This is a genomic window from Salmonella sp. 2018103 (assembly GCF_026247685.1).
GTDB classification, from domain to species: domain Bacteria; phylum Pseudomonadota; class Gammaproteobacteria; order Enterobacterales; family Enterobacteriaceae; genus Salmonella; species Salmonella enterica.
In genome coordinates, this window is sequence record NZ_CP111029.1 from 1,202,941 (window position 1) to 1,260,611 (window position 57,671).

At 53.1% G+C, this 57,671-nt stretch carries 53 protein-coding genes (2 of these 53 only partly in view); 33 read left to right on the forward strand and 20 right to left on the reverse strand.

The genetic code is table 11. The features are described 5' to 3' along the window. Positions 1 to 180, forward strand: partial view of a DUF4385 domain-containing protein gene (locus tag OLG56_RS05810; RefSeq protein WP_000985653.1) — the final stretch only. The gene continues 276 nt to the left of window position 1, outside the view; only the last 180 of its 456 coding nucleotides appear in the window; its start codon lies off the left edge, out of view; it ends in the stop codon at positions 178 to 180. Positions 181 to 283: 103 nt separating this feature from the next. Beyond that, on the forward strand, positions 284 to 1,585 hold the full coding sequence (locus OLG56_RS05815) for an MFS transporter (protein WP_023231175.1): 1,302 nt from the start codon (positions 284 to 286) through the stop codon (positions 1,583 to 1,585). On the opposite strand, the gene OLG56_RS05820 is transcribed toward OLG56_RS05815, so the two are convergent. From OLG56_RS05820 to trxC, 5 genes are all read right to left on the reverse strand, one after another. Further along, the gene (locus OLG56_RS05820) at positions 1,582 to 1,905 is read right to left on the reverse strand and encodes a YfiM family lipoprotein (protein WP_023214315.1); all 324 of its coding nucleotides are present in this window, start codon (positions 1,903 to 1,905) and stop codon (positions 1,582 to 1,584) included. The two genes, OLG56_RS05815 and OLG56_RS05820, sit on opposite strands and share 4 nt — an antisense overlap. A gap of 43 nt (positions 1,906 to 1,948) precedes the next feature. Then, positions 1,949 to 3,304, reverse strand: a complete 1,356-nt coding sequence (pssA, locus tag OLG56_RS05825; protein WP_023137437.1) for a CDP-diacylglycerol--serine O-phosphatidyltransferase — start codon at positions 3,302 to 3,304, stop codon at positions 1,949 to 1,951. A gap of 114 nt (positions 3,305 to 3,418) precedes the next feature. After that, positions 3,419 to 6,079, reverse strand: a complete 2,661-nt coding sequence (gene pat / locus OLG56_RS05835) for a protein lysine acetyltransferase (RefSeq protein WP_000082643.1) — start codon at positions 6,077 to 6,079, stop codon at positions 3,419 to 3,421. A gap of 53 nt (positions 6,080 to 6,132) precedes the next feature. Next, a complete protein-coding gene (gene tapT, locus OLG56_RS05840; RefSeq protein ID WP_000183638.1) occupies positions 6,133 to 6,813 on the reverse strand; it encodes a tRNA-uridine aminocarboxypropyltransferase in 681 nt (226 codons plus the stop codon). Between the two features lie 72 nt (positions 6,814 to 6,885). Further along, positions 6,886 to 7,305, reverse strand: coding sequence for a thioredoxin TrxC (gene trxC, locus OLG56_RS05845; protein ID WP_001098732.1), 420 nt, complete (start codon positions 7,303 to 7,305; stop codon positions 6,886 to 6,888). 203 nt (positions 7,306 to 7,508) lie between these two features. Here trxC and OLG56_RS05850 point away from each other — a divergent pair, with 203 nt between their 5' ends. Further along, on the forward strand, positions 7,509 to 8,546 hold the full coding sequence (locus OLG56_RS05850; RefSeq protein WP_000997366.1) for a tRNA/rRNA methyltransferase: 1,038 nt from the start codon (positions 7,509 to 7,511) through the stop codon (positions 8,544 to 8,546). A 115-nt stretch (positions 8,547 to 8,661) separates the two neighbouring features. On the opposite strand, the gene ung is transcribed toward OLG56_RS05850, so the two are convergent. After that, complete coding sequence (gene ung / locus OLG56_RS05855; RefSeq protein WP_000179978.1) at positions 8,662 to 9,351, reverse strand: uracil-DNA glycosylase; 690 nt, start codon at positions 9,349 to 9,351, stop codon at positions 8,662 to 8,664. 318 nt (positions 9,352 to 9,669) lie between these two features. Between ung and grcA the strand changes: the two genes are divergently transcribed. Next, complete coding sequence (gene grcA, locus OLG56_RS05860) at positions 9,670 to 10,053, forward strand: autonomous glycyl radical cofactor GrcA (RefSeq protein ID WP_000627811.1); 384 nt, start codon at positions 9,670 to 9,672, stop codon at positions 10,051 to 10,053. A gap of 61 nt (positions 10,054 to 10,114) precedes the next feature. On the opposite strand, the gene eamB is transcribed toward grcA, so the two are convergent. Further along, the gene (eamB, locus tag OLG56_RS05865; protein WP_061377266.1) at positions 10,115 to 10,702 is read right to left on the reverse strand and encodes a cysteine/O-acetylserine transporter; all 588 of its coding nucleotides are present in this window, start codon (positions 10,700 to 10,702) and stop codon (positions 10,115 to 10,117) included. Between the two features lie 102 nt (positions 10,703 to 10,804). Between eamB and OLG56_RS05870 the strand changes: the two genes are divergently transcribed. After that, positions 10,805 to 11,704 (forward strand): LysR family transcriptional regulator, encoded by a 900-nt coding sequence (locus OLG56_RS05870; protein ID WP_000365861.1) that lies wholly within the window; start codon positions 10,805 to 10,807, stop codon positions 11,702 to 11,704. 17 nt (positions 11,705 to 11,721) lie between these two features. On the opposite strand, the gene srmB is transcribed toward OLG56_RS05870, so the two are convergent. Further along, positions 11,722 to 13,056, reverse strand: coding sequence for an ATP-dependent RNA helicase SrmB (gene srmB / locus OLG56_RS05875; protein ID WP_000219174.1), 1,335 nt, complete (start codon positions 13,054 to 13,056; stop codon positions 11,722 to 11,724). Between the two features lie 129 nt (positions 13,057 to 13,185). Here srmB and trmN point away from each other — a divergent pair, with 129 nt between their 5' ends. Further along, complete coding sequence (gene trmN, locus OLG56_RS05880) at positions 13,186 to 13,923, forward strand: tRNA(1)(Val) (adenine(37)-N(6))-methyltransferase TrmN (protein WP_000083343.1); 738 nt, start codon at positions 13,186 to 13,188, stop codon at positions 13,921 to 13,923. Here the strand turns inward: trmN and nadB are convergent. Then, positions 13,908 to 15,530, reverse strand: coding sequence for an L-aspartate oxidase (gene nadB / locus OLG56_RS05885; protein WP_000989187.1), 1,623 nt, complete (start codon positions 15,528 to 15,530; stop codon positions 13,908 to 13,910). The genes trmN and nadB overlap by 16 nt on opposite strands. 263 nt (positions 15,531 to 15,793) lie before the next feature. Here nadB and rseD point away from each other — a divergent pair, with 263 nt between their 5' ends. The 12 genes from rseD (at position 15,794) to acpS (ending at position 25,405) form a co-directional block, all read left to right on the forward strand. Then, positions 15,794 to 15,958: a rpoE leader peptide RseD gene (rseD, locus tag OLG56_RS05890; protein ID WP_014344135.1), complete on the forward strand. Its 165-nt coding sequence runs from the start codon at positions 15,794 to 15,796 to the stop codon at positions 15,956 to 15,958. After that, positions 15,955 to 16,530, forward strand: coding sequence for an RNA polymerase sigma factor RpoE (rpoE, locus tag OLG56_RS05895; protein WP_000003307.1), 576 nt, complete (start codon positions 15,955 to 15,957; stop codon positions 16,528 to 16,530). The genes rseD and rpoE overlap by 4 nt, the downstream gene beginning before the upstream one ends. A 31-nt stretch (positions 16,531 to 16,561) precedes the next feature. Then, the gene (gene rseA, locus OLG56_RS05900) at positions 16,562 to 17,212 is read left to right on the forward strand and encodes an anti-sigma-E factor RseA (RefSeq protein WP_001168374.1); all 651 of its coding nucleotides are present in this window, start codon (positions 16,562 to 16,564) and stop codon (positions 17,210 to 17,212) included. Beyond that, positions 17,212 to 18,168 carry a sigma-E factor regulatory protein RseB gene (rseB, locus tag OLG56_RS05905; RefSeq protein ID WP_000812021.1) on the forward strand — a complete coding sequence of 319 codons (957 nt, stop codon included), beginning with the start codon at positions 17,212 to 17,214 and terminating at the stop codon, positions 18,166 to 18,168. The genes rseA and rseB overlap by 1 nt, the downstream gene beginning before the upstream one ends. Continuing rightward, the gene (gene rseC / locus OLG56_RS05910; RefSeq protein ID WP_061377267.1) at positions 18,165 to 18,644 is read left to right on the forward strand and encodes a SoxR-reducing system protein RseC; all 480 of its coding nucleotides are present in this window, start codon (positions 18,165 to 18,167) and stop codon (positions 18,642 to 18,644) included. Before rseB ends, rseC begins: the two co-directional genes overlap by 4 nt. A 251-nt stretch (positions 18,645 to 18,895) precedes the next feature. Then, on the forward strand, positions 18,896 to 20,695 hold the full coding sequence (lepA, locus tag OLG56_RS05915) for a translation elongation factor 4 (RefSeq protein WP_000790154.1): 1,800 nt from the start codon (positions 18,896 to 18,898) through the stop codon (positions 20,693 to 20,695). 16 nt (positions 20,696 to 20,711) lie between these two features. Next, a complete protein-coding gene (lepB, locus tag OLG56_RS05920) occupies positions 20,712 to 21,686 on the forward strand; it encodes a signal peptidase I (protein WP_000002559.1) in 975 nt (324 codons plus the stop codon). Between the two features lie 273 nt (positions 21,687 to 21,959). After that, complete coding sequence (gene rnc, locus OLG56_RS05925; protein ID WP_001068341.1) at positions 21,960 to 22,640, forward strand: ribonuclease III; 681 nt, start codon at positions 21,960 to 21,962, stop codon at positions 22,638 to 22,640. Then, the gene (gene era, locus OLG56_RS05930) at positions 22,637 to 23,542 is read left to right on the forward strand and encodes a GTPase Era (protein ID WP_000102230.1); all 906 of its coding nucleotides are present in this window, start codon (positions 22,637 to 22,639) and stop codon (positions 23,540 to 23,542) included. The genes rnc and era overlap by 4 nt, the downstream gene beginning before the upstream one ends. Before the next feature lie 11 nt (positions 23,543 to 23,553). Next, on the forward strand, positions 23,554 to 24,282 hold the full coding sequence (recO, locus tag OLG56_RS05935) for a DNA repair protein RecO (RefSeq protein WP_000399377.1): 729 nt from the start codon (positions 23,554 to 23,556) through the stop codon (positions 24,280 to 24,282). Between the two features lie 11 nt (positions 24,283 to 24,293). Further along, positions 24,294 to 25,025 (forward strand): pyridoxine 5'-phosphate synthase, encoded by a 732-nt coding sequence (pdxJ, locus tag OLG56_RS05940; RefSeq protein WP_000818972.1) that lies wholly within the window; start codon positions 24,294 to 24,296, stop codon positions 25,023 to 25,025. After that, positions 25,025 to 25,405: a holo-ACP synthase gene (acpS, locus tag OLG56_RS05945; RefSeq protein WP_000986043.1), complete on the forward strand. Its 381-nt coding sequence runs from the start codon at positions 25,025 to 25,027 to the stop codon at positions 25,403 to 25,405. Before pdxJ ends, acpS begins: the two co-directional genes overlap by 1 nt. 111 nt (positions 25,406 to 25,516) lie before the next feature. On the opposite strand, the gene OLG56_RS05950 is transcribed toward acpS, so the two are convergent. Together OLG56_RS05950 and OLG56_RS05955 are read right to left on the reverse strand one after the other, a co-directional pair. Further along, positions 25,517 to 25,777, reverse strand: a complete 261-nt coding sequence (locus OLG56_RS05950) for a YfhL family 4Fe-4S dicluster ferredoxin (protein WP_001196290.1) — start codon at positions 25,775 to 25,777, stop codon at positions 25,517 to 25,519. Positions 25,778 to 25,814: 37 nt separating this feature from the next. Further along, positions 25,815 to 26,741: a LysR family transcriptional regulator gene (locus tag OLG56_RS05955; RefSeq protein ID WP_001022463.1), complete on the reverse strand. Its 927-nt coding sequence runs from the start codon at positions 26,739 to 26,741 to the stop codon at positions 25,815 to 25,817. Between the two features lie 115 nt (positions 26,742 to 26,856). Here OLG56_RS05955 and OLG56_RS05960 point away from each other — a divergent pair, with 115 nt between their 5' ends. Both OLG56_RS05960 and OLG56_RS05965 read left to right on the forward strand, forming a co-directional pair. Further along, on the forward strand, positions 26,857 to 28,053 hold the full coding sequence (locus OLG56_RS05960) for an L-lactate MFS transporter (protein WP_001276368.1): 1,197 nt from the start codon (positions 26,857 to 26,859) through the stop codon (positions 28,051 to 28,053). A gap of 21 nt (positions 28,054 to 28,074) precedes the next feature. Further along, positions 28,075 to 28,992 carry an oxidoreductase gene (locus tag OLG56_RS05965; RefSeq protein ID WP_079980928.1) on the forward strand — a complete coding sequence of 306 codons (918 nt, stop codon included), beginning with the start codon at positions 28,075 to 28,077 and terminating at the stop codon, positions 28,990 to 28,992. Between the two features lie 38 nt (positions 28,993 to 29,030). Here the strand turns inward: OLG56_RS05965 and OLG56_RS05970 are convergent, their stop codons facing one another. Continuing rightward, on the reverse strand, positions 29,031 to 29,879 hold the full coding sequence (locus OLG56_RS05970; protein WP_000995694.1) for a MurR/RpiR family transcriptional regulator: 849 nt from the start codon (positions 29,877 to 29,879) through the stop codon (positions 29,031 to 29,033). A gap of 115 nt (positions 29,880 to 29,994) precedes the next feature. Here OLG56_RS05970 and murQ point away from each other — a divergent pair, with 115 nt between their 5' ends. Genes murQ through tadA form a run of 4 tightly spaced genes read left to right on the forward strand, consistent with a single transcriptional unit; the run spans position 29,995 to position 33,475 of the window. Beyond that, complete coding sequence (murQ, locus tag OLG56_RS05975) at positions 29,995 to 30,888, forward strand: N-acetylmuramic acid 6-phosphate etherase (RefSeq protein WP_001048531.1); 894 nt, start codon at positions 29,995 to 29,997, stop codon at positions 30,886 to 30,888. A 10-nt stretch (positions 30,889 to 30,898) separates the two neighbouring features. Next, the gene (locus tag OLG56_RS05980) at positions 30,899 to 32,260 is read left to right on the forward strand and encodes a PTS transporter subunit EIIC (protein WP_000361667.1); all 1,362 of its coding nucleotides are present in this window, start codon (positions 30,899 to 30,901) and stop codon (positions 32,258 to 32,260) included. A gap of 3 nt (positions 32,261 to 32,263) precedes the next feature. After that, the gene (yfhb, locus tag OLG56_RS05985) at positions 32,264 to 32,899 is read left to right on the forward strand and encodes a phosphatidylglycerophosphatase C (RefSeq protein WP_000253558.1); all 636 of its coding nucleotides are present in this window, start codon (positions 32,264 to 32,266) and stop codon (positions 32,897 to 32,899) included. A gap of 24 nt (positions 32,900 to 32,923) precedes the next feature. Continuing rightward, the gene (tadA, locus tag OLG56_RS05990) at positions 32,924 to 33,475 is read left to right on the forward strand and encodes a tRNA adenosine(34) deaminase TadA (RefSeq protein WP_061377269.1); all 552 of its coding nucleotides are present in this window, start codon (positions 32,924 to 32,926) and stop codon (positions 33,473 to 33,475) included. A 50-nt stretch (positions 33,476 to 33,525) separates the two neighbouring features. Here the strand turns inward: tadA and mltF are convergent, their stop codons facing one another. Together mltF and OLG56_RS06000 are read right to left on the reverse strand one after the other, a co-directional pair. Continuing rightward, positions 33,526 to 35,070, reverse strand: coding sequence for a membrane-bound lytic murein transglycosylase MltF (gene mltF, locus OLG56_RS05995; RefSeq protein ID WP_023251490.1), 1,545 nt, complete (start codon positions 35,068 to 35,070; stop codon positions 33,526 to 33,528). Continuing rightward, positions 35,071 to 35,304 (reverse strand): hypothetical protein, encoded by a 234-nt coding sequence (locus tag OLG56_RS06000; RefSeq protein WP_001543559.1) that lies wholly within the window; start codon positions 35,302 to 35,304, stop codon positions 35,071 to 35,073. It lies immediately after the preceding gene. A gap of 21 nt (positions 35,305 to 35,325) precedes the next feature. On the opposite strand from OLG56_RS06000, the gene purL reads away from it, so the two are divergent. The 5 genes from purL (at position 35,326) to glnB (ending at position 43,809) form a co-directional block, all read left to right on the forward strand. Next, on the forward strand, positions 35,326 to 39,213 hold the full coding sequence (gene purL, locus OLG56_RS06005) for a phosphoribosylformylglycinamidine synthase (RefSeq protein WP_000970055.1): 3,888 nt from the start codon (positions 35,326 to 35,328) through the stop codon (positions 39,211 to 39,213). Positions 39,214 to 39,863: 650 nt separating this feature from the next. Beyond that, a complete protein-coding gene (qseE, locus tag OLG56_RS06010) occupies positions 39,864 to 41,294 on the forward strand; it encodes a two component system sensor histidine kinase QseE/GlrK (protein ID WP_023212131.1) in 1,431 nt (476 codons plus the stop codon). 1 nt (position 41,295) lies between these two features. Beyond that, positions 41,296 to 42,060 carry a two-component system QseEF-associated lipoprotein QseG gene (qseG, locus tag OLG56_RS06015; RefSeq protein ID WP_076735153.1) on the forward strand — a complete coding sequence of 255 codons (765 nt, stop codon included), beginning with the start codon at positions 41,296 to 41,298 and terminating at the stop codon, positions 42,058 to 42,060. Further along, positions 42,060 to 43,394 (forward strand): two-component system response regulator GlrR, encoded by a 1,335-nt coding sequence (gene glrR / locus OLG56_RS06020; protein WP_024146984.1) that lies wholly within the window; start codon positions 42,060 to 42,062, stop codon positions 43,392 to 43,394. The genes qseG and glrR overlap by 1 nt, the downstream gene beginning before the upstream one ends. 76 nt (positions 43,395 to 43,470) lie before the next feature. Next, on the forward strand, positions 43,471 to 43,809 hold the full coding sequence (gene glnB, locus OLG56_RS06025; protein WP_000717694.1) for a nitrogen regulatory protein P-II: 339 nt from the start codon (positions 43,471 to 43,473) through the stop codon (positions 43,807 to 43,809). A 48-nt stretch (positions 43,810 to 43,857) separates the two neighbouring features. Here the strand turns inward: glnB and dtpD are convergent, their stop codons facing one another. The 5 genes from dtpD to hmpA all read right to left on the reverse strand — a co-directional run bounded on the left by dtpD (position 43,858) and on the right by hmpA (position 52,207). Continuing rightward, positions 43,858 to 45,318, reverse strand: a complete 1,461-nt coding sequence (gene dtpD, locus OLG56_RS06030) for a dipeptide permease DtpD (RefSeq protein WP_000856793.1) — start codon at positions 45,316 to 45,318, stop codon at positions 43,858 to 43,860. 55 nt (positions 45,319 to 45,373) lie between these two features. Next, complete coding sequence (gene cadA, locus OLG56_RS06035) at positions 45,374 to 47,518, reverse strand: lysine decarboxylase CadA (RefSeq protein WP_001100652.1); 2,145 nt, start codon at positions 47,516 to 47,518, stop codon at positions 45,374 to 45,376. An 82-nt stretch (positions 47,519 to 47,600) separates the two neighbouring features. Beyond that, entirely contained in the window at positions 47,601 to 48,932 is a 1,332-nt protein-coding gene (cadB, locus tag OLG56_RS06040; RefSeq protein ID WP_000100008.1) for a cadaverine/lysine antiporter, read from the reverse strand. A gap of 361 nt (positions 48,933 to 49,293) precedes the next feature. Beyond that, positions 49,294 to 50,835, reverse strand: coding sequence for a lysine decarboxylation/transport transcriptional activator CadC (cadC, locus tag OLG56_RS06045; RefSeq protein ID WP_061377270.1), 1,542 nt, complete (start codon positions 50,833 to 50,835; stop codon positions 49,294 to 49,296). A gap of 181 nt (positions 50,836 to 51,016) precedes the next feature. Next, entirely contained in the window at positions 51,017 to 52,207 is a 1,191-nt protein-coding gene (gene hmpA / locus OLG56_RS06050) for an NO-inducible flavohemoprotein (RefSeq protein ID WP_061377271.1), read from the reverse strand. Positions 52,208 to 52,531: 324 nt separating this feature from the next. On the opposite strand from hmpA, the gene glyA reads away from it, so the two are divergent. Together glyA and OLG56_RS06060 are read left to right on the forward strand one after the other, a co-directional pair. Beyond that, the gene (glyA, locus tag OLG56_RS06055; protein ID WP_000919178.1) at positions 52,532 to 53,785 is read left to right on the forward strand and encodes a serine hydroxymethyltransferase; all 1,254 of its coding nucleotides are present in this window, start codon (positions 52,532 to 52,534) and stop codon (positions 53,783 to 53,785) included. Between the two features lie 195 nt (positions 53,786 to 53,980). Further along, entirely contained in the window at positions 53,981 to 55,120 is a 1,140-nt protein-coding gene (locus OLG56_RS06060; protein WP_061377272.1) for a 3-phenylpropionate MFS transporter, read from the forward strand. Here OLG56_RS06060 and csiE read toward each other — a convergent pair. Continuing rightward, entirely contained in the window at positions 55,115 to 56,392 is a 1,278-nt protein-coding gene (csiE, locus tag OLG56_RS06065; protein ID WP_000982966.1) for a stationary phase inducible protein CsiE, read from the reverse strand. The two genes, OLG56_RS06060 and csiE, sit on opposite strands and share 6 nt — an antisense overlap. 125 nt (positions 56,393 to 56,517) lie before the next feature. On the opposite strand from csiE, the gene OLG56_RS06070 reads away from it, so the two are divergent. Together OLG56_RS06070 and OLG56_RS06075 are read left to right on the forward strand one after the other, a co-directional pair. Beyond that, positions 56,518 to 57,156, forward strand: a complete 639-nt coding sequence (locus OLG56_RS06070) for a DUF1007 family protein (RefSeq protein ID WP_000843763.1) — start codon at positions 56,518 to 56,520, stop codon at positions 57,154 to 57,156. After that, positions 57,147 to 57,671: the 5' portion of a nickel/cobalt transporter gene (locus tag OLG56_RS06075; RefSeq protein ID WP_000111031.1), read on the forward strand. It continues 462 nt past the right edge of the window; only the first 525 of its 987 coding nucleotides appear in the window; it begins with the start codon at positions 57,147 to 57,149; its stop codon lies off the right edge, out of view. Before OLG56_RS06070 ends, OLG56_RS06075 begins: the two co-directional genes overlap by 10 nt.

Consider the following 57,671-nt stretch of genomic DNA (forward strand, 5'->3'; position numbering starts at 1 on the left):
AGGCGATACGCTAACTATAAAGGCGGTAAAAAGTATGCAGAAGACGGCAGCCTGAATACACGGGGTAATGATCCTATTAAGGCCGCGGCGGCAACGGTTTTCAAAGGTTGGTGGGATAAAATTCGTCAGGACGAAGACTATCTGAAACGGAAACGCCAGCATCAGGCACGGTGGGGATAAAAATTAGCAAACAAATAATTAACACTTTATTTACTTTTTGGTCTCGCGTAATCTGAATCTCCAAAATAAAAGGCCGATTAAGCCTGGCAACAAGGAGAACAGTATGGCAGAAATTATTCAGCGTATAGATAAAAACAACGCTGAGGCTCCGGAGATGCGGCGACGCATATGGGCTATCGTGGGGGCATCTTCCGGAAACTTAGTGGAATGGTTTGATTTCTACGTCTACTCTTTCTGCTCGCTCTATTTTGCACATATCTTCTTTCCTTCTGGTAATACCACCACTCAGCTTTTGCAAACGGCAGGCGTCTTTGCCGCCGGTTTTTTAATGCGACCTATCGGTGGTTGGCTGTTTGGACGCATTGCCGATCGACGCGGGCGCAAAGCCTCAATGTTGGCTTCGGTGTGCATGATGTGCATAGGGTCGCTGGTGATTGCCTGTTTACCCGGTTACGATACCATCGGCACCTGGGCGCCGGCGCTGCTACTGATTGCAAGGTTATTTCAGGGGCTCTCGGTAGGGGGAGAGTATGGGACCAGCGCGACATATATGAGTGAAGTTGCGCTTGAAGGTCGTAAGGGATTTTTCGCGTCGTTTCAGTACGTTACGCTTATCGGTGGCCAACTACTGGCCTTGCTGGTCGTTGTGATTTTGCAGCAGGTTCTGGAAGATGCTGAACTTCGTGCCTGGGGATGGCGTATTCCCTTTGCGCTGGGCGCCGTGCTGGCGGTTGTGGCGTTATGGCTACGTCGCCAACTGGATGAAACCTCGAAGCATGAGACTCGCGCATTAAAAGAAGCCGGTTCGTTGAAAGGTTTGTGGCGTAATCGCAAAGCCTTTTTGATGGTGCTTGGTTTCACCGCGGCAGGCTCGCTGTGCTTTTATACTTTCACCACCTATATGCAGAAATATCTGGTAAATACAGCAGGTATGCATGCCAATGTCGCCAGCGGCATTATGACGGTCGCGCTGTGTGTTTTCATGTTGGTACAGCCGTTATTCGGCGCGTTATCCGATAAGATTGGCAGGCGCACTTCTATGCTATGTTTTGGCGCGCTCGCGACGCTTTTCACCGTTCCAATTCTCTCCGCGTTGCAGAATGTGACGTCGCCTTATGCCGCATTTGCTTTAGTGATGTGCGCGCTATTGATTGTGAGTTTCTATACCTCGATTAGCGGGATCCTGAAAGCGGAGATGTTTCCGGCGCAGGTTCGCGCCCTGGGCGTCGGTTTATCTTACGCGGTAGCAAATGCGTTATTTGGCGGCTCTGCGGAATATGTCGCGCTGTCGCTAAAATCTGTCGGTATGGAGAGTTCATTCTTCTGGTATGTTACCGCGATGGCCGTTCTGGCTTTCCTGGTTTCGCTGATGTTGCACCGTAAAGGAAAGGGCTTGCGCCTTTAGTATCGCGCCATTTGCCAGATAGCGTAACCGGTTGTCGCGCCAGCGACATCCCAGACAAAATCTTTCCAGCTCCAGCCGCTGCCTTCCGGGCGGCTGTCCCAGAGTTCTTTTGAGGCTCCGAGACTCAAAGAAAACATCAGCCCTATCGCTGCGCTGCGGTCAGGGCTTACTCCCTGGTGACGCGCATACTCATTACCGGCTGCCGATAGCATCGCTGATGCTATAAAATGCTGGGCTTTATCCTGACCGCTCCAGTGGTCGTTAGCCAGATGGCTGCACCCGGAGAGAAACAACACCGTAAAAGGAATCAACACGCGCACCAGTCACTCCTAAGAGAAAACCCCGTACAGGACGGGGCTTCGATTACAGGATACGGCTAATTAATCTGTCGATGCGGATCCGGCGCAGACGGCGAATCAATTTACGCACTTTTATCGGATAGTCGGCAATGCTCTGCAGGTCACGATAATGTTTTACGATGGTTGTGTGCGTTCGGATAAGCTCCAGCTCTTTTTCCCGCTGAGGGGCAAGCTCCTGCTTAGGATCGTGGATCAGAATGGCGTTTTCCAGATCCAGACGCCAGGCGCGGGGATTCAGGTTGTTGCCGGTGAGTAGCATCCATTTATCATCTACCCACATCCCTTTCAGATGATAGGTATTGTCGTCATCTTTCCACAGACGCACCACAAGCTGATCGGTATTGACGTAATACTGTAAACGGCTCAGGAAGCGGCGCAGGTTAATCTCATAGAGATAGGGCAGCGCGCCAATGATCTTGAACGGTTCATCTTCCGGAATGTAAAAATCATTCGCGGTTTTATCGCCAACAATGATTTCGACTTTCTTTCCGTCGCGCAGTAGCTGAATAATATTCCGCACCAGCACCGCTGGTAGATTGAAATAAGGGGTACAAATGGTGAGCTTATGCTCCGCACAGGGCATGAGATGGAAAATGGTTTTGTTCAGCAGACTGGATTTTCCAAGCCCGACCAGCGGCGTAACGGAGAGTTGCTCGTCATTAGCGTCACCCTGAAAATGATATGACGCATCCCGCAGCTCCTGACGGTATAAGCGGATATCGTTTTTAATCTCCGGGCTTTTCGGACGCTGCGTATTATCCAGACGATTCACACCACGGCCATTCATCAGATTTTGCGTCACCCAGTCAAACATGATGTCTGCCATTTGCCGATTGCGAATCAGCTGGTAGCGATCGTAGCGATATTTGTCATGCTGATGGAGATAGACATCGTTCAGGCTGGCGCCGCTGTACAGGACGCTATCATCAATGATAAAGCCTTTAAAATGCAGTACGCCAAGCGCTTCTCGCGTATTAATCGGTACGCCGTAAACCGGGACATCAATGCCGGCGTTTTCCTGCGCCAGTCGGCAATACCAGTCTGCATTGGTATTCGAGGCTGCTGCGCCAATGCGCCCGCGTTGCGCGCGATGCCAGTCGACCAGCACCCTCACGTCCAGTTCAGGACGCTGCCGTTTAGCCGCATAGAGCGCGTCGAGTATACCTTTACCCCCATCGTCCTGTTCCAGATACAGGGCAACGATACAAATACGCTGCGTCGCGCTGGCGATTTTCTCCAGCAGTGTCTCCCGAAAAGTAGCAGGAGTATAAAAGAAATCTACATCATCAACTGACTGAGAAATCTTAGGGAGTTGGGCAAGGTGTTGTTGATGTTTATTACGCTTAAATTTTGACAACATCACAGTGCATTTCTTCTCTGTTCATTGAAGGGTCCTCTGTGCTATGCAGACGACATAAGCGAGCAATAATAACATCAGTACCCGTTAAAGTGGTCAACATTTCCAGTACATTACTCACGATTCATCACATTTGGCCAGATTCAGCGTCAATCCCACGATGCCCTCTTCGAGCTGGATATCGACCTGAAATCCCAGTTTTCTGGCCAACGCGACCATGCCGCGATTGTTCGGCATCGTAATACCGTTCAGCCGCTTCAATCCGTGATCGCGAGTATAGGCAATCAATTTCTCCATTAAACGGCGTCCTAAACCCAACCCTTTGAGATCTGAACGCACCAATACGGCAAATTCGGCATCTACGTTGTCAGGATCGGAGATCGCGCGCGTTACGCCGAGGATCTCTTCAGCGTTGTCCATCCGCCTCACGGCCACAAAGGCCATTTCTCGATCGTAGTCGATCTGCGTCATGTTGGCTAAATCTTCATGGGTGAATTCGTTGATCTCGCTGAAATAACGGTAGTAAAGATCCTCTTTGGTGACCTGGGCGATGAATTGTCGCAGTTGGGGCTCATCTTCCGGCAGGATCGGACGGAACAGGCAGCGATCGCCGTTTTTCATCTCCACCCACTCTTCGAGCTGGTGGGGATAGGGGCGTACCGCAAGTCGACTTTCGTTATCGCCATCAAACGGGGCAATATCCAGCGTCACATCCAGCGCGGTAAACTCACTGGCGGAAGCCAGCAGCGGATGGATATCCAGACGCTGAATTTCCGGGCAGTCGACAATCAGGTTTGAAACCTGGACCAGCAGCTGGCTTAAACCGACAATATCCAGCGGACGCAGCGCGCTACGGGCGCGAATTTTCCGCTGTTTAATGCCCTGAATCACCAGATAGCGCGCCAGATTCATGTTGAGCGGCGGCAGCGCGACGACCGCCTGCTCTTCCGGACGCCACTCTACACCGCCTTCACCCAACATAATCAAAGGACCAAACACCGGATCGTGCTCGACCACCACACGCAGCTCCTGCGCGCCGGCGCGGTTAGCCATACTTTGTACCAGCAAACCGTGAATCCGCGCCTGCGGCCAGGCCATCTTTACACGATCGAAAATGGCGTTTGCGGCCTGTTGTACCTCGCTTGCGGTCCGCAGGTAAAGCATGACCCCCTGAACTTCAGATTTATGCGGAATGTCAGGCGAGCGCAGCTTGAGAGCTACCGGATAGCCTATCTGTTCGGCGATATGCACCGCTTCAGCGCTGTCGCTGGCAATCCAGGTTGGGAGCGTATGCAGCCCATAGGCGTGTAAAATCGGCTGTACTTCATGGGTGTCCAGTGAGGTGGCGCCTTCCGCAATCGCCCGCTGTAACAGATTATGCGCCTCAGCGGTATTGGACGTCAGGTTACTCGGCAACGCTGGTGTTTCCCGCAGTTGCTTCTGGTTACGCCGGTATTCCACCATATGCATAAACGCGGTAATCGTGCCTTCCGGCGTGCGGTAGGTTGGTAATCCGGCTTCGCTGAATAGCCGTCTTGCCTCCTGAGACGAGAACTCGCCGCACCAGTTTGTCAGCAGCGTAACAAACTTGCCTCTGGGGTGGCGCTTAATCGTCTCGATCAGGGCATGGGCGCTTTCCGTACCCGGCGCGGCAGCGCTGGGAGAGTGGATAACCATAAGCGCGTCAAAATCCTGACTGGCGAGCAGGATATCCAGCGTTTTGACGTAATGTTCGCTGCTGGCGTCATCACACAGATCCAGCGGATTGGCAATATCAATGTGCGCGGGAAGCGCCTGCCGTAGTTGCAGGCAGGTCTCTTCGCTCAACGTCGCCAGCTTGCCGTTACGCGACCACAACTCATCTAACGCCAGCGCGGCAGGCGCGGCGCCATTGCTGATGATCATCAGTCTGTCGCCGCGTAGCGGACGCATATGGCTCAGTGTTTCGACGGCGGAAAAAAGCTCGTGCGTATCCTGGACTCGCAGCAGGCCTGCGCGCTGGATGGCCGCATCCCACGCAGGGTCCATTCCCGCGCTGGTATTAAGTAAACGCTGGGCTGCCGGGCTTCGGCCGCTTTTAATCACCAGAATCGGTTTGTTACGTGAAGCGCTACGGGCGGCGGAAACAAAACGGCGGGCGTCGCTTAACTGTTCCAGGTAGAGCAAAATCGCGCTGGTCTTGCTGTCGCGCGCCAGATAGTCCAGTAGTTCATCGACATCAATATCCAGGCTATCGCCCAGCGCGATAAAGTAGGAAAAGCCCATTTCACGCTGTTGCGCCCAGTCAAGAATAGTATTAGAAACGGCGGCAGACTGGGAAATAAAAGCGAGCTTGCCCTGTTTAATCGGGACGGGAGAAAAGCTGGCATTCAGCCCTTGCCACGGCGCGAGGAGCCCAAGACTGTTTGGACCCAGCAGACGCATTTTATAATGCCGGGCACAGGCAAGAAGTTCTTCATGTTGCGACGTGGGAGCAGAAAGGATAATGCACGTTTTACAACCTTTCGCGCCAAGCGCGTCCAGTAACGCCAGGTTACGGCTGGCGTTAGTGCATAAAATAGCCAGATCGGGGGTGAAAGGAAGACTGGCGATATCCGGCCAGGCCATGACGCCTAAAACGGCTTTCCAGGCGGGCGTCACGGGAAGGACGGGGCCATTGAATCCGCCCGCCAACAAGTTACGCATCATCAGGTAACCCGCGCGGTGGGGCTTCATTGATGCGCCAATCACCGCGATCGATTTTGGTCGCAGTAGCGCTTCCAGTCCTTGCTGGCTCATACCGGTTTCCCTTACACAGAAGTGACCGGATAATTTTAAACGCTTTCGCTATTTTATGCTGTGACGTTTCCCGGATGTTGCGTTTTTCCTGCCAGATAGCGCGTTTTGAAACGGGTGAAATGTTCACCTAAACTGGTTGCCGCCTCGGTATCTCCCGCCAGATCTAACAACGCTATCGCGACTTCGGCGGTACAATATTGCCCTTCGGCATGGATTTCACGCAGACGATAAGCTGAAAGACGCGATAAATCGACGGAAATGACTGGCAGATGATCCAGATAAGGGCTTTTACGAAACATTTTACGTGCTTCGGGCCAGGTGCCGTCCAGCATAATAAACAGCGGCGGTTTCCCGGTGGGCGGGGTGGAAATGACCTCGCGCGCTTCGCCGGCGTAGGACGCAGGAAAGACCACTATCGGCTGATAATCCGGATGCCGTATCAGCTCCAGCAACGCCTGCGGCGGCTCGGTACGCGACCACTGAAACGCCGCGGTATCCGGCAAAATATCGGCTATCAGCCGGCCGGTATTGCTGGGTTTCATCGGTTCAGTGTCAAACATGACCAGACAAAAACGGCTTTTCGCCTGAGAAGGCGTTAACGTATCACACAGGCAAGATTTTAGCGGCAGCAGGCAGCGTTGACAGCGGCGAACCCGATTGCCTCTGGCAAGAAAAGGGCGAGTAGCGCGCGCAAGCCGTTCGGCGCGTAACTGAAGGACAGCGTTATTGGTCATAGAAAGCGTTTGCGGAGAAAAACGCTATTGTGGCAGAGGTGAAAACAGGGCACAAGATGCGCCCCGTGGCGTTTACAGCGCTTCGTTCAGCCAGCTGTCGAAAGGCGCTTTAGGCACTGCGCCATTAAGCATATCGACCACCTGTCCATGTTTAAAAATCATAATCGTCGGGATGCTGCGAATACCGAAACGGGCGCTGAGTTCCCGTTCCGCCTCGGTATTCACTTTGACGAAACGGACTTTACCGCTGCGCTCTTCTGCGACATCCTCGAAGATTGGCGCAAAGTTACGGCAAGGGCCGCACCAGGGTGCCCAAAAGTCGATCACCACTGGAAGATCGTCCTTCAACAGTTTGTCCAGCGTTTCGCCGGTCGCATTAATGACTTCTCCGTCAAACAACTCATGACCGCAGCGTCCACATTTTGCCGCGTCCTGAAGCCGATCGTCGGGGATGCGGTTAATGGCCTGACAGTGGGTACAAACGGTGTTCATAGCTAACCTCTGAATACGTCGGAAGACGTCCCGCTACGCGCGGGATGTTTCTATAATGTTACATATTATCGAGGAGTCTGTGCTAAACAACAATGTGTTTTATTCAATGAGTACAATAGTCGCAAGCTTTTAAACGAAATCATGGCTAACCGGATGCACATCGGGTAATCTTCGCGCTTCGCGCAGCGCTGGTGGAGAAAAGCATGAACGATGAATTAAAAAACAAAAGCGGCAAAGTCAAAGTGATGTATGTCCGTAGTGATGATGACTCTGATAAACGCACCCATAACCCGCGTACCGGGAAAGGGGGAGGCCGCCCAGCAAAGTCTCGCACTGACGGTGGACGTCGCCCCGCCCGTGATGAGCGAAATAATCAGAGCCGTGACCGTAAACATGAAACTTCGCCGTGGCGCACCGTGTCCCGTGCGCCAGGCGATGAAACGCCTGAGAAAGTCGATCATGGTGGTATTAGCGGTAAAAGTTTTATCGACCCTGAAGTTTTGCGTCGCCAGCGTGCGGAAGAGACGCGCGTCTACGGCGAAAATGCCTGCCAGGCGCTATTCCAGAGCCGTCCTGACGCCATCGTGCGCGCATGGTTTATCCAAAGCGTAACGCCGCGTTTTAAAGAGGCGCTGCGCTGGATGGCGGCGAATCGTAAAGCCTACCATGTGGTGGATGAAGCCGAACTGGCAAAAGCTTCCGGGACTGAGCACCACGGCGGCGTGTGTTTCCTGATTAAAAAGCGTAACGGTACGACCGTTAAGCAATGGGTAAAGCAGGCGGCGGATCAAGACTGCGTGCTGGCGTTGGAAGATGTCGCTAACCCGCATAATCTGGGCGGCATGATGCGTAGCTGCGCGCACTTCGGCGTGAAAGGCGTGGTGGTACAGGATGCGGCGTTGCTGGAGTCCGGCGCGGCGATTCGTACCGCGGAAGGCGGGGCGGAGCATGTCCAGCCGATCACTGGTGAAAGCATTGTTGACGTACTGGATGATTTTCGTCAGGCGGGGTACACCGTGGTGACGACGTCCAGCGATCGCGGTCAGGCGCTCTTTAGTACGACCCTGCCGGAAAAGATGGTGCTGGTCTTAGGCCGTGAATATGACTTCCTGCCGGAAGCGGCGCGCGAACCCGGCGATCTGTGCGTGAAAATTAACGGCACCGGGAACGTGGAAAGCCTGAATGTGTCGGTTGCGACAGGCGTACTCCTCGCCGAGTGGTGGCGACAGAATAAAGCGTAAGGGCTGCAGCCCGGTGACGCAACGCGCGCCGGGCCAATGATGTACTTCCTACCGCCCGGTCAGACAAGGCGCTTTCGCGCCGTTATCCGGGCGATAAAACGGCGAGTCGCCAACGTTATTCACTCTCAGCCGGTAATACTGGCGTCCAGTCGATAGTTTTCTCGCCGTGTTGTTCCAGCCATTGGTTCGTTAGCGCAAAATGGTTACAGCCAAAAAATCCGCGGTGCGCAGAGAGTGGCGAGGGATGCGGAGCTTTCAGAATATGGTGGCGCTGTGGATCAATAATCGCGCCTTTCTTCTGGGCGTGCGAGCCCCACAGCAAGAAGACGACCCCTTCGCGGTGTTGGTTAATCAGGCTTATCACTTTATCCGTAAAAGTTTCCCACCCCAGGCTGGCATGAGAATGCGCCTGGCCTGCCCGTACCGTGAGCACCGTATTCAGTAACAGTACGCCCTGGCGCGCCCAGCTTTCCAGATAACCGTGCGCGGGGCGAACAAAGCCGGGAATGGAGGCTTCCAGCTCTTTGTACATATTCACTAATGACGGCGGGGGAGCGATCCCAGGACGCACGGAAAACGCCAGACCATGTGCCTGGCCGGGGCCGTGGTAAGGATCTTGTCCCAGGATCACCACCTTAACGTCGCCCAGTTCCGTGAAGCGAAAGGCGTTAAACACATCTTTTTGCGGCGGGTAGACCGTGATACCCGACTGACGCTCGCCAGCAACAGTGTGAAGCGTATTGATAAAGTAAGGTTGCTGTTTCTCATCAGCCAGCACATCGTGCCAGGTTAACTCAGTCGCCATCTCGCTCTCCTGCGAATTTCCAGTTCCCTTAGCTTAACTGCTTCTTTCTGCAGTGCAAAATCCTGCGTGCTACAAAAACGGTTACCTACAAAAGATAGTTGAAAATTTATGTAAAAAGTTTATAGGTCTGAATGGTGTAAGTTGATGTAAAACAATAAATTCCCTTCATCACCCTTTTTATGGTGTGGTTTTTATTGATTTAAATCAAAGAATGAAGGGTGATCGAAGGGTATATATACACTCAAGCAACAATGGTTTTACCAATTGGCCGGGATTAGGCCGACCGAAATCAAATAATTTTGCCTGGGGAGGCATCACATGATTACAGGTATCCAGATTACTAAAGCCGCTAACGACGACCTGCTGAATTCCTTCTGGCTGCTGGACAGCGAAAAAGGCGAAGCGCGCTGCATCGTTGCAAAATCCGGCTTTGCTGAAGATGAAGTTGTGGCTGTCAGCAAACTGGGCGAGATTGAATACCGTGAAATTCCGATGGAAGTTAAACCGGAAGTACGCGTTGAAGGCGGTCAGCATCTGAACGTTAACGTTCTGCGTCGTGAAACTCTGGAAGACGCGGTTAAGCATCCGGAAAAATACCCGCAGCTGACTATTCGTGTTTCTGGTTATGCGGTGCGTTTTAACTCCCTGACGCCGGAACAGCAGCGCGACGTTATCGCTCGTACCTTTACCGAAAGCCTGTAAGGCTTATCCGGTAATAACAAGCGGAAGAGGCCGGGCCTTTTCCGCTTTTGTTTTATTTGGGTCAGTAAAAAATCCGCACCGCGCAGTACACCAGCAGTAACGCCAGAATGATATTTAACTGGCGACCATAATGGCGAAACGCCCGCTGAAACAGATGTCCCGCCAGCGCCCAGCACACATTACCGAACGTGCCGATCAATGCCAGCAATATACTGACGCCGATGACCCAATTCAGCGCCTGCGTTTGCGGTAAAACAAATGTAGACAGAGCGGTAATGCCGTACAGAATAATTTTGACGTTCACAAACTGCAGGCCAAAGCTTACCCAAAAGCCAACCGGTTTTGGTCTGGCGTTCTCATCCGCCGCTGGACTGGTGGCAATTTTCCACGCCAGCCACAGGATATACGCAGCCCCCACCCAACTGAGTAAATGAATGATTGCCGGATCGATAACCGCAAGGGAAAACGCGATCCCGGCGCACAGCAGCATGACGACCAAAAATCCCAGATTCATACCTGCCAGTACACGAATACTCTGCCGAAAACCATGTGCAGTTGCTGCGCTAAGCGCGAGAATATTGTTTGGGCCGGGGGTAAGGGCGGTGATTAATGTATAAGTCCAGAAAGCGCTTAAAAGCATCGGTGTCACTTGTCATCTCCTCTGTTTTAGCAGACAGTACCCGATATGAAATATTTAAAAAAATGAATGTTTTTTAATTCTGAATTCGAGATTTTCGATAGGTTGGTGGTTATGGATCTGCGTCGGTTTATTACGCTGAAAACGGTAGTGGAAGAGGGCTCGTTTCTGCGGGCTTCGCAAAAGCTGTGCTGTACTCAGTCGACGGTAACTTTTCATATTCAACAGCTTGAACGTGAGTTTTCCCTGCAACTGTTCGAGAAAATAGGGCGCCGAATGTGTCTGACCAATGAGGGGAAAAAGCTGATGCCGCATATCCATGAACTGACGCGTGTGATGGAGTCGATTCGTGAAGCCGCAAGACAGGATGCGGAACCCGGCGGGGAGCTGCGCGTGGCGACAGGTGAAACCTTACTGGCGTACAAAATGCCGCAGGTTTTACAACGATTTAAGCTGCGAGCGCCGAATGTCAGATTGTCGCTACAGTCGCTGAATTGCTATGTAATACGTGATGCGTTGCTGAATGACGAGGTCGATCTGGGCGTTTTTTATCGCGTAGGTAATGATGATGCGCTCACGATGCAGCAACTGGGGGAGCAGTCGCTGGCGCTGGTGGCCTCTCCACTGCTACAGGATGCTGATTTTACGCAGCCAGATCAGCATATTCCCTGTAGCTTCATCATCAATGAACCGCAATGTGTCTTCCGCCAGCTGTTTGAAAGTACGCTACGGCAGAGGCGGATTACGCTGGAAAACACCATTGAACTGTGGAGTATTGAAAGCATTAAACAGTGTGTGGCTGCTAACCTGGGCATCAGCTTTTTACCACGTTTTACCGTTGAACGAGAACTTAGTACCGGTCAGTTGAAAGAGCTGCCGTTTGGCGCGCCGTCGCTATCGATCATGGCGCTGTGCGCCCATCATGCCGGGAAAGCGGTCAGCCCGGCAATGCAGATATTTATGCAGTGTATGGAGGCGTGTTTTACCGTGGAAGATAAAAAAATGCCGGGTTAACGAACCCGGCAGTATCATCACTCTTCGCTGGATTGCTCCTGCATTTTCGTACCGCTTGGCTTGCGGCGCTTACCGATATTTTTTGTATCGCGGTGACGTTTCTTCACACGCGGCTTCTCTTTTTCTTTCTCTTTTTTCTTCTCGGCGCGTTTCGCCAGCACTTTTTTCGACGGTTTGCCGGTCAGCTTTTCGCTGGGCGCACGCGTGGTCGGGCGAAGCTCATCAATGACGCGCGCTTTTAGCGGCTCTTCGATGTAGCGACCAATTTTCAGCAGCAACAGATGGTCGTGGGCTTCTACCAGCGAGATTGCAGTGCCTTTGCGACCCGCACGGCCTGTACGACCAATGCGATGCAGATAGGTATCGCCACTGCGCGGCATGTCGAAGTTAATGACGTGGCTGACGTCAGGAATATCAATCCCGCGTGCCGCGACGTCGGTCGCGACCAGCACGTTAACGCGACCGTCGGTGAGACGCTTAATACCTTCGTTACGTTTGATCTGCGCCATCTCGCCTTCAAGATAGCAATTGTTGATCCCTGCCAGACGCAGCGTTTCAGCCAGTTCATGGACGCGTTCACGTTTACGTACAAACACGATAGAACGGGTTGCATCGTCTTGTTTTAGCAGGTGCTTCAACAGCGCAACTTTATGTTCGAAATTGTCGGCACGGTAGTACCACTGGTGAATTTTCTTACGCTCGCGGGTTGACGGATTGGCGGAAACCTCAACCGGGTCTTCCAGCAGGCGCTCGGCAAAATCTTTAATCGCATCGCCTTCCAGCGTGGCGGAGAACAGCATCGTCTGTTTACGCCAGCGGGTCTCACCAGCGATATGTTCAATGTCCTGAGCGAAGCCCATGTCGAGCATCCGGTCAGCTTCGTCAAGGATCAGTGTTTCAACCGCCCGGCAGTCAAAATTCTCTTCTTTTATATATTGCAGCAGACGGCCCGTCGTGGCGACCACGATATCCTGGTTTTCGCTAAACACTTCAGCATGGTTCATATAGGCCACGCCGCCGGTAATCGTGGCGATATCCAGATGAGTATGCTTAGCCAGTTCACGAGCGTGATCGGCAACCTGCATTGCCAGTTCGCGGGTTGGCGTCAGGATTAGAATACGCGGCGGCCCCGATTTTTTACGCGGAAAGTCGAGCAGGTGCTGCAACGCCGGCAGCAGATATGCCGCCGTTTTACCGGTGCCTGTCGGCGCAGAACCGAGTACATCACGGCCATCGAGCGCAGGCGGAATGGCGGCAGCCTGAATGGCGGTCGGGCGAGTGAAACCTTTATCCTGGAGGGCATCCAGCAGGCTTTCGTCGAGTTCAAGTTCGGAAAAAGTCGTTACAGTCATGTTCTACCTCTGTGTGGGGCGCTGATTATAGACGTTACGGCCGCAATCTTCATCTGTTTGTATGGATATCCCTTCTCAGGTATTGTTTTCACCCGGCGCTGTCGCCGTTTTTTGCAAGGTTGTTTTTACATGTCTCAGTCTGGCTCCGTTCTTCGTCGTAACGGATTTACGTTTAAACAGTTTTTTGTCGCACACGATCGGTGTGCGATGAAAGTGGGAACTGACGGTATTTTACTCGGGGCGTGGGCGCCGGTCGCGGATGTAAAGCGAATTCTGGATATCGGTACTGGAAGCGGTCTACTGGCGTTAATGCTGGCGCAGCGGACGGATGACAATGTGCCTATTGACGCCGTGGAACTGGATGCCGGGGCTGCCATGCAAGCGCAGGAAAACGTTGCTCACTCTCCCTGGCCGCATCGAATAACGGTGCATACTGACGATATTCAGCGTTGGGCGCCTCGCCAGACGGTACGCTTTGATCTTATTATCAGCAACCCGCCTTATTACGAACCCGGTGTGGAATGCGCCACGCCGCAGCGGGAGCAGGCGCGTTACACCGCTACGCTGGATCACCAGACGTTATTGGCTATTGCGGCGGATTGTATTACCGAAGACGGCTTTTTTTGCGTAGTCTTGCCGGAACAAATAGGTAACGCTTTTACACAGCAAGCGCTCAACATGGGATGGCATTTGCGATTACGTACTGACGTTGCGGAAAACGAAGCGCGCTTGCCGCACCGGGTTTTGCTCGCATTCTCCCCGCAAGCCGGAGAGTGCTTTAGCGACAGATTAGTAATTCGCGGGTCAGACCAGCATTATTCTGAAAGTTATACGGCGCTGACCCAGGCATTTTATCTGTTTATGTGAGGCGTTAACGGCGAAAGGATCGATGGGCCTGATTCAGCCAGTTGTTGCGGATAATCCAGCGTAAAGTGCAGCCCCCGGCTCTCTTTACGCATCATCGCGCAACGCACAATCAGTTCGGCCACTTGCACCAGATTGCGCAGCTCCAGTAAATTATTCGAGACGCGAAAGTTGGCGTAATATTCGTCAATCTCTTGTTGCAACATAGTAATACGCCGTAGGGCGCGCTCCAGCCGTTTCGTCGTGCGCACAATGCCCACATAGTCCCACATCAGCAGGCGCAGTTCATGCCAGTTATGCTGAATCACCACCCGCTCATCGGCGTTCTCCACGCGGCTTTCATCCCAGGCGGGAAGGACGTCAACGCTGTGGACAGAAGGCATTCGCCTGTCGATATCCATTGCTGCGGACCAGCCGTACACTAAGCATTCCAGCAACGAGTTGGACGCCATACGGTTAGCGCCGTGCAGGCCGGTGTAACTGACTTCGCCAATGGCATATAAGCCGTCTACATCGGTACGACCATAATCATCGACAACCACGCCGCCGCAGGTATAGTGCGCGGCAGGAACAACGGGAATCGGTTCTTTGGTTAAATCCATCCCCAAATCGAGCAGTTTCGCATAGATCATCGGGAAGTGCTGGCGGACAAAATCGTCAGGCTTGTGGCTGATATCGAGAAACATACAGTCTGCGCCGAGTCGTTTCATCTCATGGTCAATAGCGCGGGCGACAATATCGCGCGGCGCCAGTTCGCCGCGTTCGTCAACGTCCGGCATAAACCGTGAACCGTCCGGACGTTTAAGGTATGCGCCTTCGCCGCGCAGCGCTTCGGTAAGGAGAAAATTACGCGCCTGCGGGTGATAAAGGGCGGTGGGATGAAACTGGTTAAATTCCAGATTAGCGACCCGACAGCCTGCGCGCCAGGCCATCGCGATACCGTCGCCGGAGGAAATATCCGGGTTAGTGGTGTATTGATAAACCTTTGAGGCGCCGCCGGTCGCCAGCACCACCGACTTCGCATGACAGGTTTCAACCCACTCTTTATTGCGATTCCAGATCCAGGCGCCGACGACCCGGCGAGGCCCTGGCAGACCCATTTTATCGGAGATAATTAAATCAACGGCGTTGCTGCGTTCCAGCACCTGAATATTAGGATGATTTTGCGCCCGACTGACCAACGTGGTTTCGACTTCCTTTCCGGTAGCGTCAGCGGCATGAAGGATACGGCGATGGCTATGGCCGCCTTCACGCGTGAGATGATAGCTCTCCTTGCCGTTTGGCTGGACATGCGTATCAAACAGCACGCCCTGATCGATAAGCCACTGCACGCAGGTACGAGCGTTGCTGGCGACAAACTCCACCGCGTGGCGATCGCAAATTCCGGCGCCGGCAATCAGCGTATCTTCGACATGCGACGCAATACTGTCGGTTTCATCAAACACGGCGGCAATACCGCCCTGCGCATAAAACGTGGAGCCCTCGCTCACCGGCCCTTTACTCAGGACGATAACCTTATGTTTTTCAGCCAGACGCAGCGCCAGCGAGAGTCCGGCCGCGCCGCTGCCGATAATTAACACATCACAGGACAGTTCAGGAGTTGTCATCATGGTTTTTGTTTAATTTACTAAACACGGTTGCGGCAGATTAGCACTATATGGCGCTAAAAAGCACGTGATGATTTCGCTGGTGTTGTGCTTATTAAACATAAAATAAAAATACGGCGAGAGATAAACGGCAAAAAATATTTTATAGGGCAGGGTGTTAGCGTCGGATTTTGTAGTGAAATAAAGATGCTGTTAGGTTACTCTGCAAACGACGAAATGGGCATTTCTGTACAGATAGTGCGTTGTTCAGCATCTGTAGACTTATAATGGAAGATAAGACCTGTCTACAACATGACAAACAAAAACAAATGCGTAACGGAACTTTACGAAACATAGACACTCTAACCTGTTGCTTGCTCATAGTGCGGCTTATGGAGTGGCGTTTCGAAAGCGCGTGGAAATTTGGTTTGGGGAGACATTACCTCGGATGAGCGAGCAGTTAACGGACCAGGTCCTGGTTGAACGGGTCCAGAAGGGAGATCAGAAAGCCTTTAACTTACTGGTAGTGCGCTACCAGCATAAAGTGGCGAGTCTGGTTTCCCGCTATGTGCCATCGGGCGACGTTCCCGATGTCGTACAGGAATCATTTATTAAGGCCTATCGCGCGCTGGATTCTTTCCGGGGGGATAGCGCTTTTTATACCTGGTTGTATCGCATTGCGGTCAATACCGCGAAGAACTACCTGGTTGCGCAGGGGCGTCGTCCGCCTTCCAGTGATGTAGACGCGATTGAAGCAGAAAACTTTGAAAGCGGCGGCGCGCTGAAAGAAATTTCGAACCCTGAGAACTTAATGTTGTCAGAAGAACTGAGACAGATAGTTTTCCGAACTATTGAGTCCCTCCCGGAAGATTTACGTATGGCAATCACCTTACGGGAGCTGGATGGCCTGAGCTATGAAGAGATAGCGGCTATCATGGATTGTCCGGTGGGGACGGTGCGTTCACGTATCTTCCGGGCGCGGGAAGCTATTGATAATAAAGTTCAACCGCTTATCAGGCGTTGACGATAGCGGGATACTGGAAAAGGTATTAGGCATGCAGAAAGAAAAACTTTCCGCTTTGATGGATGGCGAAACGTTGGATAGTGAGCTGCTCAAAGCGCTTACGCACGACCCGGAAATGCAGAAAACCTGGGAGAGTTATCACCTGATCCGCGATTCAATGCGGGGGGATACGCCTGACGTTCTCCATTTCGATATATCCGCTCGCGTGATGGCCGCTATTGAAAACGAGCCAGTACGTCAGGTGTCGCCATTAATCCCTGAGGCCCAACCCGCTCCGCAGCAATGGCAGAAAATGCCGTTCTGGAAAAAAGTGCGTCCGTGGGCGGCGCAGCTTACCCAAATGGGCGTGGCGGCGTGCGTTTCACTTGCAGTTATCGTCGGTGTCCAGCACTATAATGGGCAATCTGAAACATCCCAACAACCTGAAACGCCGGTTTTCAATACCCTGCCTATGATGGGGAAAGCCAGCCCGGTAAGTCTGGGAGTGCCTTCTGAAGCAGCGCCTGTCGGCAGTCAGCAACAGCAGGTACAGGAGCAGCGTCGTCGCATTAATGCCATGTTGCAGGACTATGAACTGCAGCGCCGACTGCACTCCGAACAGCTTCAGTTTGAGCAGGCGCAAACCCAGCAAGCCGCGGTACAGGTGCCAGGAATCCAAACTTTAGGAACGCAATCGCAGTAATGAAGCAACTTTGGTTTGCCATGTCCCTTGTGGCGGCTAGCCTGTTCTTCTCAGTAAACGCCTCGGCCGACCCTGCGTCCGGGGCGTTATTGCAGCAGATGAACATCGCCAGTCAGTCACTGAATTACGAGCTGTCATTCGTCAGCATCACGAAACAAGGCGTTGAATCTCTACGTTATCGACACGCACGCCTGGATAGTCGCCCGCTTGCGCAATTGCTACAGTTGGACGGTCCCCGCCGGGAGGTCGTACAGCGTGGTAATGAAATCAGTTATTTTGAACCGGGCCTTGAGCCGTTCACCCTGAACGGTGATTATATTGTCGATTCTCTGCCTTCCCTGATTTACACCGACTTCAAGCGCCTGGCGCCTTACTACGACTTTATTTCTGTCGGACGCACCCGTATCGCAGACAGATTGTGCGAAGTTATCCGCGTTGTGGCGCGCGATGGTACGCGTTACAGCTATATCGTCTGGATGGACATGGACACCAAACTGCCGATGCGCGTTGATCTGCTGGATCGCGATGGCGAGACGCTGGAGCAGTTCCGCGTTATTGCGTTCACGGTGAGTCAGGATATCGGCAGCAACATGCAGGCGCTGGCGAAGGCGAATCTGCCGCCGCTGCTTTCTGTTCCCGGTGGCGAAAAAACGAAATTTAACTGGAGTCCATCCTGGGTGCCGCAAGGCTTTAGCGAAGTTTCCAGCAGCCGTCGTCCGTTGCCGACGATGGATAACCTGCCTATCGAATCGCGGCTTTATTCTGACGGTCTGTTTAGCTTTTCCGTCAATGTGAACCGGGCGACGCAAAACAGCAGCGATCAGATGCTGCGTACCGGGCGCCGAACGGTTTATAGCAGCGTTCGCGACAACGCGGAAATCACCATTGTCGGCGAGCTTCCGCCGCAAACGGCGAAGCGCATTGCCGACAGTATCAAATTCAGGGCAGTACAATGATTAAAGAGTGGGCAACCGTTGTCTCCTGGCAGAATGGTCAGGCGGTGGTGAACTGCGACGTTAAAGCGTCATGCAGCAGTTGCGCCTCCCGTGCGGGATGCGGCAGTCGCGTGCTGAATAAATTAGGGCCGCAAACCACGCATACCATTGTTGTGCCAAGCGCGGAGCCGCTGGCGCCGGGGCAGAAAGTCGAGTTGGGCATCGCCGAAAAAAGCCTTTTAGGTTCGGCATTGCTGGTCTATATGTCGCCTTTAGCGGGGCTATTTCTTTGTGCGGCGCTTTTTCAGATGCTGTTTGGATCTGACCTTGCCGCATTAAGCGGGGCCGTGTTGGGCGGCGTGGGCGGTTTTCTGGTTGCCCGCGGCTATTCCCGAAAACTGGCGGAGCGCGACGCCTGGCAGCCGGTGATTTTAAACGTTGCCCTCCCGCCGGACCTTGTTCGCGTCGAAACTACCTCAATCGAAACGCGCCAGTAAACGTTTTGCCCAACGGTACACCTGCCGCGTTGGGTTGTTGTCCCGGTAAGCATGCGCTTTTCCTGCGTTGCGGTGTTTTACAGGAAAAAAGCGAGGCGTTTTCCAGTTCCCGTTCTCCTTACACTATGAACATTTCCTCGCCTTAGCGTTGTAGTGTAGAATGCGGCGTTTCAGTTAAAACAGACGTTAAGCTCAGAACAGCGACCTCTAAAGTCTGGTCAACCAGGCGTAAGGCATAATAATTTATCTCTATGAAGAACATACGTAACTTTTCGATCATTGCTCACATTGACCACGGTAAATCGACGCTGTCTGACCGTATTATCCAAATCTGCGGTGGCCTGTCTGACCGTGAAATGGAAGCTCAGGTACTTGATTCGATGGATCTTGAGCGTGAGCGCGGTATTACTATTAAAGCCCAGAGTGTGACGCTGGATTTTAAAGCGTCTGATGGTGAAACTTATCAACTGAACTTTATCGACACGCCGGGACACGTTGACTTTTCCTATGAAGTTTCCCGTTCGTTAGCCGCCTGCGAGGGCGCGCTGCTGGTGGTGGATGCCGGCCAGGGCGTAGAAGCGCAAACGTTGGCGAACTGCTACACCGCGATGGAAATGGATCTTGAAGTGGTGCCGGTGCTTAACAAGATTGACCTGCCGGCCGCCGATCCGGAGCGTGTGGCGGAAGAAATCGAAGACATTGTCGGTATCGATGCGACGGACGCGGTACGCTGCTCCGCCAAAACGGGTGTCGGCGTGACGGATGTTCTGGAACGCCTGGTGCGCGATATCCCGCCGCCGCAAGGCGATCCGGACGGCCCGCTGCAGGCGCTGATTATTGACTCCTGGTTCGATAACTACCTGGGCGTGGTATCGCTGGTGCGTATTAAAAACGGCACCATGCGTAAAGGCGACAAAATTAAAGTGATGAGCACCGGGCAGACCTACAACGCTGACCGCCTGGGGATCTTCACGCCGAAACAGGTTGATCGTACCGAGCTGAAGTGCGGCGAAGTAGGCTGGCTGGTCTGCGCCATTAAAGATATCCTCGGCGCGCCGGTTGGCGATACCTTAACCTCAGCGCGTAACCCAGCGGAAAAAGCGTTGCCGGGCTTTAAGAAGGTGAAACCGCAGGTCTATGCAGGTCTGTTCCCGGTCAGCTCCGACGATTATGAAAGTTTCCGCGACGCGCTCGGCAAGCTAAGCCTGAACGACGCCTCACTGTTTTATGAACCGGAAAGCTCCTCGGCGCTGGGTTTTGGTTTCCGCTGCGGCTTCCTCGGCCTGTTGCACATGGAGATCATTCAGGAGCGTCTGGAGCGCGAATACGATCTGGATCTGATCACCACTGCGCCGACCGTGGTTTATGAAGTAGAAACAACGGCGAAAGAGACTATCTATGTTGATAGCCCCTCCAAGCTGCCGCCGTTGAATAACATTTATGAACTGCGCGAGCCTATCGCCGAATGTCATATGCTGTTACCACAAGCCTATTTAGGTAACGTTATTACGCTGTGTATTGAGAAACGCGGCGTACAAACTAACATGGTGTATCACGGTAACCAGGTCGCGTTGACCTATGAAATCCCGATGGCGGAAGTGGTGCTCGACTTCTTTGACCGTCTGAAATCGACGTCGCGCGGCTATGCGTCTCTGGATTATAACTTCAAGCGCTTCCAGGCTTCCGATATGGTGCGTGTTGATGTGTTAATCAACAACGAGCGTGTCGATGCGCTGGCGCTGATCACGCACCGCGATAACTCGCAAAGCCGTGGTCGCGAGCTGGTGGAGAAGATGAAAGATTTGATCCCACGCCAGCAGTTTGATATTGCGATTCAGGCGGCGATTGGTACGCATATTATTGCCCGTTCGACGGTAAAACAGTTACGTAAAAACGTGCTGGCGAAGTGCTACGGCGGTGATATCAGTCGTAAGAAAAAACTGCTGCAGAAACAGAAAGAAGGTAAGAAACGCATGAAGCAGATCGGTAACGTCGAGCTGCCTCAGGAGGCGTTCCTCGCCATTCTGCATGTCGGTAAAGACAATAAATAATCCCTAAGGAGTTGGCATGGCGAACATGTTTGCCCTGATTCTGGTGATAGCCACACTGGTGACGGGCATTTTATGGTGCGTTGATAAGTTTGTTTTCGCGCCAAAACGTCGGGCGCGCCAGGCTGCCGCGCAAACGGCGTCGGGAGATGCGCTGGATAACGCTACGCTCAATAAAGTGGCGCCTAAGCCGGGCTGGCTGGAGACCGGGGCGTCGGTTTTCCCGGTTCTGGCGATCGTTCTGATCGTTCGTTCATTTCTTTATGAACCCTTTCAGATCCCGTCAGGCTCAATGATGCCGACACTGCTTATCGGCGATTTTATTCTGGTGGAAAAATTTGCCTACGGCATTAAAGATCCGATCTACCAGAAAACCCTGATTGAAACCGGTCATCCAAAGCGCGGGGATATTGTGGTATTTAAATATCCGGAAGATCCTAAGTTAGATTACATCAAACGCGCCGTCGGTTTGCCGGGCGATAAAATCACTTATGATCCGGTTGCAAAAGAGGTGACGATTCAGCCTGGCTGTAGCTCCGGTCAGGCGTGCGAAAATGCGCTGCCGGTTACCTACTCTAACGTTGAGCCGAGCGATTTTGTACAGACCTTTGCCCGCCGTAACGGCGGAGAAGCGACCAGCGGTTTCTTTGAGGTTCCGCTAAACGAGACAAAAGAAAACGGCATTCGCCTGACCGAACGTAAAGAGACGTTAGGCGATGTGACCCACCGCATCCTGATGGTGCCGATAGCCCAGGATCAGTTGGGCATGTATTACCAACAGCCAGGACAACCGCTGGCGACCTGGGTTGTACCACCGGGACAATATTTCATGATGGGCGACAACCGCGATAACAGCGCGGATAGCCGTTACTGGGGATTTGTTCCGGAAGCGAATCTGGTCGGTAAAGCGGTCGCTATCTGGATGAGCTTTGACAAGCAGGAAGGGGAGTGGCCGACAGGCGTACGCCTGAGTCGTATCGGCGGTATTCACTAACTGTGACGAAATGATCGTTCACGCTGCCGTCTTTTTAGCGGCAGCGTGAATTATTTCCTGGATAAATTCCCTCAGACTAACGACATCCCCTGTCGTTGTGTATAGAATATTCCCCCGAAGTTTTAGGTTGGCGCCGTTTGGTCGCCACGGCACACGAAACAGCGTTGGTTATAGACAACCTTCTTTCCGCTGCAGCGATGCGGCAGGACAGATGACGTGTCTCAGGTCTGTTTCGTGTGCTGGATTGTTGACGCATTCATTTATTGGTATCGCATGAACCCCATCGTAATTAATCGGCTTCAACGGAAGCTGGGCTACACTTTTAATCATCAGGAGCTGTTGCAGCAGGCATTGACTCACCGCAGCGCCAGCAGTAAACATAACGAACGCCTGGAGTTTTTAGGCGATTCAATCCTGAGCTTCGTTATCGCTAACGCGCTTTATCACCGTTTCCCACGGGTGGATGAGGGAGATATGAGCCGTATGCGCGCCACGTTGGTACGTGGTAATACGCTGGCGGAATTAGCCCGTGAGTTTGATTTAGGCGAGTGCCTGCGTTTAGGGCCGGGCGAATTAAAAAGCGGCGGATTCCGTCGAGAGTCCATTTTGGCGGACACCGTGGAAGCGTTAATCGGCGGAGTATTTCTCGATAGCAATATCCAGACCGTCGAGCAGTTGATCCTTAACTGGTATAAAACCCGTCTGGATGAGATAAGTCCGGGCGATAAACAAAAAGATCCTAAAACGCGCTTGCAGGAGTATTTGCAGGGTCGCCATCTGCCGCTGCCATCTTACCTGGTTGTGCAGGTACGCGGCGAGGCGCACGATCAGGAATTTACTATCCACTGCCAGGTCAGCGGCCTGAGCGAACCGGTGGTTGGCACGGGTTCCAGCCGTCGTAAGGCGGAGCAGGCTGCCGCCGAACAGGCGCTGAAAAAACTGGAGTTGGAATGAGCACCGACAAAACTTACTGCGGATTTATTGCCATCGTCGGACGTCCGAACGTTGGCAAATCCACCTTGCTGAACAAACTGCTCGGGCAGAAGATTTCGATCACTTCCCGTAAAGCGCAGACCACGCGCCACCGCATTGTCGGTATTCATACCGAAGGCCCGTATCAGGCAATTTATGTCGATACCCCGGGACTGCATATGGAAGAAAAGCGCGCCATTAACCGTTTGATGAATAAGGCGGCGAGCAGTTCGATTGGCGACGTTGAGCTGGTGATTTTCGTTGTGGAAGGCACCCGTTGGACGCCGGACGACGAAATGGTCCTGAACAAACTGCGCGATGGCAAAGCGCCGGTTATTCTCGCCGTTAACAAGGTGGATAACGTGCAGGAAAAAGCCGATTTGCTGCCGCACCTCCAGTTCCTGGCAAGCCAGATGAACTTTCTTGATATCGTACCGATCTCTGCTGAAACGGGTATGAACGTCGATACCATTGCCGGTATCGTGCGTAAACATTTACCGGAAGCTATTCACCACTTCCCGGAAGATTACATCACCGATCGCTCTCAGCGCTTTATGGCGTCTGAAATCATCCGTGAAAAGCTGATGCGTTTTCTCGGCGCCGAGCTGCCGTATTCCGTTACCGTTGAGATTGAACGTTTTGTTACCAACGAACGCGGCGGTTATGATATCAACGGGCTGATCCTCGTCGAGCGCGAAGGGCAGAAGAAGATGGTAATTGGCAACAAAGGCGCCAAGATCAAAACCATTGGTATTGAAGCGCGTAAAGATATGCAGGAGATGTTCGAAGCGCCGGTACACCTGGAACTGTGGGTGAAAGTGAAATCCGGCTGGGCCGATGACGAACGCGCTCTGCGCAGTCTCGGTTACGTAGACGATCTGTGAGTTAACACCGCGTGGAAGGGTGGCAGCGCGCATTTGTTCTGCACAGTCGCCCCTGGAGCGAAACCAGCCTGATGCTGGACGTCTTCACGGAAGAATCGGGGCGCGTGCGCCTTGTCGCCAAAGGCGCGCGATCTAAACGTTCCAATCTGAAAGGCGCGTTACAGCCTTTTACGCCGTTATTGCTACGCTACAGCGGACGCGGCGAGGTGAAAACCCTGCGCAGCGCCGAGGCAGTTTCTCTGGCGCTGCCGTTAAGCGGTATTACGCTCTATAGCGGCCTGTATATCAACGAACTCCTCTCTCGCGTACTGGAATATGAAACGCGCTTCTCCGAACTCTTTTTTGATTATCTGAACTGTATTCAGGCGCTGGCGGGAACCACCGGCTCGCCTGAACCGGCGTTGCGACGTTTCGAACTGGCGTTGCTGGGACATCTGGGGTATGGCGTCAATTTCACCCACTGTGCAGGCAGCGGCGAACGGGTGGATGACACCATGACCTACCGTTACCGCGAAGAAAAAGGCTTTTTCGCCAGCGTCGTCATCGATAACAACACCTTTACCGGACGGCACCTGAAAGCGCTGGATGCGCGGGAATTCCCGGATGTAGATACCTTGCGTGCCGCTAAACGCTTTACCCGTATGGCATTAAAGCCGTATCTTGGGGGAAAACCGTTAAAAAGCCGGGAGCTGTTCCGGCAATTTATGCCCAAACGCACAGTAAAAACGAAGAAAGATTAACGAGGATTGTCATGGCTGAATTACTGTTAGGCGTCAATATTGACCACATTGCCACGTTACGTAATGCGCGCGGCACCGACTATCCGGATCCGGTACAGGCGGCGTTTATTGCTGAACAGGCAGGCGCGGACGGCATTACCGTACACCTGCGCGAAGATCGTCGCCACATTACCGATCGCGATGTGCGCATTCTGCGTCAGACGCTGCATACGCGTATGAATCTGGAGATGGCGGTGACCGAAGAGATGCTGGCGATCGCCGTAGAAACCAGGCCGCATTTCTGTTGTCTGGTGCCGGAAAAACGCCAGGAAGTCACCACCGAAGGCGGTCTGGATGTGGCCGGACAGCGCGATAAAATGCGTGATGCCTGTGCGCGCCTGGCGGCGGCTGGCATCCAGGTTTCGCTCTTTATCGATGCCGATGAAACGCAAATCAACGCGGCGGCGGAAGTCGGCGCGCCGTTTATCGAAATCCATACCGGCTGCTACGCCAACGCAGAAACCGATGCGGAACAGGCAAAAGAGCTGGCGCGTATTGCCAGCGCCGCGACCCTGGCGGCTCGCCTGGGGCTAAAAGTAAATGCGGGTCATGGCCTGACCTACCATAACGTCAAAGCTATTGCCGCGCTGCCGGAAATGCACGAACTTAATATCGGTCATGCCATTATTGGTCGGGCGGTGATGACGGGCCTGAAAGAGGCGGTGGCTGAAATGAAACGTTTGATGCTGGAAGCGCGCGGCTAATGGCGATTCTCGGCCTGGGAACGGATATTGTAGAGATTGCCCGCATTGAGGCAGTGATCTCCCGTTCCGGCGAACGTCTGGCAAGGCGTGTGCTCAGTGACAACGAGTGGGCTATCTGGGAGACGCATCAGCAGCCGGTGCGTTTTCTCGCCAAGCGTTTTGCGGTCAAAGAGGCGGCAGCGAAAGCTTTTGGCACCGGCATCCGCAACGGTCTGGCGTTTAATCAGTTCGAAGTGTTTAACGATGAGCTGGGAAAACCACGTTTGCGGCTGTGGGGCGAGGCGTTAACGCTGGCGGAAAAACTCGGTGTGGCGCACATGCATGTCACGTTGGCCGATGAACGCCATTACGCCTGCGCTACGGTCATTCTGGAAAGTTAGATTTGCCGGATGGCGGCGTAAACACGTTATCTGACCTACAGGCCGATATATTGTCGGCCTGATAAGCATAGCGCCATCAGGCATTGTTGCGTTGGAAGTGCGTTAACCCGCTTACAGTTTATCTGCGTGATGCATCAGAACAAACTTATCCCACAACTGTTCTTCGCTTTCGACATGGGCGGGATCCTGCAAAATCGTATTGGGGATTGGGCAGACTTTCTGACAGGTCGGCGTTTCGTAATGGCCTACACACTCGGTGCATTTGTCGCTGTTAATCTCATAAATGCTGTCGCCCATTGAAATCGCCTCATTCGGGCACTCCGGCTCGCACATATCGCAATTGATACATTTTTTGGTGATTAACAGCGCCATCAGGAAATTCTCAGAAACAACACAAATCGGGCGGGCATTATACGCCTATTTTCTGCTCGGGCCAGCTCTTTTCTGGCGCTGATTTGTTATCTACAGTGTAAAAATTTTTGATCTGCTTGAGCAGGCAGATGGTTGCGTTATCCAGTGAAAGGTCATTACTGTGCACCAGCATGACAGGAATAAAGAATGCGGGGATGCCCAGTGAAACCAGGCGAACATTTTTGGGTGTCGATAAATGGGTTAGCGAGCGGGTAATAAATGCGATGCCAATCTGCGCTTCGGCATACTCAAGGCATGAGTAGTGGTTATCCAGTTCGCAGATGACGTTAGGAACGACTTTGCGGTTATTAAATTCAGTGGTGATGATTCCTCTTAATAGCAGAGAGTCATTAAGCACGATAATGGGTTGGTCGTTTAAATCTTTTAAATGCAGACGTTCGCGTGTCGCCAGAGGATGAGAAAGTGGGATTGCAGCGATAATTTCATCTTCAAACAGCATGGTCGAGCTTAGCTGGGCAGGGAGCGCTGTTCGATAAACAATGCCAATATCAACGGCGCTATCCGTCAGCTTTTTAATGGTTTGCTCAGTTGAGAACTCTTTAACATTTAAAGATATTTCCGGATGGTGCGCCATAAAGTTGCGAAAAGCGGGCAGGACCAGGTAGCTGCCTGACACCCCGATTGAAATAGTATCGCGCTGTTGATCTTGATAGGGAAGAAGTTCATTTTCTGCATTTTTTAAATCCAGCATTATTTTGTTAGCGTGTCGTTGCAAAATAATGCCTGCTTTTGTTAATTTAATTCCTCTACCTTTTCGCTTAAATAATATTGTCTTAAGTGATGACTCAAGTTGTTTGATTTGCTGACTTAATGATGGCTGAGTGATAAACAGGCGACTGGCTGCCCGACCATAATGTAATTCATCACACAATATCAGGAAGGAATGTAGTTGTTTGATATTCATTAAAATTTAATGCCAATCGATTGGGTTTTGTTATAACGATTATAAAAAATACCAAATTGTTTGCCTATTTTGCTTTTTTTAAACTGTGATCAGTGCATTTTAAAAAGGGAAAATTATGTCGGCATCAATCAACCGCTGGGGAATGCTTGCCGCTCACGTGTGCATCAATTTTGTGCTCGGGGGCGTCTACGCATTTAGCTATTTCAAAACACCACTCATGGCGCAATATCACTGGGATCCGGCTACGCTGGCGTTAGCATTCTCTATCAACATGGGGATCATTCCTTTACCGATGATTTGGGGCGGGAGAATGATCGACAATGGTAAAGGAAAGCAGGCGATAGTTATCGGCGGTATCCTGTTTTCTTTAGGTTTTATCTTGTCCGGGTTTGTGGATAATTTGCCCATGCTGTTTCTAACCTACGGCGTCATTGCCGGGTTGGGATCGGGCCTGGCTTTTACGGGTAACCTTAATAATATTCTGAAATTTTTTCCTGACCGTCGCGGTCTTGCCAGCGGTATCGTACTGGCGGGTGTTGGCGTCGGGACGCTACTTTGCACCCGCCTGGCCGAATATTTTATGGCACAAACTCACGATGTTAGTCGGGCGTTGTTATATCTGGGTATTGTTTATCTGGTGGTTATTTTTATCGTCCAGTTCTTTATTCGTAGCGCGCCAGCAAAAGATAGCGGAGGAATTAAAGCGTCGCCAATGGATAAAAACTATCGACACATGCTGAAAGATCTGCGCTTCTGGCTGCTGTTTATGATTCTGGCGCTGGGCGTGTTCTCTGGGATGGTAATTAGCTCAAGCTCTGCGCAAATTGGTATGACACAGTACGGTTTACTGTCCGGTGCATTAGTCGTTAGCCTGGTATCGATATTTAACTCAATTGGTCGCCTGTTCTGGGGAGGGTTAACCGATAAATTAGGCGGCTACAATACTCTGGTTATCGTTTACCTTTTTACCTGCGTCTGTATGCTGCTATTGTTGTTCTTCAACGGCAATACTTCGGTATTCTATTTCAGCGCTCTGGGCGTGGGCTTTGCTTATGCCGGTATATTAGTTATCTTCCCTGGCTTGACCAGCCAGAATTTTGGTATGCGTAACCAGGGACTAAACTACGGCTTTATGTATTTTGGTTTTGCCGTCGGTGCGGTTATTGCTCCTTACGTCACGTCCGCTATTGCAAAATATACCGGAAGCTACAATACGGTATTTATTTTGACCACGGTGCTATTGCTTATTGGAGTCGTGTTGACCCTGATAACGAAAAAATATGTCGCAACGGTTTTAGCCAAAATTCATTAATCAGATAATAAGGAAATAAAAATGAAAATTGCAATCGCAGGTGCAGGCGCTATGGGATGTCGTTTTGGCTATATGCTGCTGGAGGCCGGGCACGACGTGACGCTTATCGATAGCTGGCAGGAGCATGTTGACGCTATTCGTAGCAAGGGGTTGTTTGTCGAAACGGAAACGACTCAGAAGTATTACCCCATCCCTGCTATGTTGGCTGATGAATCCCAGGGGGAGTTTGAGCTGGTTATTCTGTTTACCAAAGCCATGCAGCTGGATAGCATGTTACAGCGTATTAAGCCATTACTGCCAGCCGCGAAAGTAGTGATGATTTTATCTAACGGCCTGGGAAATATCGAAACGCTGGAGAAATATGTCGATCGGCAGAAAATCTATGCGGGTGTGACGTTATGGTCCAGCGAACTGGAGGGGGCTGGGCATATTATGGCCACCGGTACCGGAACGATTGAACTGCAGCCGATTGCCAGCCATGATTCGGCTCAAGAGGCTAAGGTCATTGCCACCCTTAATAGCGCTGGATTGAATGCTGAAATAAGCCCTGACGTATTATTATCGATCTGGAAGAAAGCAGCCTTTAATAGCGTAATGAACACCTATTGCGCGCTACTGGATTGTAATGTCGGCGGATTTGGTCAGCGGCCTGGTGCTTTAGATTTAGCGCAAGCGGTAGTTGATGAGTTTGTGTTAGTTGCTGCCAGCCAGAATATTCCGTTGATTGAGCAAATGGTGATGAATACGGTGAAGAAAGTGTTCGATCCGCGTGAGAGCGGCCACCACTATCCTTCTATGCATCAGGATTTACATAAAGGCCGACTGACTGAAATCGACTATTTAAATGGTGCGATTGCGCGAATCGGCGCTCAGAACAATATTGCCGTACCGGTTAACACACTCCTGACGCAATTGATTCACGCTAAAGAAGCACAATAAACTTGATGGCGCTTCTGCATGAGGCGGAAGAGCCATTTTCAAACCAGTTTTTTTACCAGCGCCTCGCTATGGCGAATACGCTCCGGCGCCCGCTCTAAATCCTGTTGTACCAGCGCCATAAACAGTAAGTCGGTCAACATCATTTGCGCATGTGTCGAGGAGATAGCGGCGCTACGCGTCGCTTGCTCTTCGGCAATCGTATACAGACAGCGGGTGGCGCGCTGCTGCAAGGCGTTGGGAGAAAAACCGGTAATGGCCAGGATCTTCGCGCCTGCGCGTAATGTTTCGTCCGCCGCCAGGTTCAGCTCGCGCCGCTCCCCGGAATACGAGATCGCCAGCAGCAGATCCTCCGGTGCCAGCGCCTGCACCGTCGCCAGCAGGGCGTGCATATCGCGCTCAACCACCGCGTTAATGCCAATCTTCAGTAGCTTCCAGGCAAAATTTTGCGCCACCAGCCCAGAGGCGCCAATCCCGGTGATCACAATACGGCGGGCGTGGCGCAGCATCGTGACGCTTTCTAACAGCTTTTCTTCACTGTTAACGTCCAGCGTGGCGTGCATCGCCGCCACATTCTCTTTAATTAATTTTTCCCCGACCAGGCGCATCGGATCGTCGCCGCGAATCTGGTTATGAACGGGAACGGAATGCGGATTAGGATTGCTGGCCAACGCTTCGCTGATAGCCAGTTTCAATGCAGGAAACCCTTTAAACCCCAGTTTTTGCGCGAACTTGACTACGCTGGATTGGCTGACGCCCGCTTCGGCCGCCAGTTGCTGCGAGCTCAGATGCCGCGCCGTATCCGGTTGCGCGAGCAGATAATCCGCCAGTTTCCTGTCGCTTTGCGCGAGATCCGGATAACGCTGGCGAATACGAATCAAACAGTTCATGAGCAGCTCCTGCGAAACGTGATGGCGACGACAAAACGAAATTTCACTCGCCTGGGGGAATATTCTATTCCATCATGGACGCTTATTATGAATTAAAAATTCCAGAGGGACAAAAATGAATCTTGGTACCTTAGTGTCTGAAACCCGTAACCCGCAAACGATGGATCTGGATGCGTTGCCTACCCCTGAATTAGTTAAGCGTTTTAATGAACAGGATACGCTGGTAGCGGAAGCAGTAAAAGCCACTCTGCCTGACGTTGCGCGTGCGGTGGATGCCGCTGCGGCGGCGCTGAAGTCTGGCGGACGTATCATCTATATGGGCGCGGGCACCAGTGGTCGGCTTGGCGTACTGGATGCCTCAGAATGCCCCCCGACGTTTGGCGTTCCGCACGGTCTGGTCGTCGGGCTGATTGCCGGCGGGCCGGGCGCGTTGCTGAAAGCGGTCGAAGGCGCGGAAGACAGCCAACAGGCAGGCGAAGACGATCTTGTCGCGCTAAATCTGCAAGAACAGGATCTGGTCGTGGGGCTCGCGGCGTCGGGTCGTACACCCTATGTGATTGGCGGCCTGCGCTATGCGCGACAGTCCGGTTGTACCACTGTTGCCGTCTCCTGTAATCCAGATTCGCCTATTGCGCGGGAGGCTAATATCGCTATTTCGCCCGTTGTCGGGCCGGAAGCGCTTACCGGCTCCACGCGGCTGAAATCCGGCACCGCGCAGAAAATGGTGCTCAATATGATTTCTACCGGCGCGATGGTGAAGTTCGGCAAGGTCTATCAAAACCTGATGGTGGATATGAAAGCCACCAACGTCAAACTGGTCGATCGTGCGTGTCGGATGGTCGTTGAAGCGACCGGGATAGGTCGTGAAGAGGCGGAAACGTTGCTGAAACAGACCGATTTTGAGGTTAAGCCCGCCATTTTGATGGCGCTTACGGGGCTGGATGCTGCAGCCGCCAGGGAAAAACTCGCCGCTCATCAGGGCTTTTTAAGGGCGGCGTTAGAACACTAAAGAGGTGTGTATGGATAAGACGGCAGCGCTCGCCAGCGACATTTTACGTGGTATCGGCGGAGAGCAAAATATTCTGCGCCTGGAAAACTGTATGACGCGAGTCAGAGTGGAGGTACAGGACGACAGCCAACTGGATATTCCGCGCTTAAAAGCGTTGCCTGGCGTCAGTGGATACGTAAAGCAAGGGGAGCAACATCAGCTGATCGTTGGGCCGGGGAAGGCTGCGCAGGTGGTTGATGCGATGCGCGTGCAGATTGCCGCAGGTGGTGTAAAGCCGGACGACGCTATGGCGCGTACCAAATCCGAGGTGAAAGCGAAGTATAAAGCGCCGATGAGCGATGCGTTGCGTAAGCTGGCGAATGTTTTTATTCCGCTTATCCCCGCCTTTATCGCATCCGGCTTGATTACCGGCATTATCAACATTCTTAAACGTCCGGATATCGTCGGCGACGTTGCCGTCCACTATCCTAACCTGCTGGGCCTGATGGGGATATTTGGCAGCGCGGTATTCGCTATCATGAACATTCTGGTTGGCGTCAATACCGCGAAAGTCTTTGGCGGATCGCAGGCGTTAGGCGGCGTGATGGCGGGGATCCTTTCCAGCCCGCAACTGGCGCAGATTACGCTCTTTGGCGAGGCGCTTCAGCCGGGACGGGGCGGCGTCATCGCCGTCCTGCTGGTGGTGGCGTTAATGTGCTGGATTGAGCGCCAGTTCCGTAAGCTGCTGCCGGGGTCGCTGGAGTTAATTCTTAACCCTTTATTGACGACTGTTATCACCGGCGCGGTAGCGATTGTCGCTCTGCAACCGCTTGGCGGCTGGATTTCAGACGCTATCGCTCACGGCGCGTCCTGGGCTATCGATCGCGGCGGTTTTCTGGTGGGCGCGGTGTTAGCCGGAACCTTCCTGCCGTTGGTACTGACCGGGCTACATCAGGGACTGGTGCCTATTCATGTGGAGCTGGTACAAGCGCACGGCTATAACGCGTTGTTTCCCATCCTGGCGATGGCGGGCGTTGGTCAGATAGGCGCGGCCATTGCCGTACTGATGAAAACCCGCAATGCGCGACTCAAAAAGGTGATTAAAGGCGCGCTTCCGGTCGGACTGCTGGGAATTGGCGAGCCGCTGATTTTTGGCGTCACGCTGCCATTGGGTAAGCCATTTATTGGCGCTTGTCTTGGCGGCGCGGTAGGCGGGGCGTTGATCAGCTACTGGAAAGTGGCGACGGTAATTACCTTTGGTATTTCCGGTTTGCCGCTGGCATTAACAATTGTTGCCGGAAAAGTCCTGTTCTATCTGTTAGGCTATTTAATAGCGGTAATTGCCGGGTTTATTTTTACCTGGCTGCTGGGGTTCAATGATCCAGAGGAGTAAGGTTTGGTCAGCCACGAGCGTCGTGTCGTCTTTTTTGATTTGGATGGAACGTTACATCAACAGGATATGTTCGGCAGTTTTCTGCGTTATTTGCTGCGCCGTCAGCCGCTAAATGCGCTGCTCGTACTGCCGCTGTTGCCCATTATCGGTATCGGTTTACTGGTAAAAGGGCGTGCGGCCCGCTGGCCGATGAGTCTGTTATTGTGGGGCTGTACTTTTGGCCATAGCGAAACGCGTTTGCAGGCGCATCAGGCGGATTTTGTCCGTTGGTTTCGCGCTAACGTCACGGCGTTTCCGGTTGTACAGGAGCGTCTGACCACCTATCTATTGAGCTCTGACGCGGATATCTGGCTTATTACCGGTTCTCCGCAATCATTGGTAGAGCAAGTCTATTTTGATACGCCGTGGTTGCCGCGCGTTAACCTCATCGCCAGCCAGATGGCGCGACGGTATGGCGGCTGGGTATTAACCGTGCGCTGTCTGGGCCATGAAAAAGTCGCGCAACTGGAACGTAAAATCGGTACGCCGCTGCGTCTTTATAGCGGCTACAGCGACAGCAAACAGGATAACCCGCTGCTTTATTTTTGCCAGCATCGCTGGCGGGTGACGCCGCACGGCGAGCTGCAGCAGCTCGAATAGTGAAACGCATAGCGTCTGTGTATAATGCCGCCCGCTTTCATTACCGGAGTTATCTCTTTGTCTGATGTCGAATTAGATCACGAATACTGGATGCGCCACGCGCTGACGCTGGCGAAACGCGCCTGGGACGAACGCGAGGTTCCGGTTGGCGCGGTATTGGTGCATAACCATCGTGTCATTGGCGAAGGCTGGAACCGACCCATTGGCCGCCACGATCCTACTGCGCATGCTGAAATAATGGCGCTGCGTCAGGGAGGTCTGGTATTGCAGAATTACCGGTTACTGGATACCACGCTGTATGTCACGCTGGAACCCTGTGTGATGTGCGCAGGCGCTATGGTGCATAGCCGCATTGGACGCGTTGTCTTTGGCGCGCGCGATGCAAAAACCGGCGCGGCCGGATCGCTAATTGATGTGCTGCACCATCCGGGAATGAATCACCGGGTCGACATTATTGAAGGGGTGCTGCGCGATGAATGTGCGACGCTGCTCAGTGATTTTTTCCGTATGCGTCGTCAGGAAATTAAAGCCCTGAAGAAAGCCGACCGTGCGCAAGGCGCGGGGCCGGCAGTATAGCGCAATGCCGGATAAGACGTTGCGCGTCGCCATCCGATAAGACCATCGCGCTATTTTTCTTCTTTCTTCTGCGGCGTAAACAGTAAAGACGGCGAATGCGTCAGGTAGCCTGATGACTGCGATAAAAACGACAGGAGGGGGAAGGGCGCTTTATTCAGCTCCTCCGGCGACACCGCCGGGTAATCCTGCGCCAGTTTCATGGCTTCCGCTTCCTGCTTTTCTTTTTCCTGCAAATACCCCACTAAACTTATCTGGTATTTACGGATATTTTCCACATAAGCATAAGCCTCATGTCCACGCGCGTAACCGTAGGTTAGCTTACTGTAATACGGTTTTTGGCTTAACAGAGGCAAACGCTGCTTCACATCGGTCCAGCTATCCGGATTGCCTTTGGTTTTTACCGTTAGCGATCTGGCATCGAGCATGTGCGCATAACCCATATTGTAGGCGGCTAAGGCAAACCAGATACGCTCGTCTTCCGGAACGGTTTCGGGAACTTTAGCCATCATATCTTCAAGATAGCGAGCGCCGCCGCTGATGCTTTGCTCCGCATCGGTACGGTCGGTCAGCCCCAGACTTTGGGCGGTATTTTTAGTCAGCATCATCAGGCCGCGCACGCCGGTTGGCGAGGTCGCCAGCGGGTCCCAGTGTGATTCCTGATAAGCAATCGCCGCCAGCAGGCGCCAGTCTATCTCTTTGGCATATTTTTTAAATAACGGTTCCAGCTCCGGCAGGACGTTATCCACCGCTCGCAGGAAAGAGCGGGTATCAACGTAGTCGAAATCATCGCCATGCCCCAGATATTTCTCTTCGATCCGCGCCAGAGAACCGTCTTCATTGATCGAATTGAAAAAATCGAGCAGCGCGGCGGAGAGCGTATTATCGTCGTCCAGTCGGCTAAACCAGGTCACGGGCTGTTCATCCGTGACATCCAGCGCCACGGCCAGTTCGGGATGAACGCGCTGAAACAGACTGATCGCCACTGAATCGGCAATGGTGTAATCCAGTTTGCCGCTGATGACCTCTTCCAGCAGCGTCGTCGAGCCTTTTTTATCATCCACCTTCCAGCTCAGGTCGGGAAACTTTGTCTCTTTTAAACGCTGTAAATCATTGACCACGACGTGCCCTGGCGCAATGGTAAGCTGATTCTCGTTAACGGTCGCCAGCGAGCGTGGGCGATATTGTCCGACCCGGTAGACGAGCTGTTGCGAAACCGAGTAATACATGGGGCCGGGCTGATAGTTTTTAACGCGCGCGCTGTCGTAGACCAGCCCAGCCGCGAGCAGGTCGGCATTGTCGTTATCCAGATCGTCAAACAACTGGCTGATATTCTGGCGCACCGTCACTTTCAGCTTCACGCCGAGATAGTTGGCGAACTGCTGCGCCAGTTCATAGTCCAGACCATATTTTTTACCGTTGATAACGGAATAGGTTAATGGCGAGTCGATCGTACTGACGCGCAGTACCCCCCGGGCTTGAATCGCGGCGATATGGTTTTCGGTTTTACCGAACCAGGGGATTGAGGGCCAAAGGGCTGCTGCCAGCAGCAGCGTCAATATGCCGATGAACAGATAATTAATCTTTAATTTTTTCAATTAGTTAATTCTCTGGATCGTGCGTTGCCTCGGGCTGAAAAAGATGTTTTGCTGCAATAGATAAGTCATTAATGAGCGGCATTTTGCGTAACAATGCGCCAGTTGGCAACTTATTCGCAACGATAGCCGCACCGTATGACAAGAAAAAGCGGTGATTTTATTTATACGCAAACGGTTTCGTCGGCGCGTCAGATTCTTTATAATGACGGCCGTTTCCCCCCTTGCGCACACCAAAGCTTAGAAGACGAGAGACTTATGATGGAAATTCTGCGTGGTTCGCCTGCACTGTCTGCATTCCGTATCAATAAACTGCTGGCGCGCTTTCAGGCTGCCAACCTCCAGGTCCACAATATATACGCTGAGTATGTCCATTTTGCTGACCTGAACGCCCCGTTAAATGATAGCGAGCAGGCGCAGCTTACCCGTCTGTTGCAATACGGCCCGGCGCTTAGCAGCCATACGCCGGCGGGTAAACTCCTGTTGGTCACACCGCGTCCTGGTACCATCTCCCCCTGGTCTTCAAAAGCAACGGATATCGCCCACAACTGCGGCCTGCAACAGGTTGATCGGCTGGAGCGCGGCGTAGCGTACTATATCGAGGCTTCGACGTTGACGGCGGAACAGTGGCGACAAGTGGCCGCAGAGCTGCACGACCGTATGATGGAGACGGTGTTCTCTTCTTTAACCGATGCGGAAAAATTGTTTATCCACCATCAGCCTGCGCCGGTTTCCAGTGTCGATCTGCTGGGAGAAGGCCGTCAGGCGTTAATTGACGCCAACCTGCGTCTTGGTCTGGCGCTGGCGGAAGATGAAATCGACTATTTGCAGGAGGCGTTTACCAAACTGGGACGCAACCCGAACGATATCGAATTGTACATGTTCGCCCAGGCGAACTCCGAGCACTGCCGCCACAAGATTTTTAACGCCGACTGGATTATCGACGGTAAACCGCAGCCGAAGTCGCTGTTTAAAATGATTAAAAACACCTTCGAAACCACGCCGGACTATGTGCTCTCTGCCTATAAAGACAATGCCGCGGTGATGGAAGGATCTGCGGTGGGGCGCTACTTCGCCGACCACAATACTGGCCGTTACGATTTTCATCAGGAGCCCGCGCACATTCTGATGAAGGTCGAAACGCATAACCACCCAACCGCCATCTCTCCGTGGCCGGGGGCGGCGACCGGTTCCGGCGGCGAAATTCGTGATGAAGGCGCCACCGGGCGTGGCGCGAAACCAAAAGCCGGGCTGGTGGGCTTCTCCGTTTCCAACCTGCGTATTCCGGGCTTTGAACAGCCGTGGGAAGAGGATTTTGGCAAGCCGGAACGTATTGTCACCGCGCTGGATATCATGACCGAAGGTCCGCTGGGCGGCGCGGCGTTTAACAACGAATTTGGTCGCCCGGCGCTGACCGGTTACTTCCGTACTTATGAAGAGAAAGTGAACAGCCACAACGGCGAAGAGCTGCGCGGCTACCATAAGCCGATCATGCTGGCGGGCGGGATCGGTAATATCCGCGCCGATCACGTGCAGAAAGGCGAGATCGTCGTCGGCGCGAAGCTGATCGTCCTTGGCGGCCCGGCGATGAATATCGGCCTCGGCGGCGGCGCGGCATCGTCAATGGCTTCCGGCCAATCTGACGCTGACCTCGACTTTGCTTCCGTACAGCGCGACAACCCGGAAATGGAACGCCGCTGCCAGGAGGTGATCGACCGCTGCTGGCAGTTGGGCGACGCCAACCCAATCCTGTTTATCCATGATGTGGGCGCGGGCGGTCTCTCCAATGCGATGCCGGAGCTGGTGAGCGACGGCGGGCGCGGCGGGAAATTCGAACTGCGCGACATTCTTAGCGACGAGCCGGGCATGAGCCCGCTGGAAATCTGGTGTAACGAATCCCAGGAGCGCTACGTACTGGCGGTCGCGGCTGACCAGTTGCCGTTGTTCGACGAACTGTGTAAGCGCGAACGCGCGCCGTATGCGGTCATTGGCGACGCTACCGAAGAACAGCATCTCTCGTTGCATGATAACCATTTCGACAATCAGCCGATCGACCTACCGCTGGATGTCCTGCTGGGCAAAACGCCGAAAATGACCCGCGATGTGCAAACATTGAAGGCGAAAGGCGATGCGCTGAACCGCGCGGATATCACGATTACCGATGCGGTAAAGCGTGTTCTGCATCTGCCGACCGTGGCGGAAAAAACCTTCCTTGTCACTATTGGCGACCGTACCGTCACCGGTATGGTGGCGCGTGACCAGATGGTTGGCCCGTGGCAGGTCCCGGTGGCTGACTGCGCGGTCACTACCGCCAGCCTCGACAGCTACTACGGCGAAGCGATGTCGGTTGGCGAGCGTGCGCCGGTGGCGCTGCTGGACTTTGCCGCCTCCGCCCGTCTGGCCGTCGGTGAAGCGTTGACTAACATTGCCGCGACGCAGATTGGCGATATCAAGCGCATCAAACTTTCCGCTAACTGGATGGCGGCAGCCGGTCATCCTGGCGAAGATGCCGGTTTGTATGACGCGGTTAAAGCGGTGGGAGAGGAACTCTGTCCGCAGCTTGGCCTGACCATTCCGGTGGGCAAAGATTCGATGTCGATGAAAACCCGCTGGCAGGAAGGCAACGAACAGCGCGAAATGACCTCGCCGCTGTCGCTGGTGATTTCCGCGTTTGCCCGCGTGGAAGACGTGCGTCACACCCTTACGCCGCAGCTGTCAACGGAAGATAACGCCTTGTTGCTGATCGATCTTGGCAAGGGCCACAACGCGCTGGGCGCAACGGCGTTGGCGCAGGTCTATCGTCAGCTTGGCGACAAACCCGCGGACGTGCGTGACGTCGCGCAACTGAAAGGCTTCTATGACGCCATGCAGGCGCTGGTCGCTGCGCGTAAATTACTTGCCTGGCATGACCGTTCCGACGGCGGTCTGCTGGTGACGCTGGCCGAGATGGCCTTTGCCGGCCACTGCGGCGTGCAGGTCGATATCGCTGCGCTGGGCGATGACCATCTGGCCGCACTGTTCAACGAGGAGCTGGGCGGCGTGATTCAGGTACGCGCTGAAGACAGAGACGCGGTCGAAACGCTGTTGGCGCAGTACGGTCTTGCTGACTGCGTCCACTACCTTGGTCAGGCCCTGGCTGGCGATCGCTTTGTAATTACCGCTAATGATCGGACGGTATTCAGCGAAAGCCGTACTACGCTGCGTGTCTGGTGGGCGGAAACCACCTGGCAGATGCAGCGTCTGCGCGACAATCCGCAATGTGCCGACCAGGAACACGAGGCGAAAGCGAATGATGCCGATCCGGGCCTCAACGTGAAGCTGTCGTTTGATATTAATGAAGATATCGCCGCGCCGTACATTGCGACAGGCGCACGACCGAAAGTCGCTGTACTGCGCGAGCAGGGGGTGAACTCTCACGTGGAGATGGCGGCGGCGTTCCATCGTGCGGGCTTTGACGCGATTGACGTCCATATGAGCGACCTGCTGGGCGGTCGTATCGGTCTGGGCAACTTCCATGCGCTGGTGGCTTGCGGCGGCTTTTCCTACGGCGACGTGCTGGGGGCGGGCGAAGGTTGGGCGAAATCCATTCTGTTTAACCATCGGGTGCGCGACGAATTCGAAACCTTCTTCCATCGTCCGCAGACGCTGGCGCTTGGGGTGTGCAACGGTTGCCAGATGATGTCGAATCTGCGCGAGCTGATCCCGGGCAGCGAACTGTGGCCGCGTTTTGTACGTAACCATTCTGACCGCTTCGAAGCCCGCTTCAGCCTGGTGGAAGTGACGCAAAGCCCATCGCTGCTGCTGCAAGGAATGGTAGGCTCACAGATGCCGATTGCGGTTTCCCATGGGGAAGGGCGCGTTGAGGTGCGGGACGATGCGCATCTTGCCGCGCTTGAGAGCAAAGGCCTGGTCGCCCTGCGCTACGTTGATAACTTTGGTAAGGTGACCGAAACCTATCCGGCTAACCCGAACGGTTCGCCCAACGGCATCACGGCGGTGACGACCGAAAACGGGCGGGTGACGATTATGATGCCGCATCCGGAACGCGTATTCCGCACCGTCGCCAACTCCTGGCACCCGGAAAACTGGGGCGAGGATAGCCCGTGGATGCGTATCTTCCGTAATGCGCGTAAGCAGCTTGGTTAATTAGCCCGATAGCCATTAAGCCCCTCTTCACGAGGGGCTTTTTTGTAGACGGCGCTTATCAGGCCCACGGGGAAGCGCGGTTGAAGCTACCGTCTTGAACGTCAAGCGGTAGGCCGGATAAGGCGTTTACGCCGCCATCCGGCAATAAACTAGCGCTTATGCCGCAAGATTAAAGTGTCGGGAAATCCCGACATGAGTGGGGGATAGGTTGTCGCCAAAAAGAGACATTTAACTGTTTGATTTTAAATTTTTTTTATTTTTAAGTGTTGCAGGTGTTGCTGATTGGCGACAGAAAGGGCAAAAAACAGACAGAGCCATTTTTAGCATGAATAACGATATTTTTCATATCTATCATTGTGTTAACAAAGTCTTTTGAATGTTGGCACAATTACTGCATAATGATAACCAGTGGCTCATTCACCTTCTTATGTCAGCCCCTTAGGGACGCGCTACATAAACTTCGAATGACGCACAACAAGGTGCCTGCCGTCCAACTTCTGATAATAGCGTAGCTTTATCAACCTCCGGGCGAAACGTCGAGTTAGGCACCGCCTTATTCCATAACAAAGCCGGGTTTAGCCCGGCTTTGTTGTATCTGGCGCTCCCCTCGGTTAGCATCTTTTTTATTCTTCTTTTATGTGAGCGACACGTTGAAGCGCTGGTCTGTTTTCCCCCGTTCTTTACGACAATTGGTCATGCTGGCCTTTTTGCTGATCCTGCTGCCGTTGCTGGTTCTGGCCTGGCAGGCGTGGCAAAGCCTTAACGCGTTAAGCGATCAGGCTGCGGTGACTAACCGCAGCACGCTTATTGACGCCCGGCGCAGCGAGGCGATGACCAACGTCGCGCTGGAGATGGAGCGAAGCTACCGACAGTATTGTGTGCTTGACGATCCGACGCTGGCAAAAGTGTATCAAAGCCAGCGTAAGCGCTATAGCGATATGCTGGACGCCCATGCCGGCGTCTTGCCGGATGATAAGTTGTATCAGGCGTTACGCCAGGATTTAAACGCGCTGGCGCAATTGCAGTGTAAAGATAGCGGCCCGGAAGCGGCAGCGGCCGCGCGTCTGGAGGCCTTTGCCAACGCTAATACGGAAATGGTGCAGGCGACGCGTACTGTGGTTTACTCGCGCGGGCAGCAGTTACAACAAGAAATCGCCGAGCGCGGACAATTTTTCGGCTGGCAGGCGCTGGTGCTATTTCTGGTGAGCCTGGCGATGGTGCTACTTTTTACCCGCATGATTATCGGGCCGGTGAAAGGAATTGAACGGATGATTAATCGCCTGGGCGAAGGCCGTTCTTTGGGGAATACCGTCACCTTTACCGGTCCGCGTGAATTACGATCGGTGGGGCAGCGCATTATCTGGCTGAGTGAGCGTCTGGCGTGGCTGGAATCCCAGCGCCATCAGTTTCTACGTCACCTGTCCCATGAGCTGAAAACTCCGCTGGCCAGTATGCGCGAGGGGACAGAGCTGCTGGCCGATCAGGTGGTTGGGCCGCTGACGCCGGAGCAAAAAGAGGTGGTCGATATTCTGGATGACAGCAGTCGTAATTTACAAAAATTGATTGAGCAATTGCTTGATTACAACCGGAAACTGGTAGACAGTGCCACAGAGCTGGAAGCGGTCGATATCGCGCCGCTTGTGGATATGGTGGTTTCCGCCCACTGTTTGCCTGCCCGCGCTAAAATGATGCATACCGATGTCGACCTGGAGGCCGAACGCTGCATAGCAGAGCCCATGTTGCTGATGAGCGTGCTGGATAATCTCTATTCCAACGCGGTGCACTATGGCGCTGAATCCGGTAACATTTGTATCCGTAGTCGTTCTCAGGGCTCCACGGTTTATATCGATGTGGTTAATAGCGGCGAACCGATTCCGCAAACCGAAAGAGAAATGATTTTTGAGCCTTTTTTCCAGGGAAGCCACCAGCGAAAAGGGGCGGTAAAAGGCAGTGGGTTAGGGCTGAGTATCGCCAGAGATTGTATTCGCCGAATGCAGGGAGAGATCCAACTGGTGGATGACAAAGCGCAGGAAGTCTGTTTTCGCATCTCGCTGCCATTGCCTGCATCTGACAAACACTAATATGAATTTAAGCCTGGTGCGTATGTCACACGTTTTAGTCCAAACTATTAAACGATGCCTTTTGCGGTGGGGAATACCGGTGGGCATATCGTGTCTGGCGCTGACCGCATGTGTTCCCCATGCTTCACAGCAACTGCCCGATAGCGCAGCGCAGGACACGCTCCCCCATTATCAACTGGCGGATTATCTCCCGACGGCGTGCGCGGATATCTGGTCGCTACGCGGGCAGGCGGTAGAGACGAATCCGCTGTACTGGCTACGCACGATTGACTGCGCCGATCGTCTGATGCCGGTTCAGTCGCGCGCAGAGGCGCGCGCGTTGACGGATGATAACTGGCAGAATGCCTTCAGGCGCGGGATCTTACTGGCGGATGCAAAAATTACGCCGCCGGAGCGGCGCGCCATAGTGACCCGTCTGGAGGCGTTAAGCGCGCAAATACCGGCTCAGGTACGGCCCGTCTACCAAATCTGGCATGACGGTCAGGCGCTGCAATTAGCGCTTTCTGCCGAACGTCAGCGTTATAGCAAACTCCAGCAAACGTCAGATAGTGAGCTGGATGCGCTGCGCCAGCAGCAACAGGCCTTGCAAACGCAGCTCGATCTTACCACTCGTAAGCTGGAGAGTTTAACCGATATTGAGCGCCAGCTTTCGACACGAAAACCGGCAGGTAATTACAACGCCGATACGCCGCATACCAATGACAAACCCGCGATGTCTGAAGATGGCGCGGCGCCGTCGCCGTCACAAGATGAGGTAACGCCATGATAAGCCGTAAACCGGCGCACCTGTTGCTGGTCGATGACGATCCCGGATTACTGAAATTGCTCGGTATGCGCCTGACCAGTGAAGGATACAGTGTCGTGACCGCAGAGAGCGGTCAGGAAGGACTGCGGGTACTGCATCGGGAAAAAGTGGATCTGGTAATAAGCGACCTGCGCATGGATGAAATGGATGGTATGCAACTGTTCACAGAAATTCAGAAAGTACAGCCGGGAATGCCGGTTATCATTCTGACGGCGCATGGTTCCATTCCGGATGCGGTGGCCGCTACCCAGAAGGGCGTATTCAGCTTTTTGACAAAGCCGATCGACAGAGACGCGTTATATAAAGCGATAGATGAAGCGCTGGAGCAGTCCGCTCCCGCGACGGACGATAGCTGGCGCAACGCTATCGTTACCCGTAGCCCGCTGATACTGCGACTGCTTGAACAGGCGCGCATGGTCGCGCAGTCGGATGTCAGCGTATTGATTAACGGACAAAGCGGTACCGGAAAAGAGATTTTCGCACAGGCGATTCATAATGCCAGCCCGCGCAGTAACAAGCCGTTTGTCGCCATTAACTGCGGCGCGTTGCCGGAACAGTTGCTGGAGTCCGAATTATTCGGCCATGCGCGCGGCGCCTTTACCGGCGCAGTGAGCAATCGTGAAGGGTTGTTCCAGGCGGCGGAAGGCGGCACGCTGTTTCTGGATGAAATTGGCGATATGCCCGCGCCGTTACAGGTGAAGCTGCTGCGGGTGTTACAGGAGCGCAAAGTCAGACCGCTGGGCAGCAATCGCGATATTGATATCGACGTGCGAATTATTTCCGCGACGCACCGCGATCTGCCGAAGGCGATGGCGCGGGGCGAATTTCGTGAAGATTTGTACTACCGGCTGAATGTCGTGAGCCTGAAAATTCCGGCGCTGGCGGAGCGTACCGAAGATATTCCGCTGCTGGCTAATCATCTGCTCAGACAGTCGGCACAGCGGCATAAACCGTTTGTTCGCGCCTTTTCTACTGATGCAATGAAACGCCTGATGACGGCAAGCTGGCCGGGCAACGTGCGCCAACTGGTCAACGTCATTGAACAATGCGTGGCGTTAACCTCTTCGCCGGTGATCAGCGATGCGTTGGTCGAGCAGGCGCTGGAAGGCGAAAACACCGCGCTGCCCACCTTTGCCGAAGCGCGAAACCAATTTGAACTGAACTATCTGCGCAAGTTACTGCAAATTACCAAAGGTAACGTGACGCACGCGGCAAGGATGGCGGGGCGCAACCGCACGGAATTCTATAAGCTACTCTCCCGCCACGAACTGGATGCGAATGATTTCAAAGAGTAGTTTTCATGCCGTAAAGTAGCGCGAAATATGTTACGTTTAACCGATCAAAACACAGGCGACCTTTTCAAGGAATAGCATGAAAAAGATTGATGCGATTATTAAACCCTTCAAGCTGGACGATGTCCGTGAAGCGCTGGCCGAGGTAGGTATTACCGGCATGACGGTCACCGAAGTCAAAGGCTTTGGCCGTCAAAAAGGCCACACCGAGCTGTATCGCGGCGCGGAATATATGGTGGATTTTCTGCCGAAGGTAAAAATTGAAATCGTTGTGCCTGACGATATCGTGGATACCTGTGTTGACACCATCATTCGTACCGCGCAGACGGGGAAAATCGGCGACGGTAAGATCTTTGTCTTTGATGTCGCCCGCGTTATTCGTATCCGTACTGGCGAAGAAGACGACGCGGCTATCTGATGTGCCGATTCGCTGCCCGTCTCCTCCTTGTGGGCAGCGAACCACCGTTTAATCGCCCTGCGGTAGCGCCGATGTAGTCCGGGTGCAAACCCATCTCAGGCCGACAATGGCGACGATCAGCGCCACGCAACTTAGCGTCCACTCGCCCATTTGCGAGAAAAAGTGTCCGTAGGCGGCTACCGCCGTATCACTAATTTGCGATTCCGTGGTTTGTTGCGCGACGACGCCAGCCAGCCAGTTAGCGACCGCGCCGGTCGCCAGCATATAAATACCGGTCAGCACGCCCGTGACGCCAGGCAGGTTGAGGCGGGTAATTTGCGCCATCGCGACCGGATCAATAAACAGCTCTGCAAAGCCCATCAGTGCCAGCCCTGCGATCATCATTCCCATTGATGCCTGCCCGTCTAACCGGGCCTGATGCGCGTTTAGCGCCAGCAGCATAAAACCGCCGCCCATTAATACCAGTCCCACGGCAAATTTAAGCCAGACGCGCAGCACCGAGCGGGCGCTCTCTTTCGGGCTGCTTAGCCACGCCAGCACCACGCCCGCCGCCATCACCGCAATCGCATTGACCGACTGGAACAATGCGGTGGGGACGGTCATGTTCAGCCAGTGGCGGTTGACAAAACGGTCGATGAATAAACTGATCGAACTTCCGCCCTGCTGCGCCAGAACCCAGAAGAGAGTGCCGGTGATCATTAACAGAACGATTTGCCACAAGGCGCGACGGTGTTCGGGAAATTTAACCATAATACGGGCGATAAGTTGCGCCGCGAAGACGCAGACAATGGCCAGCACATAGCCAGACCAGTTATTTTCCAGCAGGAGGGTGAAGAATACCGGCGCGATACACAGCATTAATACCAGCCAACCCCAGGTTGGAAGGGCGAATTTAACCGCCCGCAGCGCGGGGCGATTAACACCGCGCGTCTGCTGAAAGTGGCGATGACCGCTTAAAAAGATGAGCAGGCCGATGAACATTCCGACGCCCGCCAGCGCAAAGCCGACATGCCAGCCATACCACTGCGCCGCCAGACCACAGGCGATCGGCGCGGCTATCGATCCAATATTCCCGGCGGCGTAGAGCAGCGAGAATCCCCCGTCGCGGCGGTTGTCATCAGGGGCGTAAAGTTCGCCCAGCAGACAGCTAATATTGGATTTAAACAAGCCGTAGCCGCAGATAATAATGGCCAGCGCCGCATATAAACTCAGCGTTGAATCAGATTCTAAGCCCAATACCACATGACCCAGCGTCATCAATAAGGCGCCGGTGATAACCGCCACGCGGTTGCCAAGCAGGCGGTCGGCAAGCCAACCGCCAAGAATAGGGGTAACGTAAACTAAAGAGGCGTAGGCGCTGAAGAGGTTGATCGCGTGGCTGTCATTAAAACCAAGCTGGTGGGTAAGATAAAGGATGAGTAAGGCACGCATGCCGTAAAAGCTGAAGTATTCCCAAATTTGAATCGCCACGATGTAAAAAATCGCGCGCGGTTGTGAGGGTGTTTTCATAAAGTCTCCTTGCTGCGTGAAAAAAGGGAAGTGGCAAGCCACTTCCCTTTGGTACTTATTTCGTATTTTCTTTCAGCACCTTAACGGTGTAACGTCCGTCTGCCTGACGATAGGCGCCGTGGATATCGGTTTCGAAGCCCGGATAGTGGGCGCCGATTTCGCACAGCATTTGCAGGAATTCCAGTACCGGACGGCTTTCCTCGGTGATCATTTCACCAGGCATCACCAGCGGCACTCCCGGAGGGTAAGGAAGGATCATGTTGGCGTTGACGCGTCCAACCATCTCTTCAAGATACACCTCTTCCGTTTCGCCATGCAGCTCTTTCTGGAACGCAGTATACGGCGTCATCACCATTTTCGGCAGCACTTCAAACGCACGGTACATTAAGTCCGGCAGATTATGATGTTCGACCAGTTTATGAATATTCTGCGCCAGTTCCTGGATGCGCATATTTTCATAAAACTCAGGCGCTTCGCGGTACAGTGCCGGCAGAATGTTTTTGACGCGCAGGTTCAGGTCAAAGGCGCGTTTAAATTCAGTGAGCGCGCGCAGCAGGCTCAGAGCTTTGGTTTTGTCGATACCAATGCTGAACAGGAACAGCAGGTTGTATGGACCGGTTTTTTCTACGATGATGCCGCGTTCATCGAGATATTTGGCGACCAGACTTGCCGGAATACCGAATTCATCCATCGTACCGTCTTTCTTCATCCCCGGCGTCAGGATAGTGACTTTGATCGGGTCGAGGTACATGTGTTCGTTATCGATATTTTTGAAGCCATGCCATGCGCTATCTGAACGCAGCGGCCAGCACTCAGCTCCATCGATATGTTCCGGCTGCCATACGTCAAAGAACCAGCCGTCAGATTCGCTTTTCAGGCGTTTAATTTCTTTACGGAATTTAATCGCACGTTCAATAGAGCCGTTAATCAGGCGTTTACCCGCATTACCTTTCATCATCGCCGCTGCGGTTTCAGTAGACGCTACGATACCGTAGTGCGGAGAAGTGGTGGTATGCATCATGTAGGCTTCGTTAAAGGTTTCTTCGTTAATGTCGCCTTTAACATGAATCATGGATGCCTGTGAAAACGCCGCCAGCAGTTTATGCGTGGACTGGGTTTCATAAATGATTTTGCCTTCTACACGGTCGCCGCTCATACCGCATTTACCCTGATAAATAGGGGAGAAATTGGTATAAGGCACCCAGGCGGAGTCAAAATGAATGGACTTCACATCCAGAGTTTTCTTGATGTAGTCAGTGTTATACAACAGACCGTCATAGGTTGAGTTAGTAATAACAGCGTGGACCGGCCAGGTTGCGTTAGGCGTCTCTTTTACCCGTTTAGCGATAGTGGCGTGCTGGAACTCGCTTTGCGGAATACCGCCAAGAATACCGTAGGCGTTACGGGTTGGGCGGAAATAAATCGGCGTAATGTCGCTCATCATCATCAGATGGGTCAGCGATTTATGGCAGTTACGGTCAATCAGTACCGTGCTGCCTGCCGGCGCGGAGTACATACCGACGATTTTGTTCGCCGTAGAGGTGCCGTTCGTCACCATGTAGCTACGTTCGGCGTTAAAGACGCGGGCGATATACTCTTCCGCTTCTTTATGCGGGCCGGAGTGGTCCAGCAGTGAACCCAGTTCGGAAACGGAAATCGAAATATCGGATTTCATCGTGTTCGGGCCGAAGAAATCATAAAAGATGCTGCCGACGGGGCTTTTCTGGAAAGCGGTCCCGCCCATGTGGCCAGGCGTACAGAAAGTATATTTCCCTTCGCGCACATATTTGAACAACGCTTTTGTCAGCGGCGGCAGAATATTGTCGATGTATTCATCGGTATTCTGGCGAATTTTCGCCGCGATATCGGCTGCGGCGCCTAAAGCATATTCAAAGAAGCGAACCTGCATTCTCAGATCGTTGAGGCTGACGTCCAGCGTAGAGTAGCTGTTGGCGAAGGCGTACAGCGGCATATACTCGTTCAGCTTGCTAATCTCTTCGCAAAGCTCAAGGTTATATTTATCCCAGTCGAAAATGACGCCGCAAAGGCGGGAGTTATTTTCAATCAGCTTCAGCAGGTCTTCTCGGTCGTTTGGATAGACGATACGGAAATTTAAACCTTCCAGTGCACGATGCAGTTCACGAATAGGCTCTTCTTTAAAGTAGACGCCCATGTGGTTCATGATAGCAATAACGTTCATAGTCTTGTTCCTGGTAAAGTGGGCCCCTCCCGCTACGCTATAGCAGGTGACGAAAGGGGCTTTGAGAAAAAGGAGTTAGCGGTTAAAGCGCTTCAGCCGTATTGTTGTCGCTGTCGTTGTTCTGGCGCTGGTGCATTTTGCGACCGTAGAACATCAGGATGATCAGACTGACGATAAAGGTGCCGGAGAGTTCGAAGGAGCTGGCGCCCATCAGTGCGATGAAGCAAAATGCGCAGCCCAGTACAGAACAAATCAGGCTTACCGAGTTACGGATGTTGAACCCTTCGAAGCGAATCAGGTCAACACAGGAGTAGAAGTACGGCAGCATGGTAAGCAGTACGGCAATCCCGGTCAGTTCGCCGAACAGGTCGGACGCTTTACCGCCGCTGGAGTTCATGATGGTGATCAGAATCATCAGCGCCGTCATTTTCACCGCAGCCAACAGCAGACCTTTTTTCGGAATACCGTTTTTATCCATTTCACCGTAAATTTTCGGGAAGTTGCCGTCGTTGGCGGCGCGAACCCCAGCCTGGCCGACCAGCATCATCCAGGAGCCCAGAGACGTCAGGCAGGCGAAAGCGGTAAAGGCGGAAACCAGCGGCGCAGCCCAGCCACCCAGAATCGTGGAGGTACTGATAGCGAACGGCGCGCCGGAAGAGGCCATAACGGAAGCTGGGAACATCCCGGCGATAACCTGAGTCGCAGCGATATAGATGATGCCTGCCAGCGCGGTACCCAGCATGGTTGCCAGCGGTACGGTGCGTTTCGGGTTTTTCACCATGCCGGTGCTGACGGCGGCAGACTCAACGCCAACGAACGCCCACAGGCAGAGCAGAATACTTTTAACAATGGCGTGAGAGTCGGTCGTCGTAGACGTGTTCCAGTTCGCGTGATAGGTCGCGATATCGAACCAATGCCAGCCGGCGACTGCGGTCAAGACTACCGGGATCAGCACCAGGAATAGGCCAATCGTTGTTAAGCGGCTGACCCAGGCCCCGCCCAGCATATTAATAAAGGTGAACAGCCAGACGATAGCAATACAGGCAATACCTGCCGGTATTGGATTATTTAATGCCGGGAAGAATGTAGAAAGATAAGAAACAGCGGTAATGCCGATGGCTAAGTTACCAATCCAGTTTGCGTGATAATAAAGAACACCGGTCTGGAAACCAAACGCCGGAGATATTTCCCCAGCATAAGCGATAGGGCCACCCTGTTGAGGGTTTTTGGTTGCCAGCCTCGCATAAACATAAGCCAGCGACATTGCCCCAATAATAGAAATTACCCAGCCCCAGATGGCAATGCCACCAATACTGGCAAGGTTGGCGGGTAATAATGCAATCCCGCTCCCCATCATATTACCGGCAACGACGCCAGTACAGGCAAATAGCCCGATCTTTTTGACAGAACTCATGTTCATTTCTCCTGAGCTGTATTTTTAAGAACCGGGCTTATGCTTCATATATGCTGCGTGCCCGTTCAACTGTCGACAAGATTAACGAATGGGTTGAGATAAGTCCTAAAGAAAAAGTGAAATAAACACAAACATGAAAAAACTGATAGATTGATTTTTTTTGAATTAACATATAAATATCATGAAAAATATCATGAAAGGATAAACATCGTTTAATTACAAAGAGTTATATTTACATTTCTTTGCAGTGAATATGTTGCCAAAATTAACATAAGTTATTTTTGGCAACATGTTTTTCACAAAATAAAAGCGAAAAATTTAATATCTTTTCGCTTTTATTTGTCATGGTTCAGCGTTAAATTTAATCTTCTGCCAGAAAACTATTCAGATAAGGGACAATTTTCTGAACGGATGTCTGAAATACGCCATTTTCAATCCAGTACAGCGTGTTTTCACCTGGACGTAAATTAAAGGCGGTCAGATAGGCATCAGCGGCCAGACGATTCTCACCTTTCATTTCGTAAACTTTCCCCAACAGGACATAGTTAAACCACGACATTTCAAGCTCGATGCTTTTATTGATTTCCTCATACGCTGCATCGATATCACCTTTGCCTAACAGATCGACGGTCTTGATTTTATAATAAACAGACGTTTTCTCAACGCCCGGAATTTGATCTATTTTTTTAAACTCTTCGTTCAGTGCGGCCACTTGTTCTTTATCAAACGGCTGCTGTGATTGCCGTAATACATCTACCAGCACTTTATATTCATAGGCATAGTTGAAATCAGGCGTTTCCTTAATAATGCCATTCAGAATATCGCTGGCTTTACTTAGCGCCTGCGCATCGCCGCTCAGAATAAGCTGGCGCGCCTCATAAAAACGCATCAGCGCGGTATTTTGCGGCGTTCTGAACAGGGCCAGTTGTTCTCGCATACGATTAGGCCAGGGCTGTGTTAAAACGAAAGACAGGCTATTAAACAGATCATCCTGGATGGACAACTGGTTAGTATTGGTGACGAAATAACGCTTATCCAGCATGGTTGAACCATCGGCGTTATCAATGAGCACCACAGACATAAAGCACTGCTGCGCCCGATAGTGGCGCTGATTGACAAACTGAATGGTTAACGTCTTACCGGAGCTGCTTGGCTCATTGACCCGGTAATTAGTTTTATCGTGCACCATAAAGGTCGAGTAGGTGTTCAGCAGGTCGGTGATTAAGCCGCCCAGACCGATGGCGTAGGACTCCTGCGAGACCCAGTTATTACAGGAATTGCCGCCTTCAAAACGAACATCTATATCTCGTGGGTTAAGTAATAACCGCGTTTTTGTTACCGCGGCATTATGATCTACCACCGACATCACGATAAACACCACCAGCGTCGCCAGCGAGAGTAGGAACATTACCCACGTCCAGAAAGCGGCGATACGCGGCTTTTTCGCCTTTTTAGTCGGCGTTTGCAAAGAGGCGGGCGGCACAGGCGTAGCGGCAGTAGCCCCCTCTGCCGGTTCTGCATTCGTTGCTGCGATCGGCGGCGGCGACGTTGATGAATTATCGATCTCATCGCTATTTTCTTCGCACCAGATAACCGGCGCCGTCAGCTTATAGCCGCGTTTAGGTACGGTAACAATGTATTCAGCATTGCTGTCTCCGCCATCTCTTAATGATTTGCGTAGTTCAGAAATGCTTTGGGTGACAACATGGTTGGTCACGATGGTGCGCATCCAGACATGATCAATAATGTTATCCCGGCTTAACACTTCATCCGGGTGATGCGCAAAATACATCAGAAGATCGATCAGCCGTGGTTCAAGAGTAATCTGGCGTCCCTGACGACTGATCTGATTAACAGAAGGTGTAACCAGCCACTCTCCAATGCGTACAACAGGTTGCTGCATAAAAAGATGCCCTAACGAGCTAAGTCAAACGTTAATAATAACACGATTTGCACAGACTTTTTTTATTCCCCTTTTTTGTAAAAGAAAGGCATAAAAAGCAGCGCAATAAGCAGGAGAACGGGGAGGGAAACGGGCGTTCGCCTTAACGATAACGCCCGTTTTTTCAGCGGATTTCTTGCAATTACAGCACTTTATGCGGGCCGAAGCATTCGTAATGAATGTTTTCGTTATTCACGCCAAGGGAAACCAGTTGTTTTGCGGCAAACTGCATAAAGCCTACCGGGCCGCAAAGATAGAACTGCATTGCCGGATCGCTGATTGCGGCTTCCAGTTTGCTTAAATCCATCAGCCCTTCGCTGTCAAAGACGCGTTGGGCGCGATCGGCCTCGGTCGGTTCGCGGTACCAGGTATGGGCAGTGAAACGCGGCAGTGTACGGCCCAGCTCGCTCACTTCGTCGGCAAACGCATGAACGTCGCCGTTCTCCGCCGCGTGGAACCAGTTCACCTGCGCGGTATGCTGTCCTTTCGCCAGCGTATCGAGCATCGCTAACATCGGCGTCTGGCCGACGCCAGCGGAAATCAGCGAAACGGGGGTATCAGCGGCGACATTCATAAAGAAGTCACCTGCCGGCGCAGCCAGACGCACCACATCGCCTACGCTGGCGTGATGGTGTAACCAGTTTGATACCTGGCCGCCGTCTTCACGCTTCACGGCAATACGGTACCCTTTGCCATCGGGTTTACGGGTCAGTGAATATTGGCGGATCTCCTGATGTGCAAAACCTTCCGGCTTCAGCCAGACGCCCAGATACTGCCCGGGACGGTATTCCGCCACCGTACCGCCGTCGACCGGTTCAAACTCAAAGCTGGTGATCAGTGCGCTACGCGGGGTTTTCGCAACGATGCGGAAGGGGCGCGTGCCTTCCCAGCCGCCGTCTTTGCTGGCGTTCTCGTGATAAATCTCGGCTTCCCGATGAATAAAGACGTTAGCCAGTACGCCATAGGCTTTTCCCCACGCGTCCAGCACTTCCTGGCCCGGGTTGAACATTTCGTCCAGCGTCGCCAGCAGATGTGTCCCGACGATGTTGTACTGCTCCGGCTTAATCTGGAAGCTGGTGTGCTTCTGCGCGATTTTTTCTACCGCCGGCAGCAACGCCGGTAAATTTTCGATATTGCTGGCGTAGGCCGCGATAGCATTAAACAGGGCTTCGCGCTGATCGCCGTTACGCTGGTTGCTCATATTGAAGATTTCTTTGAGCTCCGGGTTATGCGTAAACATACGGTCGTAGAAGTGGGCGGTCAGTTTCGGTCCTGTTTCAACCAGTAGGGGAATGGTGGCCTTTACTGTAGCGATGGTTTGTGCGTCAAGCATACGTGCTTCCTTTATGTGAAAATATAATGATGTATATCAAATGCATCTTATAAAAATACCCTTGCATTGTAAATGGTTCTTCTCTGCTTTACGTTATGGATGTAACAACGTGAAAAATCTGCATCACAAAGCTGAAAAGAAATCCGTTGAAATTCGTCAGGCTCTCGTTCAGGAAACCCTTATCTGACGTACAGGTAATCGTTTGCGTAAAAACCTTTGTCAAGACCTGTTATCGAAGAATGATTCGGTTATACTGTTGGCCGAAGTCCCACGGACTGCCTTTTCAGGCACAAATTTTATTGTTAGCTGAGTCAGGAGATGCGGATGTTAAAGCGTGAAATGAACATTGCCGATTATGATGCCGAGTTGTGGCAGGCTATGGAGCAGGAAAAAGTACGTCAGGAAGAGCACATCGAACTGATCGCCTCCGAAAACTACACCAGCCCGCGCGTGATGCAGGCGCAGGGGTCTCAGCTGACCAACAAATACGCTGAAGGTTATCCGGGCAAGCGCTACTACGGCGGTTGCGAATACGTTGATGTTGTAGAGCAACTGGCTATCGACCGCGCGAAAGAACTGTTCGGCGCCGACTACGCTAACGTGCAGCCGCACTCCGGTTCTCAGGCTAACTTCGCTGTTTACACCGCGCTGCTGCAGCCGGGCGATACCGTTCTGGGTATGAACCTGGCGCAGGGCGGCCACCTGACTCACGGCTCCCCGGTTAACTTCTCCGGTAAACTGTACAACATCGTACCTTACGGTATCGATGAGTCCGGTAAAATTGACTATGACGAGATGGCGAAGCTGGCCAAAGAGCACAAGCCGAAGATGATTATCGGTGGCTTCTCTGCCTACTCTGGCGTGGTTGACTGGGCAAAAATGCGTGAAATCGCTGACAGCATCGGCGCATACCTGTTTGTCGACATGGCGCACGTGGCGGGCCTGATTGCCGCAGGCGTTTACCCGAACCCGGTTCCCCATGCGCATGTGGTCACCACCACCACCCACAAAACCCTGGCGGGTCCGCGCGGCGGCCTGATCCTGGCGAAGGGCGGCGACGAAGAGCTGTACAAAAAACTGAACTCTGCCGTCTTCCCAAGCGCGCAGGGCGGCCCGCTGATGCACGTGATCGCCGGTAAAGCGGTAGCGCTGAAAGAAGCGATGGAGCCGGAGTTCAAAGTCTACCAGCAGCAGGTGGCGAAAAACGCCAAAGCGATGGTGGAAGTGTTCCTGAACCGCGGCTACAAAGTGGTGTCTGGCGGCACTGAGAACCACCTGTTCCTGCTGGACCTGGTGGATAAAAACCTGACCGGTAAAGAAGCTGACGCCGCGCTGGGCCGTGCTAACATCACCGTGAACAAAAACAGCGTGCCGAACGATCCGAAGAGCCCGTTCGTGACCTCCGGTATCCGTATCGGTTCCCCGGCGGTTACTCGTCGCGGCTTCAAAGAAGCGGAAGTGAAAGAGCTGGCTGGCTGGATGTGCGACGTGCTGGACAACATCAATGATGAAGCCACCATTGAACGCGTGAAAGCGAAAGTACTGGATATCTGCGCCCGCTTCCCGGTTTACGCGTAAGCGCTTATGTTGTGAAAATGGCCCGATGGCGCTGCGTCTGTCGGGCATTACTTATGCGCCATAACGTGACGCCGCCGGAAGTCATTATCCGGCGGCGTTGCCGTTTGAACTTCTCCCTCCGCTTGTTAATCTTATGTTACCCTTGCCAGCGCAACCGTTTACCGCCAGACTATCGCCTCCAAACGGGAGGGAATCATGGCATTGCATTCCACGCGCTGGCTGGCGCTCAGTTATTTCACCTACTTCTTTAGTTACGGTATTTTTCTGCCCTTCTGGAGCGTCTGGCTCAAAGGTCTTGGGCTAACGCCGGAAACCATCGGTCTTCTGCTGGGCGTGGGTCTGGTCGCGCGTTTTCTCGGTAGTCTGCTCATTGCGCCTCGCGTAAGCGATCCTTCGCGGTTGATCTCCGCGCTGCGCGTACTGGCATTGCTGACGCTGGTATTTGCGCTGGCATTTTGGGCAGGAACGCATGTCGCGTGGCTAATGGTGGTGATGGTTGGGTTTAACCTCTTCTTTTCACCACTGGTGCCGCTGACCGATGCGCTGGCCAATACCTGGCAAAAGCAAATTACCCTGGACTATGGTCGGGTGCGGCTGTGGGGGTCCATCGCCTTCGTGATAGGGTCGGCGCTGACCGGTAAGCTGGTGAGTTTATACGATTACCAGGCGATTCTGGCGCTACTGACGCTCGGCGTCGCCTCGATGTTGCTGGGTATGTTGTTACGTCCCAGCGTGCCGCCGCAAGGGGAAAGCCGTCAGCAGGAGAGCGCAGGCTGGCCCGCCTGGCGTACGCTGGTGGCACAAAGTTGGCGTTTTCTCGCCTGCGTCTGTTTGCTGCAAGGGGCGCACGCCGCCTACTATGGTTTTAGCGCCATCTACTGGCAGGGGGCTGGCTATTCAGCATCGGCGGTCGGCTATTTATGGTCGTTGGGCGTGGTGGCGGAAGTGATCATTTTCGCCCTGAGTAAAAAGCTATTCCGCCGGTTTAGCGCCCGCGACTTGCTATTGCTTTCTGCTGTGTGCGGGGGGGTACGCTGGGGGCTGATGGGCTGGAGTACGGCGCTGCCGTGGCTGATTGTGATACAAATCCTGCACTGTGGCACGTTTACCGTTTGCCATCTGGCCGCCATGCGTTATATCGCTGCGCGTCAGGGAAGCGAGGTGATTCGTTTGCAGGCCGTCTATTCCGCTGTGGCGATGGGCGGCAGCATCGCGATTATGACAGTATTTGCCGGTTTTCTGTATCAACATCTGGGCGGCGGCGTATTCTGGATTATGGCGCTGGTGGCATTGCCCGCTATCTTTCTTCGGCCCAAAGTGGTTGCCGCGTCATGATTCCAGGATCTTGCGGATCTGCTGCTGTTGGTGCTCTGTGAGGGCGCGATCCGCATGAATTAACGGCGGTGAGAAGAGCGGTAGCGGCGTGGCGTAAGGGGTAACAATCAGCGCTACGCCGCGCGGGCATCCCTCTTTTTGAAACGCCTGGAGCGATATCCGTCTGATATTCAGCGGCAACAGGGTCAGTTCACGCAGTTGCTGCTCAATATGCGTCTCCAGCGCATCATTTTTATCCGCTAACAATACGATCTGTCTCTCATGCAAATCGTTATCCTGCATCAGCCAGGCGCCGAAAATCACTGCCACCAGCCCCGTCTCTTCCTCGGAAAAGTGGACACCATATTCGGCTTCAAATCCGGCTAGCGCCTCACGTGTGGTACGAACCAGACGCGGATAAAGACGGTTGAACTCTTCCGGAAGCGTATTATCGATGCCAATCGTGAATAAACTTCGGTTCAGCGCCTGGGCGAGATGGACATACAGCTGATCGTTAAGCCCTTGTTCGTCGCTGAAGCGTACGTTCCCTTTTTCTCGAAAGCGCAGCACCAGCCGCGCCACCTCCAGTCGCAGTTGCTGCGCCCGTTGATGCGTGTCGCGAATCGGGTCGGGGAGGCGAATCATTGAAAACAGTAACGCCATAAACAGCGCTTCATTGAGCGGTGCGGCCTGCATCACGTGGCGCTGCCAGTGACGACCAATTTCCTGGGCGAGTGGATATTCCGCGCACGACTGCGCCCAAATCTGCTGTACAGGGTTGAATTCCGGGGTGATGCCGGCATGGTGTTGTAGCAGACAATACTGTAAAAAGAGACGCAGGAACTGCACGTCGCGATGTTCAAATGGTTTTTGCAACCGGCGGGCGCACAGATTGATGAGCGCGTGCAGATTAATATCATCATACAGCGGACGCGCGATACCGCGCTGCTTTAGCGCGTTTTTTAAGGCCGGGGTAAACTGTTGCGTGACGAAGGTCGGGCATAAACGCAGGCCGCGCCTGAGCCAGTGTAAAAGGCAAAGGCGCTGATCGAGTGCTGTACCTTCGATCCGATAGCAACCGTTCTGGCATGTTGTGATGGCAAGGCGATGATAGCGCTGGATCTCCAGGCTTGTCTCAGTGATATCCTCACGGGCAGTATCATCATCAACGCCATTAAGCGCGCTGAAGATTTCCACCGTGGCAATTGGCTCCGGCTGGAAAAGCGTCAGCAATACCTGACAGCGGCGCTGGGGAGCGGAAAGTACAGATGGTGGGGCAATTGTCGGCATCATCTGTCAGGTCTCCCGTTAGTTTGTCTGGTAAGGATAGCTAAAGTTTGCGTGTGAAAAATGTGATAAGCGTGCTTTTAGGTCAGGAATGCTGAGGAGCGTCACAGAATTTTTATCGCGAGGAACAGATGAAGTCAGTGAAACGCAGCGCCTTAACACTATTTCTTGCCGTTTTATCTTTCGTGGCGGCGGCGCATCCGCACAGCTTCATCCGTCTGCAAACGCAGGTGGTCAGTGAAAATGAGCAATTTGTGGCGTTAAAAATGCGCTGGACAATGGACGCGCTGACGTCCGCAGATCTGCTGTATGACGCCGGAAACGCGGCTCCGGGGTCAGAAATATGGAAAAAGTTGGCGGCGGAAGTGATGGCTAACGTACTTGGGCAGCACTACTTTACAGAAGTGTGGCGCAATGGCGCGAAAGTGAAGTTTAAAAACAGGCCGACAGAATACGGTATGACGCGTGACGTGCATCAGGCGGTATTGACCTTTACGCTACCGCTGGCTGAACCGCAGCCGTTAAGCGGACAGACTTATACCTTTTCAACGTTTGATCCCTCTTATTATGTCGATATGCATTATGACCAGGACAGCGATATCACGATGCCGGAACCGCTGCGCGAAAAGTGTCGGATTCAGGTTTATACTCCTGCGCCCGGCGAAGAGACGCTACGTTTCGCCCAGTCGCTGGATAAAGAGGACGCGCCGCCGGAGGATATGGATTTAGGTAAACAGTTTGCCCAAACGGTGACCTTGCAATGTCAGTAATTTTTTCTCAACGCACTCCGGGGTGGCGCTGGCTCTCGCTGTGGCCATTGGCGTTATTCCTGCTGCTGATGCTGGTTGGCGGTCTGTGGATATGGCAGGCCTGGCCGCAGGTGATGTTGAAAAGCGCTCTTTGGCAGCGGGACGTAAATCAGCAGTTGAGCGCGCTGCTTAACGCGGTGTCGACGCATCCTGAGCGGGCGGGCAGATCGTTGCTTCTGCTGAGTTTTATGTATGGCGTGCTTCATGCGCTGGGGCCGGGACACGGCAAAGTGGTGATCGCGACATGGCTGGCGACGCATCCTTCGAAGCTGAAATCGAGTATCGTGTTAACCCTCGCCGCCGCGTTATTACAGGGGTTCGTGGCTATCGGGTTGGTGGTGGGCGTGCTGACCGTATTGCAACTTCCGGCCAGGCAGCTCCATCTGAGCGGCTTCTGGCTGGAAAAGGGGAGCTATGCGTTAGTTGGCGGCCTGGGCATCTTGCTGTGCTGGCGGGCCATAAAAAGGTTACGCGCG

What these genes read in the sequence shown, in the direction of transcription:
- trxC (WP_001098732.1), bottom strand. Translation starts at nt 7,305, where the DNA reads ATGAACACCGTTTGTACCCACTGTCAGGCCATTAACCGCATCCCCGAC.
- cadA (WP_001100652.1), bottom strand. Translation starts at nt 47,518, where the DNA reads ATGAACGTTATTGCTATCATGAACCACATGGGCGTCTACTTTAAAGAA.
- purL (WP_000970055.1), top strand. Translation starts at nt 35,326, where the DNA reads ATGATGGAAATTCTGCGTGGTTCGCCTGCACTGTCTGCATTCCGTATC.
- era (WP_000102230.1), top strand. Translation starts at nt 22,637, where the DNA reads ATGAGCACCGACAAAACTTACTGCGGATTTATTGCCATCGTCGGACGT.
- OLG56_RS06060 (WP_061377272.1), top strand. Translation starts at nt 53,981, where the DNA reads ATGGCATTGCATTCCACGCGCTGGCTGGCGCTCAGTTATTTCACCTAC.
- dtpD (WP_000856793.1), bottom strand. Translation starts at nt 45,318, where the DNA reads ATGAAAACACCCTCACAACCGCGCGCGATTTTTTACATCGTGGCGATT.
- pat (WP_000082643.1), bottom strand. Translation starts at nt 6,079, where the DNA reads ATGAGCCAGCAAGGACTGGAAGCGCTACTGCGACCAAAATCGATCGCG.
- OLG56_RS05870 (WP_000365861.1), top strand. Translation starts at nt 10,805, where the DNA reads ATGGATCTGCGTCGGTTTATTACGCTGAAAACGGTAGTGGAAGAGGGC.
- acpS (WP_000986043.1), top strand. Translation starts at nt 25,025, where the DNA reads ATGGCGATTCTCGGCCTGGGAACGGATATTGTAGAGATTGCCCGCATT.
- ung (WP_000179978.1), bottom strand. Translation starts at nt 9,351, where the DNA reads ATGGCGACTGAGTTAACCTGGCACGATGTGCTGGCTGATGAGAAACAG.
- srmB (WP_000219174.1), bottom strand. Translation starts at nt 13,056, where the DNA reads ATGACTGTAACGACTTTTTCCGAACTTGAACTCGACGAAAGCCTGCTG.
- tadA (WP_061377269.1), top strand. Translation starts at nt 32,924, where the DNA reads ATGCCGCCCGCTTTCATTACCGGAGTTATCTCTTTGTCTGATGTCGAA.
- glnB (WP_000717694.1), top strand. Translation starts at nt 43,471, where the DNA reads ATGAAAAAGATTGATGCGATTATTAAACCCTTCAAGCTGGACGATGTC.
- glyA (WP_000919178.1), top strand. Translation starts at nt 52,532, where the DNA reads ATGTTAAAGCGTGAAATGAACATTGCCGATTATGATGCCGAGTTGTGG.
- rseD (WP_014344135.1), top strand. Translation starts at nt 15,794, where the DNA reads ATGGAAGATAAGACCTGTCTACAACATGACAAACAAAAACAAATGCGT.
- OLG56_RS05850 (WP_000997366.1), top strand. Translation starts at nt 7,509, where the DNA reads ATGAACGATGAATTAAAAAACAAAAGCGGCAAAGTCAAAGTGATGTAT.
- OLG56_RS05980 (WP_000361667.1), top strand. Translation starts at nt 30,899, where the DNA reads ATGGATAAGACGGCAGCGCTCGCCAGCGACATTTTACGTGGTATCGGC.
- cadC (WP_061377270.1), bottom strand. Translation starts at nt 50,835, where the DNA reads ATGCAGCAACCTGTTGTACGCATTGGAGAGTGGCTGGTTACACCTTCT.
- OLG56_RS05950 (WP_001196290.1), bottom strand. Translation starts at nt 25,777, where the DNA reads ATGGCGCTGTTAATCACCAAAAAATGTATCAATTGCGATATGTGCGAG.
- OLG56_RS05815 (WP_023231175.1), top strand. Translation starts at nt 284, where the DNA reads ATGGCAGAAATTATTCAGCGTATAGATAAAAACAACGCTGAGGCTCCG.
- cadB (WP_000100008.1), bottom strand. Translation starts at nt 48,932, where the DNA reads ATGAGTTCTGTCAAAAAGATCGGGCTATTTGCCTGTACTGGCGTCGTT.
- nadB (WP_000989187.1), bottom strand. Translation starts at nt 15,530, where the DNA reads ATGATGACAACTCCTGAACTGTCCTGTGATGTGTTAATTATCGGCAGC.
- pdxJ (WP_000818972.1), top strand. Translation starts at nt 24,294, where the DNA reads ATGGCTGAATTACTGTTAGGCGTCAATATTGACCACATTGCCACGTTA.
- OLG56_RS06070 (WP_000843763.1), top strand. Translation starts at nt 56,518, where the DNA reads ATGAAGTCAGTGAAACGCAGCGCCTTAACACTATTTCTTGCCGTTTTA.
- hmpA (WP_061377271.1), bottom strand. Translation starts at nt 52,207, where the DNA reads ATGCTTGACGCACAAACCATCGCTACAGTAAAGGCCACCATTCCCCTA.
- csiE (WP_000982966.1), bottom strand. Translation starts at nt 56,392, where the DNA reads ATGATGCCGACAATTGCCCCACCATCTGTACTTTCCGCTCCCCAGCGC.
- OLG56_RS05960 (WP_001276368.1), top strand. Translation starts at nt 26,857, where the DNA reads ATGTCGGCATCAATCAACCGCTGGGGAATGCTTGCCGCTCACGTGTGC.
- qseG (WP_076735153.1), top strand. Translation starts at nt 41,296, where the DNA reads ATGAATTTAAGCCTGGTGCGTATGTCACACGTTTTAGTCCAAACTATT.
- rpoE (WP_000003307.1), top strand. Translation starts at nt 15,955, where the DNA reads ATGAGCGAGCAGTTAACGGACCAGGTCCTGGTTGAACGGGTCCAGAAG.
- lepA (WP_000790154.1), top strand. Translation starts at nt 18,896, where the DNA reads ATGAAGAACATACGTAACTTTTCGATCATTGCTCACATTGACCACGGT.
- OLG56_RS05965 (WP_079980928.1), top strand. Translation starts at nt 28,075, where the DNA reads ATGAAAATTGCAATCGCAGGTGCAGGCGCTATGGGATGTCGTTTTGGC.
- OLG56_RS05955 (WP_001022463.1), bottom strand. Translation starts at nt 26,741, where the DNA reads ATGAATATCAAACAACTACATTCCTTCCTGATATTGTGTGATGAATTA.
- rnc (WP_001068341.1), top strand. Translation starts at nt 21,960, where the DNA reads ATGAACCCCATCGTAATTAATCGGCTTCAACGGAAGCTGGGCTACACT.
- tapT (WP_000183638.1), bottom strand. Translation starts at nt 6,813, where the DNA reads ATGACCAATAACGCTGTCCTTCAGTTACGCGCCGAACGGCTTGCGCGC.
- rseB (WP_000812021.1), top strand. Translation starts at nt 17,212, where the DNA reads ATGAAGCAACTTTGGTTTGCCATGTCCCTTGTGGCGGCTAGCCTGTTC.
- lepB (WP_000002559.1), top strand. Translation starts at nt 20,712, where the DNA reads ATGGCGAACATGTTTGCCCTGATTCTGGTGATAGCCACACTGGTGACG.
- trmN (WP_000083343.1), top strand. Translation starts at nt 13,186, where the DNA reads ATGTCTCAGTCTGGCTCCGTTCTTCGTCGTAACGGATTTACGTTTAAA.
- grcA (WP_000627811.1), top strand. Translation starts at nt 9,670, where the DNA reads ATGATTACAGGTATCCAGATTACTAAAGCCGCTAACGACGACCTGCTG.
- rseC (WP_061377267.1), top strand. Translation starts at nt 18,165, where the DNA reads ATGATTAAAGAGTGGGCAACCGTTGTCTCCTGGCAGAATGGTCAGGCG.
- OLG56_RS05970 (WP_000995694.1), bottom strand. Translation starts at nt 29,879, where the DNA reads ATGAACTGTTTGATTCGTATTCGCCAGCGTTATCCGGATCTCGCGCAA.
- murQ (WP_001048531.1), top strand. Translation starts at nt 29,995, where the DNA reads ATGAATCTTGGTACCTTAGTGTCTGAAACCCGTAACCCGCAAACGATG.
- rseA (WP_001168374.1), top strand. Translation starts at nt 16,562, where the DNA reads ATGCAGAAAGAAAAACTTTCCGCTTTGATGGATGGCGAAACGTTGGAT.
- pssA (WP_023137437.1), bottom strand. Translation starts at nt 3,304, where the DNA reads ATGTTGTCAAAATTTAAGCGTAATAAACATCAACAACACCTTGCCCAA.